Here is a 47,402-nt window from a genome sequence, read left to right as displayed (position 1 = left end):
CGAAAACCACATTGGTCTAACCACCAGTAGAAAAGAAATAGCTGCCTAAACACTAGGTAGCCCCACTACGTGTCCACGATTTGCGGGCAACCCCAGCAGTAAGTCCGCATGATTACGGCGAGCTCCGTAATGATGAAGAGTTTGTGCAGACTCAATACTGGCGGGAGATTGAGTGGCTTAAAGATGACACCGAGGATCTCTACGATCCGTCGTATGTAGACCTTATTCGTGTCGCGTCGATGGTCGCGTTTCGGCGTGGTCGGGTTTCATTCGTTGTTCGTGAACTCAGCGGCCTCGATCCTGAAACCAGAAAGTTTTACCCTGAGCGAATTCCGGAAGCGTACAACAAGTTCGAACAAGCGCTACTCCGCGTCGTTAACAAGTATGAGTTCAAGAAGTTCTTGGTAATTCTGCGATCGACAGGCTTTATCAAGAAAAACATGATTACCTCAAGCAACGCGGTCAACTTTGCGTACGCGCTGTTCCTCATCATGCGTGCGGACGGCCGGCCGGATCCGGAGGTTAGTAGCGTCGTTAGGCGATGGTTTGTAATGACGCAGTTGACCAGTAGAGCGTCAGGTAGTTTTGAGTCGACTTTTGAACGAGATTTGCGTGCAATTGACCGAGTCGGGCCGGTCGCAGCGTTGAAGGAGCTTGAAGAAGGCGAGCTGGGAGAGAGCTTCTGGACGGTAACACTGCCTCAGCGTTTCGATTCGTCGAGCGTGAGTAATCCGCAATTCCGCGCCTTTATGGCTTCGCAGGTTAAGGCGCAGGCAACGGCGTTCTTAAGTAAGCACGCGCTAGTAAGCTCGATGATTGAAGTCCAAGGCGATATTCATCACCTAGTTCCGAAAGACTATCTTCGCAAAAGTGGGGTCAACGATAAGCGCGACTACAACCAGGTAGCCAACTACGCGTTCGCAGAGACTGCGGTAAATATTCGAATCGGCAACCGTATGCCCTCTGAATATTTGGGCGAGGTGTTCTCCCAAATTGAGTCCGGTGAGTCGACGCTCGGTGAGATTACGTCGCGTGAGGATCTTGACCGTAACTTCGAAATCAACGCCATTCCGCAGTCGCTGGTTGACACAACTGTTGAGAACTACCACGAGTTCCTGCAGAAGCGTCGCTCTTTGATGGCAGTGAAGCTTCGCGAATACTACAGGGATTTGTAGATTTACTTGTGGAGTATGACTCCCACAGATTGAAAAAGGTCCAAAGAATCTCGTGGGAATCGCGGAATAATCAGCTGACGGCTGTTACGCAAGCACGCAGTTACCGATTAGCCGGTCAATTGCACGGACATCGAGGCCGCGGCCAATTTTAATTTTGATTTTGCCCGCACGAGTCCACAGCTCGATTTCAGCGTTGAAATCCAGAGTGCCTGCGTTTTCTGTGGACCACATGTTGATGGAGCTGTACGGAAGCGAATACATCTCCACCTTTTTGCCGGTCAATCCCTGCGCATCTCGTACGATTAAACGCTTATTGGTGAAGATTGCAGAGTCTCGGAATGTCTTGAATGCCACGTAGGGCTGTTCGCCTTGAACCATCAGCTCCTGTGCGTCCTTAGGAATTGGGGTCTCTTCGACAAAAGTCCAACTAGTGATTTCTGCAGCTTCCACGGGATCCTCCAAGGGAAGTAAAAGTAATTTTCGGCTGCATAATTTTACGATTAATTCGTTAGTTAATGAAAAATATTTTTATCGGGTGTACCTGGGCTAACTCCTGAATTGGTGCTTGAGCAGGTGCTTGCGCCTGCAAGTATCGAGATATTTGCAGCCGCTGTCAGTGCAGCGTGCACAGGAATGGGGCGGGTGCGCGCTTCTGTTTCACCCGATGGCCGACATCACTTTAAAAGCCTGCGGAGCTGGAGGTGGATAGTATTATAGTTATATTCGGTTCACATTTTATTAACCCTATTTAGGGGCTTTGATTGCTCGCCTTTCAGAGTACGATAGCGATTCATAGCCTGTTTTTTGCTCTTGCCCATGCCGTAGTTCTTATTGGAAGCGTTTTACTATTCACTGTTCTACGCAAGGAGTAATCATGGGCACTCATCGAGCATTTTCGAAGCTGGCACGGTCGGCCACAGCATTGGTAGCCGCAGCTGGTGTCGCTATGGCAGCGGCTCCTATCGCGGCTGCCGACCCAACGTCGGGTGCAGAGGCTGGCGATGGTCAGGTCCTGTCCTGGACCGAAATGGGCGAGTGGGGCCCAAAGGCAAATGATTTCCCCACTGTCATGGTCAACCAGGGGATGACGGAAAACACCAGTCCAGAGGGCACAAACGTGCAGTGTGTTCCTGCTCCTGGTGAGAATCCGGTGGTCATGATCCACGGGATGAACTCGAACTCGTACCAAACCTATGCGCGCATGGCACCAGAGCTAAAGGCAATGGGGAAGTGTCTGTACGCATTTAACGTCGGCAAGCTGGGCCCTGACGAGTTTTCGGTGTTGGGCTCTATTCCAACCATGCGCAACATGACCCCGCTCGACACCGCTTTGGCTGAGCTGACTGCAAAGATTGACGCTCTCAAGGCTGAAACTGGTGCTACCGCCGTCGATATTGTTGGTCACTCTGCTGGTGGCACATTGGCTGCCGCTTACGCCAAGCAGGAGCAGGGCCGGGGTATAGGCACGGTTGTGTCCCTGGCGGGCGTCCTGCACGGCACATCGCTGCTCGGTATCTCCTATGGTTTGGAGTAGCTCGACCAGTTCGACAATGCTGGCAACAAGGCTGCGGGGTACATCGTCAGCCCGAGCCTGGTGGATCTGCTGCAGCATAGCGAGTTCATGGCCAAGATGAATGAGGGCGGCTTGGAGCAGCCCGGTGTCAACTATGTTGCAATCTCTACCCAGGTTGATGAAGCCGTCACTCCAATGGCTGCAAGCCAGTGGCAGGCACCAACGTCCAACAACATTCTGCTGCAGGATGGGTGCTCTGCGGACCTGTCGGGCCACATCGGACTAACTTTCTCGCCACGGGCAATTGCGCAGGTCGCCAATGCGCTGGGGCGCAACGTAGAAGTTCCGTGTGTGCCGGTAACTGCCTTTGTGGAAGGCGGCATCAATGACAACGCTAATGTTCGCACAGAACACGTCAATGCCGTTTCTGATGGCATCACGGAAATCGACGGACGCATCGCGCAGGCTGCGGAATCGCGGTAGCGATAGTCGCAACCGCGACAGTAACCGGCGGTAGAACCGGACAAGGGGTAGGGCGCGTTGTCGGCAGCAGTCACTAGCTGTCGGAACGCGCCTTTTTCGCCATCAAATCCAGGGCAATAGCCGCGCCAATAATGGCGGCGCGTAGCTGTGGTGGCAAATCATCCTTGAGCTGCAGAACATAGCGCTCATTGCCGGTTAGCATATTTGTAAAACCCGACCACTTGCGGGACATCTGTGCAACTTTGACGTCGTTGATCTTGAAGGTCGCGTCGTAATGCCAAACGTCGCCGTCGACCTCGCAATGAGCAAAACCGGGGATAGAAATCTCCAGTCGCCGCTTAAAGAACGCAAACTTTTGTTGAATAGTTGCCAATAGGCGCGATGAGTCTGCTCCGACTTGCTGCTTGCCTTCAGGGGATGTTGCCTGCGGGTCGGGGTAGTAGACCTCGTAGCTGTCAAGGGCGAAATCGGTCGGATCGGTAATGACGAACACCGGAGTGCCGTCTGGTTCGGACACTGTCAGACGACGAGAGCCCATAAACATGCGGCTCAGCGTGCCGCCAGTAGTTTCAATCTTGCCGATGCAATTGCCCTCGGTATCCAGGATGTCGAAATCATCTGCCATGAAGTTTCGAATCTGCTGGATAACGATGTTGTTGTGCGAGAGCAATCCCCGGTTACGCCCTTGCTGTGGCGGAAGCTGTTCAGGTGCGGAAGGCTGCTCGGGCGCGGACGGCTGGTGCGCGGAAGCATCTTCCGCGTCATTCTGTGGAATCTGATCCCACAGTGACTTTGGGTTATCCCAATACGAAGTCATGGCAACAGCCCTCCTTTGATGAGTCTTGGGGCAGGCGAGTGGGTTAGAAGTTCTCTACGAGCGCCTTGTTGAAAGCCTCAAGATCAGCCGGGGTACGGGAGGAAATCAGGTTGCCGTCAACGACAACTTCCTCGTCGACCCAGTTAGCGCCAGCGTTCACCAGGTCGGTCTTGACGCTGATGTAGGAGGTAATCGTGCGGCCCTTCAAGGCTTCCGCGTCGGTGAGAATCCAACCGCCGTGGCAAATCACGCCGATTGGCTTGTTAGCTGCGGCGAATCCCTTCACCAGGGCCACAGCATCCTTATCGATGCGGATCTGGTCAGCATTCACGGTGCCGCCCGGCAGAATCAGAGCATCGTAATCATCAGCAGAAACGCTGCTGGTGAGCTTATCGACGTCCACCTTCGTGCCATTCTTGCCCTCGATGGAGCCTTCTTCGGTGGAGATAACGTGCACGGTCGCACCGGCATCCTTTACGGCCTCAGCCGGGCTAGTCAGCTCGGAGTCCTCGAATCCGTCAGTGGCCAATACTGCAATGGTCTTATTCGTTAAATCAGTCATAGCCCCGAGGGTAACGACGTAATCGCGTTTATGCATCCGCCCGAGTATTGTTTTGCATTCAATATTGAAAAATTATCTTGATGGAGGGCGAAAGATGCCTCACTATGAAGTTCTTCAGGTGGTTCTGAAGGAAAAGTTCATCGGTACCGGCTCGGCTAACTTGACGGAGCTTGAGCGGGTAATCAACGACAAGGCTTCGCAGGGGTTTCGGCTGCACACGATTACTACTGCTTCCTCTGGCAGTAAGGGGCTGATGGGTGGTGACCGCATCCAGGCGACCATGATTTTTGAGAGTATCGCGTAGCTGCCACTTACCCCTGGGCCCCACCGGCGGATGGGGCACGGCTCCACAAAAGTTACCCAAATATGAAATATGTATCCGCCATTATGAAAATTCGCTTGCGCTCGCGCCCGCGCAAGCGATATTCTGAAGTCCCGTGGTTACGAAATACATCATCGTTACAGGAGGCGTAGCCTCCTCCCTCGGCAAAGGCTTAACTGCGGCATCGCTCGGCCGCCTGCTCACCTCGCGTGGTCTCAAAGTGACTATGCAAAAGCTCGATCCCTACCTCAACGTGGATCCGGGCACCATGAACCCCTTCCAGCACGGCGAGGTCTTCGTCACCGAAGACGGCGCCGAAACCGACCTGGACCTCGGTCACTACGAGCGCTTCCTCGATCGCAACCTCTCCGCCGGCGGCAATGTCACCACCGGCAAGGTCTATTCCTCGGTCATCGCCAAGGAGCGCCGCGGCGAATTCCTCGGCCAGACCGTCCAGGTCATCCCGCACATCACCGACGAGATTAAATCCCGCATCGTCGCTATGGGCAATGCCGACGCAAACGGCGAAAAGCCCGACGTGGTCATCACCGAAATCGGCGGCACCGTCGGCGATATTGAATCGCAGCCCTTCCTGGAAGCCGCGCGTCAAGTGCGTCACGACGTCGGCCGCGAAAACGTCTTCTACCTACACGTGTCGCTGGTTCCGTACCTCGGCCCCTCCAAGGAACTGAAAACCAAGCCCACACAGCACTCGGTGGCTGAACTTCGCTCGATTGGTCTGGTTCCCGATGCCGTCGTTTTGCGATGCGACCGCGACGTCCCCGACTCCCTCAAGAACAAGATTGCGCTGATGTGTGACATCGACCGCGAGGGCGTGGTGTCCTGCCCGGATGCGCCGAGCATCTACGACATCCCGAAGGTCCTCTATGAAGAGCACCTGGACACCTTCATCATCCGCCGCCTGAACCTGCCGTTCCGCGACATGGATTGGGCAGTGTGGGGAGACCTGCTCGAACGCGTCCACAACCCGAAGGGCGAGGTCACGGTCGCCTTGGTTGGTAAATACATCGACCTGCCGGATGCCTACCTGTCCGTCGCGGAAGCTGTGCGTGCCGCCGGTTTTGCTCACCGCGTGAAGGCGAACATCCGTTGGGTCGCTTCCGATGACTGCGAAACTCCCGAGGGGCTGAAGAAGAACATGGCTGGCGTTGACGCGATTGTCATCCCCGGCGGTTTCGGCGGACGCGGCATCGAAGGCAAGATTGCGACCATCCGCTACGCCAAGCAGACCGGCACGCCACTTTTGGGAATCTGTCTGGGCATGCAGTGTGTCGTCATCGAGGCGGCGCGCACGGCAGGCGTTGAAGGTGCTTCTTCCACCGAGTTCGACGAGAATGCGGCCGAGCCGGTCATCGCCACGATGGAGGAACAGCTCCAGGCCGTCTCCGGTGAGGCTGACCTGGGCGGATCCATGCGCTTGGGTTCCTACCCGGCGAAGCTTGCCGAAGGCTCTGTCGTCGCCGACCTCTACGGCACCACCGATGTCACTGAGCGCCACCGCCACCGGTACGAGGTCAACAACGCCTACCGCGCCCAGCTCGAAGAAGCAGGCCTGGTCATCTCGGGCACCTCGCCGGACGGCAAGCTCGTCGAATTCGTCGAATACCCCAAGGACGTGCACCCATACCTCGTGGCCACGCAGGCGCACCCGGAGCTGAAGTCACGCCCCACCAACGCCCATCCGCTTTTCGACGGTCTCATCGCCGCAGCCCTCAAGCACGCTTAGCTTAGCTCCGCAAGGGCGAATCCGGCCTACCTATTAGAGTGAAACTCATGGCGCACCAATTTGACGTTGTTGATTCCGAGATTGTTCTCGAGGCACCTATCATCGCGGTCCGCCGCGACCAGGTGCGAATGCCAGGCGGGAATGTGTCCGCCCGCGAGATCGTGGAGCATTTCGGCGCTGTTGCAGTCGTTGCCGCAGATGAGGATAACCGCCTTTACCTGCTGAATCAGTGGCGGCAGGCAGCGGGGCAGCGCTTGGTGGAGTTGCCGGCCGGACTTCTCGATGTCGCGGACGAAGACCCACTGGAGGCCGCCAAGCGCGAGCTGGTCGAGGAAGCCGGGCTGGAGGCCGAGTCCTGGTCCCTGCTTACCGATATGTTCAGCTCGCCAGGCTTCGCAGAGGAAGCGGTTCGGATCTATCTGGCCAGGGGTCTCCGTGCCGTCGATAAGCCGGAAGCCCACGATGAGGAAGCGGACATGACTGCGGCGTGGATCGCGGTGGATGAGGCGGTGGCGATGGCGCTGCGCGGAGAGATCCTCAACGGCATCGCGCTATCCGGCATTTTGCTGGCGGCCGAGGTGCTGCTGCGGGGTGCGACGCCGCGCTCGGTCGCGGAGCCGTTCGACATTCGGCCGACGGCCCTGGCGAAACGCCGGACGGAGCAGCTCGGCGCCGGCGCGGATCTGAAACGTATCCGATGAGTTCGATCGATCCGCTTGTCGACGCCTTCGTCACCTACCTCGCGGTGGAAAAGGGGCTGTCGGCGAATACGCTCGCCAGTTATAAGCGTGACTTGGAGAAGTACCGCACCTATCTGCGGGAGATTGGGCGTACGCGATTGGAGCAGGTCACTGAGCAGGATGTGTCAGAGTTTCTGGCGTACCTCGCGCGGGGAGATAAGTCGGCGGGCAGGCCGGCGCTGGCCCCGACCTCGGTGACGCGGTCGCTGTCCGCGGTGCGGAGCTTCCACAAGTTTGCGGTGGGTGAGGGCGCGTTGGATGTGGATGTCGCCAAGCGGGTGGCGCCGCCGAAGCAGCCCTCGCGGTATCCGAAGGCACTCAGCATTGATGAGGTCACCCGGCTTATCGAGTCCATCCCCAACGACGACACCGCTGACGTGACGGATTTGCGCAACCGTGCGCTGGTGGAGTTTCTGTACTCGACAGGTGCGCGCGTTTCCGAGGTCACCGGCCTGGACATCGATGACGTGGACCGCGAAACCAACCTTGTGCTGCTGCGCGGCAAGGGCAGCAAAGAGCGCATCGTGCCGGTGGGATTGCCGGCTATGGCGGCGCTGGATGCGTGGCTGACACGCGGGCGGCCAAGCTGGGTGCGGGCGAACTCCGGGCCGGCGCTGTTTATTAACTCACTGGGCCGCAGGCTGTCTCGGCAGTCGGCGGGAAATACACTTGCGGAGCTGGGTGAGCGCGCCGGGCTGAGCGCGAAAATTTCCCCGCACACCCTGCGGCACAGTTTCGGCACACATCTCATCGAGGGCGGTGCCGATGTGCGTGTTGTCCAGGAGCTGCTTGGGCACGCCTCGGTGACGACGACTCAGATTTACACCATGATTACCGCGGAGAATATGCGACGAGTCTGGGCGGGGGCTCACCCACGGGCTGAATACTCGCGGTAATATGTGGCGGTAATATATCGCGCAGTAGAATTGATGAGAAATCTTCAAGGAAGAGGGATTGACTGTGGCTGAAGAAGGGTTGTTTGAGGCCGATCGAGTTGAACTCGGTCTCACCGGTCGTCCGGCACGTGAGCTGCCGGAACCCGCACCCCTGAACAGTCACGGCCCTGCAGTCATCCTGGCAATGTGTAACCAGAAGGGGGGCGTGGGTAAGACCACCTCGACCATTAACCTGGGTGCGGCGCTGGCGGAGTTCGGTCGTAAAGTCCTGCTCGTTGACTTGGACCCGCAAGGCGCACTATCCGCCGGTCTTGGTGTTCCCCATGAGGAACTCGACCTGACGGTTTACAACCTCATCGTCGACGACACCACCGATGTCCGCGACGCCATCCACCACACCAAGGTCTCCGGCCTGGACCTCGTTCCGGCCAACATCGACCTGTCGGCTGCGGAGATTCAGCTTGTCAACGAAGTCGGCCGCGAGCAGGCCCTCGGACGCGCGCTGCGCCCAGTGATGAATGACTACGACTTCATCATCATTGACTGCCAGCCGTCGCTGGGCCTGCTGACCGTCAATGCGCTGACCATCTCCGAGGGCGTCATCATCCCAATGGTGGCAGAGTACTTCTCCCTGCGCGGTCTGGCACTGCTCACCGACACGGTGGCCAAGGTCCGCGACCGCCTGAACTTCAACCTGGAAGTCTCCGGCATTCTGGTCACCATGTTCGACCGCAGGACCCGCCATGCCAAGGAAGTCATGGAACGCCTCATCGAGGTCTTCGGTGACAAAGTCTTCGACACGGTTATCACCCGAACCGTCCGCTTCCCGGAAACCTCCGTCGCCGGCGAGCCCATCACCACCTGGGCACCGAACACCCCAGCTGCGGCGCAGTACCGCAACCTGGCCCGCGAGGTCATCGAACGCAAAGGCCGCAAATAATAGGTGACTTCCCCGGATAGTTACACTCCCGAACCGTCGTCAAGCGAGGGCGTGCAGGAAGAGATCACCGGCTTCCGCGTCGCGCTCGCGAACTTCAACGGGCCCTTCGACCTGCTGCTCCAGCTGATCAGCAGCAAAAAGATGGACGTCACCGAAGTCGCGCTGGCGGCGGTCACCGACGAGTTCATCGCGTACACGCGCAGCCTCGACGCAGTCAGCGACCTCGACGAAATCACCGAATTCCTCGTCGTGGCAGCAACGCTGCTCGACCTCAAGACCGCACGGCTTCTGCCGCGTGGCGACGTCGACAGCGAAGAAGACCTCGAACTGCTAGAAGCGCGCGACCTGCTGTTCGCCCGACTGCTGCAGTACCAGGCGTATGGCAAGGTGGCCGACCAATTCGAGGAGTGGCAGAAGACCGCGCCGCGGCGCTATCCGCGAGCTGTGGGGCCGGACAAGCAGTTCGAGGAGCTGCTGCCGCCCGTGCGCTTGGGCATGACTCTCGGGGAGTTCGCCGAGTTTGCGGCCGTCGTGATGCGACCGAAGCCGCCCGAGGAAGTCGGTGTCGGGCACATCCACGGTGTGCCCGTGTCCGTGCCGGAGCAGGCGGGCAAGATTCTGGACTCGCTGCGGCTGGCAGGCGAGGGGACCTGGTTGACGTTTACGCAGCTGACCAGCGAATGCCGCGTGTCCATGGAAGTTGTCGGACGGTTCCTGGCGCTGCTGGAGCTCTACCGAGCCAAGGCGATCGGTGTGGAGCAGGAGGAGGCGCTGGAGGAAATCCACGTGGCCTGGACCGGGATGGACGTGGACCCGGCCGTCGTGGCGGCGGCGAACTGGGAGTAGGTGGCTGGGGCTGGCTGTTGGGACTTGGCTGTTGGGCGTGGGCTTGGTTGGGCTGGTGCTAACAGCTGATTAGCGCCCGGCCAATTAGCGCCCGGCGCGGGAGGTTGCGTAATCTGACGCGCATGAGCGAAACCAGTTCCGCACCATCCGAGCAGGCCGTGGAGCCCGCGTCTGCTTCTTCGGCTCAGTTGCCGCCCATTGACCCGTTGCGAGCAGGCGTTGAGTCGATTCTGCTGGTAGTCGATACGCCGGTGGCGGCGGAGGATATGGCGCGGGCGCTGGATGTTTCCGCAAGCGATGTCCGTGACGTGCTTCGCGAGATCGAGTACGAATACCGTGCACGTCGCAGCGGCATTGAGCTGCGTGAAACGGATGAGGGCTGGCGCTTCTACACAGCTCCCGCGCATGCCAGCGCGGTCGAGCGATTCTTGCTGGATGGCTCGCAGTCGAAGCTCTCACGTGCAGCTATGGAGACGCTGGCAGTAGTGGCTTACCGACAGCCAGCCACGCGTGCGCAGGTCTCCGGTGTGCGCGGTGTCAATGTTGATGGCGTGATGCGCACGCTGGTCGCGCGCGGTCTGATTGCGGAGTCCGGAGAGGACCCGGCAACCGGTGCGCATTTGTACGTTACGACGACGCTGTTCCTGGAGCTTTTGGGGATTGAGTCGCTGGACCAGCTGCCTGATTTGGCTCCGCTGCTGCCTGAGGTCGACTTGATCGACGAGCCGTTGGACTAGGTGGGGTTCTGGGGCGGTTGGACAGGGGGCCTAGCTGGGCCGCGGGGCTGCGGGGCTCGCTCCATCGGCTAACCCACTTCACGACACGGGTGTCACCTCATGCCACCTCCACAGCTGCCACGAGGTGACATGGGTGTCGTGAAGTCGCATTTCGGGCGGGGTTTGCTGCTCGCCTCAGCTCACTGCGAGCCTTTGCACCCCCACCGCACCCACCACACCCACCACACGCACACCGCACACCACACCCACCACACGCACTGTGGATAACTCCCGAAAACTGCAAACTATCCACAGTCGACGCCAAATCGATGCCTCCTGAGTCTCCGTGTGAGCCCAAAAATGAGAACGTAGCACTCGCAAGCACTCACAAACACGCAAGCACTCGCAAACACGCAAACACTCACCAACACTCACATCACCACCCACCAGCCAGCAGTTGCCTGGACCTCAGGAGCGCAATCCGATGCCGCAGTGGATCTTCGACGCCGACGACATCATCCGTACCGGCCAGCAGCGCGAATGTGCCCGCCCCAGCACATTCGCAATTTCCCGAATCGGCCAGCACTCCGACCGAGATCTCCGCCAGCGAGCCAAAAGCGGCAGCCTCCTGTGGCTCGCACACGGCGCGTACGTGCCAGTCGACAGGTGGCTCGCCCTAAACAGCACCGAACGCTACGTCCTGGAAATCAAAGCGCTGATCCATCGCGGCACCACCACCGTAGTCACCCGCGATGCCGCCGCTGCTCTCCACGGTTTACCTCTACTCACGCACAACACTCCGATCGCGGTAGCCAACTCCGGCCGCAAGCGCGGGCAATCGCGAAGCACACCGAATGGCCCGTACCAGCCGCACAAACGCCTCATCCGCGTCTCCGGCCGGATTCTCCCCGAGGACATCGTAGAAGTCGATGGTCGCCTCGTCACCGATGTCCCAAAGTCCGTCATCGACGTCTGCCGTTCGCGCACCCCGCACAATGCACTAGTGCTTGCCGACGCCGCCCTCCAGCGCCACACCGACACCGAGGAACTGTTGGCTACGTTGGCTGCATATCCGCGTGCTCCGGGAAATGCACAGGCCAGGAGGTTGTTGAGGCAAGCGACAGCGTCGTCGGAAAGCATTGGGGAATCGCTCACTAAAGAAGCAATCGTCCAGGCGGGGCTAGCTTCTGTCAACGATTCTCGGGCTCCGTTGCTCCAGCAGGTTTCCTTTCGGGATGATCGTGGCTTCATCGCACGCGTAGACTTCTACCTGCCCGAACTTGGGCTGGTCGTCGAGTTTGATGGCCGTATGAAATACACCGACGGCGGGGTCGCGGACACGCAGGTGGCAATCGCAAAGGAGTTGGAGCGCGAAAAGCGCCTGAAGAACCTCGGACTGAATGTCATCCGAATCGTCTGGTCACAGCTTTTCGACGGCACCGCCGTAGCCACCTTGCGGCAAGCGGCCACGGAAATCCGACGTCACCTGGCAAATGGTGGCAGTTGCTATCGCGGTAACTACGCCTTCGCGCGGCCGCCCATCACAATCACAGGTAAGGCGGCCGAGCTGGCTATGCGTCGCCGACGAGTGTGGAGCCAGGCGGGGCGGCTGTACTAGGCGGCGCTTTCGCTATCGCTGCCTTGCCCAAACTCCACCCCAAAACTCCACTTCACGACACAGGTGTCACCTCATGCCACCTCCACAGCTGCCACGAGGTGACATGGGTGTCGTAAAGTCGCTGAGACTGTCTGTAATCCTTGCGAGAAGCTCCACCGCCAACCCCGAACGGCGTTCAAGTCCGGTGCTGTACAGGTATTATGCTGAGTATCATGACAGCCTCGGAAACCGCCCAGCCGCACACCCCGCAGCACTCCCAGCCGCCCGCCCCGCAGCACACCCAGCCGCACACTCAACCACATACCCAGCCAACCATCGCCAACCTCGCCGAATTCGACGCCGACCACATCTGGCACCCATACGGCCCCATCCCGTCGCCGGTCGCGCCCGAGCTGGTCGAGTCCGCCGAGGGCGTGAACCTCCACCTCGCCGACGGCCGCACCCTCATCGACGGCATGAGCAGCTGGTGGGCCGCTTGCCACGGCCACTCGCACCCGAAGCTGGTCGCAGCCGCGAAGAAGCAGGCCACCACGATGTCGCATGTCATGTTCGGCGGACTCACGCACCGTCCGGCCATTGAGCTGGCGGAGAAGCTCCTAAAGCTCGCAGGCCCCGGCTTCGATGCCATTTTTTACTCGGACTCGGGTTCGGTCTCTGTCGAGGTGGCGATCAAAATGGCGTTGCAGTATCAGCAGGCCAAAGGCCATCCCGAGCGCACCCGCCTGGCCACTTGGCGTGGCGGCTATCACGGCGACACTCGCGCGCCCATGACCGTCTGCGACCCCGAGGGCGGCATGCATTCGCTGTGGACGGGGCAGTGGACTCCGCAGGTCTTCGCCGACAAACCGCCCGCCCGCGGCGCAACCGAGGAGGAACGCGCACGCTATCTCTCGCACTTCGATTCGCTTATCGACGACTCCGTCGCCAGCATCATCATTGAACCGGTAGTCCAAGGAGCAGGTGGCATGCGGTTCCATGACCACGAGCTGCTTGTGGGGCTCCGGAAGCTGTGTGACAAGCACGGCATTCTCCTTATTGCGGATGAGATCGCCACCGGCTTCGGCCGAGCTGGCGACCTGTTCACGACGCAGGCGGCCGGGATTGTGCCGGATATTATGTGTGTCGGCAAGGCGCTGACCGGCGGCTTTATGAGCTTCGCAGCCACCCTCACCACCGCCGACGTGGCTCGCACCATTTCCAGTGGTGCAGGCGGAGGTATCATGCACGGCCCGACTTTTATGGGCAACCCGTTGGCCTGTGCGGTGGCGTGTGCGCAGCTCGACCTGATTGCAGAAGGGCAGTGGCGTGAGGATGTCCCGCGCATCGAGTCCCGGCTCCGCGAACAGCTCCAGCCCCTAGCCAACAGCGATGCCGTGGCCGACGTGCGTGCCCTCGGCGCAATCGGGGTCGTGGAGATGCAGCGCCCCGTGGACATGGGCCTGGCCACTGCAGCGGCTGTCGATGCCGGGGTGTGGCTGCGGCCATTCGGCAAGTTGGTGTACACCATGCCGCCGTATATCAGCACCAATGACGAGGTCGACCGTATCTGCGAGGCCATCGCCGCCATCGTCGCCGCGGAGGAAAAACGCAAGTAGCGCAACCAAAAAGGAGTACCAACCACCATGAGCATCGTCCTTGTTACAGGCACCGGTACCGATATTGGAAAGACCATCGGTACGGCAGCCCTGGCGGCGGCACTTCGCGAGGAGGGTAAGGAGGTGCACGTCGTCAAGCCAATTCAGACCGGTTTCCCGGGCCCTGACGGCGGTGATTTGGACACTGTCGCGGAGCTGACGGGGATCGACAACCTGCATGGTTTCGAGCGTTACCCCGAGCCGATGGCGCCGGTGGCGGCGGCTCAGCGCGCGGGCATGCGCCTGCCGGAGGCTACGGAAATCGCGGAGAAAATCAAGCTTATCGACGGGCCGAACCGCGTTGTCCTCGTGGAGGGCGCGGGCGGCTTGCTGGTGCGACTCGGCGAGGACTGGGCGCTGCCGGAGCTGGCGGTGTTGCTGCCGGGTAGTCAGATGGTGGTCGTGACGCGGTTGGACCTGGGTTGCCTGAACGAGGCGGAGCTCACCGTCGAGGTGGCGCGGGGCCGTGGGGTTAATGTCACGGCGCTGGTGGGCGGTTCGTTGCCGGCGGAGGTCGACCCGATCATTGAGACGAACCTGGAGGAACTGCCGCGCATCACCGGGGTGCCGCTGCTGGGGTCGGTGCAGGCGGGAGCGGGCGCGCTGGACCGGCAGGAGTTTGTGGCGAAAGCTACGCAGTGGCTGCCGGGCGTGCGAGAGTGGGCCGCAGCGCTGTAAAAGACGTTGTAGGTGGAGGCCGCGCGGGACGTCGTTAAGCTGGCGCTTTACTAGAAACGTGCTAAGGTGGCTAGACGACAAGGCGCGAGGCTTTCTCTGTAATTCTCTTTATTAACCTGCTTCCACCGGCCATTTTGGGCCCACGGGGGAGAGAACAGCGTCGCCTGGCGCTGACGTTCTAACAAACAGAACATTCTCCAACGCTTGAAAAGGATGTAGGTCAAGTGGCTAAACCCGCTCGCCGAGAAGGCACACCGGCACACAAGAACCGTAAGAATCAATCCAACCGCGGCTCCACTAACGCCCAGCGCAACCGCAGCCGTCGCGACAGCGGCGCGAAGATGGAGACCTCCAACGTCCACGCGAAGGACATCTACGTATCCAACGCTCGCCCGGCGCGCCACCAGCATGTGGACGACAACCGCCGCGGCTCGGGCAAGCGCGTGCACAGCGAAGCAGGCGAGGGCGTGCGCCTGCAGAAGGTATTGGCACAGGCAGGCGTGGCGTCGCGTCGTATGGCGGAAAAGCTTATCGACGAAGGCCGCGTCGAGGTCGACGGCAAGATTGTGACGCGGCAGGGCGTGCGGGTGGACCCGAACACGTCTGTGATTCGCGTTGATGGTTCCCGCGTCATCGTCAATGAGGACATGCAGTACTTCGTCCTGAACAAGCCGCGTGGTGTGCAGTCGACCATGCACGATGACATGGGCCGCCCGTGTGTGGGCGACATCATCGGTGAGAAGATCAGCGCTGGTCAGCGACTCTTCCACGTGGGTCGCCTGGATGCGCCCACCGAGGGCCTGCTGCTGCTCACCAACGATGGTGAGCTGGCCAACCGCCTGATGCACCCGAGCTACGAGGTCACCAAGACCTACATGGCCACCGTTGTCGGCGAGGTCGATGCCAAGGTCATGCGTGAGCTGGAAAAGGGCATTGAGCTTGATGACGGCATCGCTAAGGCGGACATGGCGCAGATCATCGATGTCTGGCAGGGCCGCTCCATCGTCCGCATCGAGCTGCACGAGGGCCGCAAGCACATCGTCCGCCGGATGCTCAAGACTGCGGGCTTCCCGGTCGAGCGCCTGGTGCGCACTAAGATTCACACTGTCCAGCTGGGCGAGCAGACCCCGGGCGCTCTCCGCGCACTCAACCGGGCTGAGCTGACCTCCCTCTACAACGCGGTGGGGCTGTAAATGGCACTAGTGAAAAAGAACGAAGAGAACCAAGGAGCTGAAGGAGCCCACATGAGCGAGCAGAACACTGACGACATGCTGTTGGTTGCCATCGATGGCCCCTCCGGCACTGGCAAGTCGACTGTCTCTCGGATGGTCGCAACCGAACTGGGCGCAAAGTACCTGGACACCGGCGCAATGTACCGCGTGGCCACCCTGTGGGTGCTGCGCCAGGGCATTGACCCGACCGACGAGGAAGCCGTGGCCAAGGCGACGGCCGCCCTGCCACTGGAAGTCTCCGATGACCCGAACTCCACCGCTGTCCTCCTCGACGGCGAAGATGTTTCCGGCGAGATTCGCGGCCCGGAGGTCACCCGCACCGTGTCGGCTGTCTCCGCGATTCCGGCCGTGCGCACCAACCTGGTTGCGCTCCAGCGCTCGCTGGCCGCATCGGCGGTGCGCTGTGTGGTGGAAGGCCGCGACATCGGCACGGTTGTGCTTCCGGACGTTCCGGCGAAAATCTTCATGACCGCCTCCGCCGAGGTTCGCGCCCGCCGCCGCTACGACCAGGACATCGCCGCTGGTCGTGAGGCTGACTTCGACACCGTGCTTGCCGACGTCATCCGCCGCGACGAACTCGACAGCAACCGTGCGACCTCGCCGCTGAAGCCAGCCGAGGATGCGTTCATTTTAGACACCTCCGAGATGGACATCGAAGAGGTCGTGGAAAACGTCCTCGATGTTGTTGAGGCCGGATACCCGGGGTCCACCATGGACTGGGACGATGTCGACAACGAAGAGTTCGAGGGCTCTTACGAGGACTCCGAGGACGCGGTCGAGGACACCGCCGGGCACCTGGTCGCAAACGTGGAGAGCGAACACGCGCCGGGCACCGCAGGGAGCCACACCAGCGCAGACGAGTTCATCGACCGCACGATCGCTGACCACGAGACAATCATCTCCGAAGCCATCGAGCGCGCCGAAACCGGCCAGATCGACGACGATGCCGACTGGGAAGAGCTGGAAAACGCCTTCGCAGCGCTTGGCGTGAGCGACGAGGAGGAAGAAGCTCTTCCGACCGTGGCCATTGTGGGACGACCGAATGTTGGTAAGTCCACCATGGTTAACAGGTTCATTGGCCGTCGTGAAGCAGTTGTCGAAGACTTCCCGGGCGTGACCCGCGACCGCATCTCCTACCTGGGTGAATGGGGCGGTCGTCGCTTCTGGGTGCAGGACACCGGCGGCTGGGACCCGGACGCCAAGGGTATGCATGCGGCGATTGCTCGTCAGGCGGAGACCGCCATGGAGACCGCCGATGTGATTGTCATGGTCGTTGATACCACCGTCGGCATCACCGCCACGGAAGAGGTCATGGCCCGCCGCCTGCAGCGCGCGGAGCAGCCGGTTATTCTCGCCGCCAACAAGTTTGAGTCGGATTCGCAGCTTGGCGACGTCGCGGAGTTCTGGGCCCTCGGGCTCGGCGAGCCGCACCCGACCTCGGCCCTCCACGGTCGTGGCAATGCCGACGTGATGGACGAAGTGGTGTCCTCCTTCCCGGAGGTGCCGCGTGCGAAGTCGCTGCCGACCGGGCCGCGTCGCGTGGCATTGGTGGGCAAGCCGAACGTGGGCAAGTCCTCGCTGCTGAACAAGCTCTCCGGTGAAGATCGCGCAGTGGTCAGCGACGTGGCCGGTACCACGGTTGACCCGGTGGACTCGCTGGTGCAGATGGACGAGGCGCTCTGGCGTTTTGTGGATACCGCTGGTATCCGCAAGAAGACCAAGACCGCCAAGGGCCACGAGTTCTACGCTTCGCTGCGTACTCGTTCGACGATTGACAACGCCGAGGTCGTAATCTTCCTGGTCGATGCCTCTGAGCAGATTACCGAGCAGGACCAGCGCGTGCTGCGCATGATTCTCGACTCCGGTCGGGCACTTGTGGTCGCCTACAACAAGTGGGACCTCATGGATGAGGACCGTCGCGATTTGCTCGAGCGCGAAATTGAAGAGCAGCTCGCACACGTGCCGTGGGCTCGTCGGGTGAACATCTCCGCCAAGACTGGTCGCGCTGTGCAGAAGCTGGAGCCGGCCATGCTGGAGGCCGTGGAGTCGTGGGATAAGCGTATCTCCACTGGTCGCCTGAACACATGGTTGCGTGCGATTATGCAGCAGAACCCGCCACCGCTGCGTGGTGGCCGCCAGCCGCGCGTGTTGTTTGCCACCCAGGCATCCTCGCGCCCGCCGGTGATTGTGCTGTTCACTACCGGCTTCCTGGAGCACGGCTACCGTCGCTTCCTGGAGCGGAAGCTGCGTGAAGAATTCGGTTTCGAGGGCTCACCGGTGCGCATCGCGGTGCGTGTCCGCGAGAAGAAGAAGCGCCGCTAGGACCTGCTAGGAAGCACCGTCAGGTAGTTCCGTTCAGGCCTGCTAGTCGCTCGAATTGAGCTGAGAAAAGCCCAAAATGTGATTTAGGCAATTGCATTTTGGGCTTTTCTTTGGCATTTTAGAGTTTCAGTAAATTAGCGATAAGGAGAACTGACAATGGTCAGGCGCGGCAACAACCGTGACGGCTCTCAGCACGATGGCCGAGACAACAGCTACGGACGCGATTCCTCAAGCTCATACGGCGATGACTCCGCGACTCGCTACATTCCGCGGGACGAGGGATACCGCGGATACAACCCGGATGCCGACTTCGCGGGCGAGCAGCCGACCGAATACTTCGGCGGCGACTCCTCTGAGACACAATTCCTGCAGCGTGGCGATGAAACACGTTTTGAGAACTCGCGAGGTACCGGTGCCGGACCGCAAGGCGGTGGCGCAGGCGGTGGCGCGCAGGGGAGCGGCCAGTACTGGGCTCCGCTTTCTGAAGAAGAACGCGGCTATGGTCAGGCGGGCCAGCAGGCAGGCGCAACCCAGCAGTACGCCGCAGGTGGCGCAGGCGGTTACGGTGACATGAACAACGGCAACAACCGCGGTAATAACCGTGGCAACAGTGGCAATGATGACTCCAAGAAGGGCTGGGGCAAGCCTGTCGCCATCGTGGCCATCGCCGCGATGGTAGCCGTAGTCGCGCTGGTAGCCCTGGTCTTGTCCTTTACTTCCGGAACCGAAGACAAAAACGACAATACGGCGGAGCCGACGCAGGAGACGTCGTCAAGCCCGACCCCGACGACAACCTCGCCGGAAGAAACCACGACAAGTCCCACCGATCGCTTGGACCCGTCGGGCACGATTAACGACACCCGTGAGCGCCTCGAGCAGGAGCTCGACCAACTTCGCGAGTCGCCGCCAGCTATCCCTGGCCCCGGTGAGCGCAGCAGCGGTTGGGGCACCATCCCGCAGGGCGTGGTGGGCAAGAGCCCGGCATCGGTCGAGGTGGAATTGCGTACCAACGGCTACCAGAACGTGACTGTCGTCGACGCCGAGGGCAATCCGACCAACTCGGTGGCCGCGATTATGGGCAAGGTCGCCTCGATTGATCCGCCGGAGGGACAGATGGCGGAGACATCCACTCCAGTGACCATCTACCTGCAGTAATGCGGTGGTCAGGGAGGGTGGCAGGGGCGATTTTCGCCTTCAAACTCCAATGATGTAACCTATAGCTCGTTGCACTTTCGTGCACGCGGGCTGTAGCGCAGTTTGGTAGCGCACCTCACTGGGGGTGAGGGGGTCGTCGGTTCAAATCCGGTCAGCCCGACAAAATAACCGCCGTCTTCTGGAAGATTCCGGGAGGCGGCGGTTTTGTTTACGGCTATTGCTGAAGGCTTTTGTTTGCCGTCTAGCGCGCGATGCTACTAGCGCACGACAATACCGTCGGAGTCAGCGTAGAGCGTCTCGCCCGGAACGAAGTCAATGCCGCCGAAGGAGACAACGACGTCGCGCTCGCCCTCGCCGGTCTTGGTGGACTTGCGCGGGTTGGTGCCAAGCGCCTTGCAGCCGAAGTCCATCTCGCCAATCAGCTTGGAGTCACGGATCGCGCCGTTGACGACCACACCAGCCCAGCCATTGTCCTTGCCGAGCCCCGCAATAACGTCACCGACCAGTGCCGTGTGAACAGAAGCGTCACCGTCGATGACAAGCACGCCACCCTCCGACGGTTCGGAGAGGACCTTCTTCAGCAGCGCGTTGTCCTGGAAGCACTTGACCGTGGAGATCTTGCCGCAGAACTCCACGCGACCGCCGAGGTTACGCATCTGAGTATCGCAGGAACGCACGTCCGGGCCGATCTCGTCAACCAGGTCAGCGGTGGGGATGAATTCGATTGCCATAGGGGATTCAAGTCCTTCCGAAAATTCTCGCATCAAGTGTTAAACCCATTGTTTCAAACTCAAGATGTGACTAAAGACATATGGTGCAAATTCGCTGGCGGCGATTGACACTCCGAAGGCCGGCCCAGATTGATTACTCTGGTGAGTCAGAACGCGCCGACAACCACACGCGCGCAGGAAGGGTAGAAGATGGCTGGGTTTAATTGGTTTTGGAAGGCTCTTAGCGGCAAGCAGGGGCGCAACCAAAAACGCAGCGTAGGGCTGGTGGCACACGCCGCTGAGCTCGAGCCGCAGGTACAGGCGCTTTCCGACGCCGACCTCGCCGACTTCACCCGCCAACACGCCACCGACGCACCGGAGCTTTTAGCCGCGCTCCGCGAAGTCTCCCAGCGCACCCTGTCCATGCGCCCCTTCGATGTGCAGCTGCAAGGCGCACTGGCGCTCATGGAGGGAGACGTCGTCCAGATGGCCACCGGTGAGGGCAAGACTCTCTCCGGCGCCCTGGCTGCAGCCGGGTTCGCGCTGCGTGGCCACCGCGTGCATTCTGTGACCGTCAACGACTACCTCGCAGGCCGCGACGCGCAGTGGATGCAACCGCTGTTCGGGTTCCTAGGGCTCTCGGTGGCGGCTATTTCGCCGCAGGAGGGACCGGGGGAGCGTCGTAAAGCATATGCGGCAGACATCGTCTACGCCGCCGTCAACGAACTCGGCTTCGACGTTCTGCGCGACCGCTGCGCGCCGGCCATCGAAGACCGCGTGCAGTCGCCCGCTGATGTCGTGATCATCGACGAAGCCGACTCCGTGTTGGTCGATGAAGCGCTGGTCCCGCTCGTGCTTGCCGGCAATGAGCCGGGCACAGCACCGACCGGACAGATCACCGACGTGGTGCGCCGCCTGCAGCTCGGCGACGACTACACCGTCGACGAAGGTCGTCGCAACGTCTTCCTCACCGACACCGGCGCCGCACGCGTCGAACGCCTGCTTGGCATCGGCTCGCTGTACGACGCCGAACATGTCGGCACCACCCTAGTTCAGGTCAACGTTGCACTGCACGCCCACGAGTTGCTGCAGCGCGATGTCGACTACATCGTGCGCGACGGCAAGGTACAGCTCATCGACGCCTCGAAGGGACGCGTGGCGGAACTGCAGCGCTGGCCGGACGGTCTGCAAGCAGCGGTAGAGGCCAAGGAGGGGCTGCAGGTCTCGGAGGGCGGCCGAATCCTCGACTCCATGACCATCCAGCAGCTCGTCGGCCGCTACGACATCACCTGCGGCATGACCGGCACCGCCACCTCCGCGGGCGACCAGTTCCGCGAGTTCTACGGACTTCACGTCTCCGTCATCGAACCCAACGTCCCATGCATTCGTGACGACGAGCCCGACCGCATCTACGCCACCACCGACGACGCGTTCGCCGCGCTTGTCGACGAGGTCGTGGAACTCAACGGCACTGGTCGACCAATACTCGTAGGCACCCGTGACGTGGCGGAATCGGAACGCCTGGCCGATGCACTGGTTCTGCGTGGTATCGAATCCTCGGTGCTGAACGCGAAAAATGACGAGCTGGAGGCCCAGGTCATCGCCAATGCTGGCGATATTGGCCGCGTGACGGTGTCCACCCAGATGGCCGGACGAGGAACCGACATCCGCCTCGGTGGGGCAGATGAATCCAACCGAGATGCGGTGGTCGAACGCGGTGGACTATGCGTTATTGGCCTGGGCAAGCACCGCACTGACCGACTGGACAATCAGCTGCGTGGCCGCGCCGGGCGCCAGGGCGATCCGGGCTCGTCGGTGTTCTTTGTCTCCCTGGATGATCCGGTGATTTCCGAGGGCGCTGCTGGCGAGACGCTGAGCGTGCTGCCCGAGGATGATGGCCGTGTCCGGGATAAGAGGGCATACCAGTTCATCGACCGCGCACAGCGAGTGACAGAGGCGACCATGCTGTCGATTCATGCGACGACGTGGAAGTACAACAAGCTCATCGGTGACCAGCGCGAGATTCTGGATGAGCGCCGGGAGAAACTGCTGACTACTAATGCAGCCTGGGAAGAACTGTCCAAGTTGGCATCGGCGCGGGCCAAGGAAGTCGAATCCGTAGTCGGGCGCGATGTCGCCGAGGATGCTGCCCGGGAAATCATGCTGAGCCACCTGGATCGCGGATGGTCAGACCACCTGGCGGATCTGGATGACCTGCGGGAGTCGATTCACCTGCGCGCGCTGGCTAAGGAAAGCCCCATTGATGAGTTCCACCGCGCCGCCATCGGCGCCTTTAAGAGCCTGGTGAACAATGCCGTTACCGAGTCGGTGCAGACCTTCCAAGAGGTCGAAATCGACAGCGAAGGCGCACATCTAGAGGACACGGGTCTTGCTCGCCCGAGCTCGACGTGGACGTACATGGTCAACGACAACCCATTGAGCAATGGTGGCGGCTCGGTCGTCGGCTCGATTGCCGCGATGTTTAGGTAAGCCGTAACCACAAGTTTGGTAACAATTTGAAAATATTTCTCAGGTGACCGGCCTAGGTACACCCACAGAGAAAGCTCTCAGATGTCGGTATTTACGCATATCAATCATGTTGTACATACCCTGCTGGTGAGCTGCGTCACAACATGGTTGGGATTAGATAACAACACGAAAGCGGTTGGGGCGCTATTATCTAAAAAGTAACGAGTAAATCGCCCAAGGTTATCCCGGAGGGAAAGATATGACTAGCAATAGCGGCCAGCCAGAGGCATCGGTCGAGACCACCTCGGTCTTCCGTGCAGATTTGCTGAAGGAAATGGAGTCCGGCTCTAACACGGACTCCACGGTCTCCGGTGTTGAAGGACTTCCGGCGGGCTCGGCACTCTTGGTTGTCAAGCGGGGGCCAAACGCAGGTTCGCGTTTCCTGCTCGATCAGGCAGTCACCACCGCTGGTCGTCACCCGGACAGCGACATCTTCCTCGATGATGTGACTGTTTCCCGTCGTCACGCAGAGTTCCGCAAGAACGGTGACTCCTACGAGGTCGTCGACGTGGGATCGCTGAACGGTACCTACGTTAACCGCGAGCCGAAGAACTCCGCGGTTCTGGCTAATGGTGACGAGGTTCAGGTCGGTAAGTTCCGCCTCGTCTTCCTGATCGGTAACTAATTCGACATCGGTTAATGTCGACGCCTGTCGGCATTAACCCCTTATTTTTGTAAAGGCTCGGAAAAGACCAGTGGCAGCAGTACGCAAATCAGCAGTTTCGCAGCCGACTTCGTCGGAAAGCACTGCGAAGCAAGCACGCTCGGTGGGCAAGAAGAAGACCATCGGTGCTGTGCTGAAGGAAGTCAAGGTTGAGTTCCCTGATGTAACGCTGTCCAAAATTCGTTTTCTCGAGTCGGAGGGGCTGCTGTGCCCGTCGCGTAGCTCCTCGGGTTATCGTCGCTACAGCCAGGCGGACATTGACCGCCTGCGCTACATTCTCACCGTTCAGCGCGATAACTACTTGCCGCTGAAGGTTATTAAAGAGCAGCTCGACGAAATTGATGCGGGCAACGCTGGCGGCGACGGGCTGGCATCGGTCACTCCACTGGTGACGGCGGATCAGTTCCGCGAAGCCGCAGTGGTTTCGCTGACGCAGGCGGAGCTGGCAGAGCGCACCGGCGCTAGCGAGAAGTTCATCACCGAACTGGTTCGAGTGGGCCTGATTACTCCGGACACGCTGAACATGTTCGATGGCGATGACCTGCTCATCACTGAGACGGCGGTCAAGCTGGCTGAGTTTGGCCTGGATGCCCGCCACCTCAAAACTGTGCGTACCGCTGCGGCCCGTGAGGCAGATTTGGTGTCGCTCGCTGCTAGTCCGCTGAGTAAGTCGCGTGCAGCTAGCGGCAAGCAGAAGGCTGTGGAGATGGGCCGTGAGATGACTGCGCTGATGGTCACGCTGCACGGCACTTTGGTCAAGCGCCAGGTCAACAAGGACCTGGGGAAGTAGTCGGTAGTCCCGCGTAAATAGCGGCTCGCTACAATTATCGCTGTTATGGACGAAAAACTCGTAGAAGTCAAGTTTCTAGACTGGATGGCGCATCCTCCTGAGGACGATCCAGTGCTGCTCCTGCATGCCGAAGAGACCAATCGGATTATCCCGATTTGGATTGATTTGGCGACGGCGACGGAGTACTCCGCCCGTGAGACCGGCGCTACGCAGCGTCGCCCGGGCATGCATGAGGTCTTCGTCGATACGCTGGACATGGTGGGGCAGAGCGCCCTGCGCGGCCAGATTACGGGCGTGCATGAGGGCGTTTTCATCGCCAACCTGGTGCTCGAAGGTGGCGCAGAGATTGATATGCGCCCGTCCGACCTCATCCTTATCGCTAGGGAACTTGAGGTCCCGCTGTATGTTGCGCGCGAGGTGCTCGACGCCACGTCGGTAGCGGCGCGTCTCGTCGCAACCAATGGCGGTTCGCTTGCCGACGAGTCGGAGACCGACTCCGTCGAGGCATCGGTGTCGGAGTTTGCGGAATTCCTCGACAGCATTGATGCTGACTACTTCGCCGAGCCGCATGGTGATGCGGAGGACAAGAAGTCTGATGGTGAAGCCGACGGTGGCGCCGATTCAGCTTCCGATGGCGACCGTTAAACGTGTGACTGGAGTGAATAACTGGCTACTTTTGGGGTAGTTGTGACGCTTATTTCCTCCGGCGTGTCGCTGAATGACCCCATAAAAGGGGTAACTTTTCGGAAGTTATAGTTTCATCCCGTCCTGCGGTTTTGCTCCCGGGTTGTGCTTGAGCTGGGGAAACTGCGGCTCCAAACTCTAAACCTTAACTTTAGGTTTAGAGATTCGGCGTGTCGTCCTGTGATGTATTGACAGCCGATTAACCTTGGCGAAAGATAAATAACGGCAGTGAAACTACCTCGGGAGAATTTATATGGTCGACGACAACAGCGGTTCGCTCTTTGGCGACAATGAGCTCCGTGCGTCGGACTCGCAAGAGCCGCGCGCGGTCCAGGAATCCCTGTTCGACATGGGGCCGGACGAGCAGGTTGGCTACCGCGTTCCCATCGCGTGTCAGGTAGCGGGCATTTCTTACCGCCAGCTGGACTACTGGGCACGCACCAAGCTGGTGGAGCCTTCTATCCGTACCGCCAAGGGCTCGGGTACCCAGCGTCTGTACTCCTTCCGCGACATCCTCGTTTTGAAGATTGTTCGCGGTCTGCTGGACACCGGTATTTCCCTGCAGAACATCCGTCTGGCTGTCGACCGCCTGCGCGATCTCGGCGTCGATGACCTGGCTACCATCACGCTGGTTTCCGACGGTCGCACCGTCTACCAGTGTCGCTCCAATGAAGAGGTCATCGACCTGCTCAACGGTGGCCAGGGAGTGTTCGGCATTGCTGTCCCGGGCATTATGAAGGAACTGACTGGCACCATCGCCTCCTTCCCGTCCGAGCGTATTGACGGTACTCAGGAGAACCCAGGCACTGGCATCGACGAGCTGGCTGAGCGTCGTCGCCGTCGCATCTCCTAACCGCCAACAGATACGGTAACCGCCAACGATACGGCTGGACAGCGGCGTCGCTGCTATGGCCTCCGTTCAAATAGCCGAAACAAACTAAACGAAAACCGCCTTCCACAACTGGTTCCGTTCCTCCTCTCCCGAGGTTGGACCAGATGGAGGCGGTTTTTTGCTACTTACTCCGTACCGATAGCCGCAGCCAACTGAGAGGCCAGGCCATCGCCGTAGTCGGCCGCAATGCGCAGAGAGCCAGTGGTCATATTTGCCACCTCCTGCAGCTCGGGGCTGGAGCTGTCGCCGTCGGGAAGCACGATGACCTCAATCGTTACCGGGCGGTCTGGGCTAATGAGTTCCTTGATCCTCTCGACGGACTCGGCGGCATCGGCGCCCGAGGCATCGCGCCCCGAGGTGAGCACGACGAGACGGTTGGGCTTGTCCGGGGAGTAGGTGTCGCGGGCGGACTGGTAGGCATCGATAAGCGCTGGCCAGAACTGTGCCTCACCACCAGCCGGAAGTTCGGCCAGCGACCCCTTTACGGCGTCCGCGCCGTTGTTGGCCTCGTCATCGGGCGCGGGAAGTTCCGCGAGGCGGTTCACCTCAGGTGCGAATGTCCACAGGCCGTAGCGGCCACCAGGTGCCGCATCGATAGCGCCGGAAAGTGCCGCAGACAGCGCCCCAACATCGACGCCCTCGGAGGTGTCAGCGAGCAGGAGCGCCGAACCCACCGCAGTTGCGGGCTGTTGCGCGTCCGGCTGCTCCAGTGCTGGCGGCAGCGCAAAAGAATCCGTCTGAATCTGCGAGAGCACTCCAAAGTTCTCTGCTACTTCAGGGCTGAAAGTGCTCTCAGCAGCTTCGCCGTCGGCCCCATGATCTGCTGCGAAGTTCCGGAAGTCCTCAGCTGCGCGAGCCGTGTTCTCGTCGATCTTGCCGCCGGAGCCAAAGGTGACAACTGGCGCGTGCAACTGGGGTGCATCCGCAGGGGAGACCAGCTTCAGCCCCTCGCCGGCCATCTGCAGCATGGGCTGGGTCGCGGCCACACCGTCGAAATCAGCGACGTTCTGGCTGAGCATGGTCAGCAGAGTATTGGAGGTGTAGACCTCACCCAAGCCCGCGCGTTCGCGAGCGACGTCCGGGCCACCGCCAAGTCGAGCACTAATCACGGCCGACAGTGCCGCATCGGAGCCACCTGGGGCGGCCACGCGCAATCCTGCAAGCTCTTCCCAGGTGGCGTTGTTCAGCTGGTCAGCACGATTGGTTGTGAAGGCCACGCCGCTGGCAATCGGCGGCAACCACGTCTTGGGGTTGTTGACCTTGACCTTGTCCGAGTCCTTCGCCTGGTCCACGAAAGAGATATCGGCGGGAATCCAGACGCCCGGAGTCAAAATTCCTGTACCAGCTTCATCCGCAGCGGGGTCCTCCGGAGCTCCCTCACCAGCTTCAGCACCGCCAGCCTCAGTCAGGGCGTTCACAACCTCCTGCGAGCCCGCCACCGTAATCTGTGGCCGCACACAGAAGTCCCTCACCACGGGATTCGACTCGCCATAGTCCTGCACGAGTTTCTGTGCCGAGCCCACCGCAGCAGGATCAGCGGTCACCACCAGCGTCAGGTCACCCTTCGTGCACCGTGCACGGTCAGCATCAATTGACGAATCGTTGCTCTTGCGCAGATTAACCCAGGCAAAAACCGCAGCCACCAGAACAATGACGACCAAGACGGCAATAAAAGGCCCCTTAGCCACTCGATAGTTGTTCTCACCCGAGGCGTGTCGTCCCATGTCGTTCTAGCCCTTTCTATGCTGAGTGTGCTCGGCACTGTCGACTCGCAGCAGACCTCGTCGTAAAGCACAAACGCGCACGTCACTCCTGCCAACTTTACTGCGTGGACAAGGCGACATCTACCACTTCGAGAAGACGGCCGCGCAGAACATCGGCACGCGCACTGAGCTCACGCTGGCGACGGACGTACTCGGCCTTGCCTTCGGGCGTTTCGATGCGAATGGGCGCAAAACCCCAATCCCGCAGATCGTAGGGAGCGGCGCGCATATCCAACTCACGGGCACTGCACGCGAGCTCGAAAGTATCCAGCCACAGGTCGCCGGGGACCGCCTCGCCGAGCTTGGTCGCCCATTTATACAAGTCCATGTTGGCGTGCAGACAACCCATCTGCTCACAGTGCGGCTGCGTCTCGCGCGTCGGTGCAAACTCGTTGAGCGGCACGGCGTCGGGCGTGAAGAAACGGAAGGCATCGAAGTGCGTACATCGAACCGTGTGGGCCTCGACGACCTCGTCCGTGCCTGCCTGACCCAGCCGCAGTGGCTCCGGATGACGATGCTCGGGCTGGCGATACACCATCGCCCATTCATGCAGGCCAAAGCAGTCAAAGTGCGCCGGATTCGCGCGTGTCGAACGCAACAGATTGCCGATGTACGCCACCGTCTTACCTCGCTTATCGACGTACGCCGAAACATCCATACGCGCCGTCCCCGAGGCGGTATCGGTGGGCTCCTTGCGGGCAGGGCTATCGGTAGTGTCGTCCGTGTCGAGGGTAAAGAACTTCAGGTGACTGATGTCCTTGGCCGTCGCACCGGGAAGATCTACGCCGATGCCCGGTGACCAGCGGCGGAGTTGGCCGGGTTTAACGGGGTAGTACTCGAAGATGAAGTCCCAGACCGGGTGGCGCTGGCCGCGACTGCGACGGGACAGGTGGTCGCGGGTCAGGATATCGACGCGGGCGATATGCCTTGCTTTGGCTTCACGCCAATCGAAAGACGAATCGGGCGTAGGCGTCACTGCTGGCGTCCCTGCGTGCTGCCCGGTCGGGTCCGGGGCGGGTTCACGGTTGGGTGCTGCTTTGGCGCACCGCTGCGACGCGGGGAGACCTCGTGGGTCCAGTCGCGCACGACACCGACCTGCTCCTCGATGAGGTCCTCCAGAGCCACGATGCCGATCTGCTCCGCACCGGAGAAAGCACCGGTCTTCGGGGCGATGCTTGCCGGGGCGTTTGCGCGCCGATGCGGCTTTGGCATGCGCGCGCGTACAGCCACTGCCATGTGGGCGCTGTAGCGGCGCATGATGCGCAATCCCTCATCCAGCGTGGCATCGATAGGAATCTCGATCATCGGGCGAATCTCGTCATCAGGGATGGCCGTCTCTGGGCCGGAGGCAGGATCCATGACGCGGTCGAGGACATCTTTCACGTGAACATAGCCGCGGTACTCGTTGGGTTCATTGTTGGCCGCAGCGACGGGGAACCGGGAGAAGCCAGTTTCGGTGACCGCCGTCTCTAGATCGCCGACAGTCGGTGCGGTGGGGAGGCGCCGAATCTGCTCGTGCGGAATCAGTACCTCCTCAATGGTGCGCGTGGCCGAAGCCAGTGTGCGACGAAGGCGGACGTGCTCCTCGCTGTCAAGGAGCCCCTCTTGACGAGACTCCGCAATCATCGATGCCAACTCAGTGGAATCGACAGTAGTGTCGAGCTCATCGCGCTGCTCAATGCCGAACAGCTTAAGCGTATGGCGAGCCATCCAGTTAAACAGCAGCAACAGCGGCTTGGTCAAGCGGTAGAAGACCATGTGAACAGGAATAAGCAGCATGGCCATCGTTTCCGGTCCTGCCAGCGCGATATTCTTCGGTACCATCTCACCGAGCATGATGTGCAGCACTGACACCAGCATCAATGCGATGGCAAAGCTCAGCGGGTGCAGCAGCGACTCCGGAATACCCATGGCGTGGAAAGGAGCTTCCAGCAGATGTGCCAGCGCCGGTTCAGAGACCTTACCCAGCAGTAGCGAGGCAATGGTGATGCCCAGCTGTGCGGCGGCGAGCATCATCGACAGGTGCTCAGAAGCATTGATAACTGTGCGTGCGCGCTTCTTTCCCTGAGCCAGCAGCGCTTCCAAACGGTCACGGCGCGCAGCAATAAGTGAGAACTCCGCGCCCACGAAAAACGCGTTGACCAACAACAAGAAGAAAGTCAGGAGGATTCCAAACCAGTCACTCATAGGTTGAACATCTCCTTAGCGCGCTCGTTGGTCACAGGAATCAAAATGGCACGGTCCACGCGGCGGTCATCCATCGCCAGAATGCGGGCGTACCAGCGTCCGGCGATACCCGATTCGAACTCGTCCATGAAGTCGCGTTCGGTCTCTGGCAGCAGGACGACGTCACCGACCTCCGGGATGCGACCGAGCGCAAACATAATCAATCCACCGAGCGTTTCGAAGCTACCTTCTGGGGCGAAGTATCCGACCTTGGTCGGCAGCTCGTCGGTACGCACAAGGCCGGAGCAGTTCCAGCCTTCGATCGCGCGTTTGACTTCCTGCTCGGACTCCTTGTCGTCGTACTCATCCCAGACCTCGCCAAGAATTTCCTCGACGACATCCTCGATGGTGACAATGCCGGCGATGCCGCCGTACTCGTCCGCGACCAGCGCAATCTGCGAACCGGCCGAACGCACGGCCTCCAGTACGGCATCGCCGTCCAGCGACTGCGGCAGCGTCGGCACAGGCCGTGCAATCTCCCGCATGGTGGTGGTTGAGCGCTTCGCCGCAGGTACCGCAAATGCGTCCTTGACGTGGACAACACCGACAGTGGCATCGAGGTCCCCGTCAGTAATGGGGAAGCGGGAATGCCCCGATTCGATAGCGACAGCCAGCAGATCCAGCGCCGTGTCATCGACATCGAGGGAGGTGATCGTCGACCGCGGCGTCATTAGGTCCTCCGCCGTCGTTTCGCCAAAGCGTAACGACGACTCGAGTACAGCGGCCTTCGACTCATCCAATGCCCCCTGCTCCGCAGAATTGCGCACCAGCGCTTCCAGCTCCTGCGGGGAACGCGCCGAAGCCAACTCATCCGCCGGTTCAATACCGAGCTTGCGCACCAGCCAGTTCGCCGTGGCATTCAGCGAATGGATGAAGTAGTGGAACACCCAGTTAAACGCCATCACCGGACGAGCCGTAACTCGCGCTACTGCCAGCGGCTCTGTAATCGCGACATTCTTTGGCACCAATTCGCCGTAGACCATCGACAACATCGTGGCCACAATGAGCGCAAGAATCAGCGCGGTCGGTCCCGCTGCAGACTCGCTGAGCCCCATCCAATGCAACATCGGCGTGAAGTACTGCGCCAGCACCGGTTCCGCGAGGAAACCAGTTGCCAGTGTCGTCAACGTAATGCCCAGCTGTGCACCGGAGAGGTGGAAGGACAGTCGATTATGCGCCTTGTGAACGGCCTCAGCAGGTGCATCCGCTGAACGGGCGCGGTCGGCGTCAATCGTAGATCGCTCCAGTCCCGTCAGCGCGAATTCAAACGCCACAAAGAGGCCGGTGCCAGCGGTTAGCGCGATAAAGCCGACAACCGCGACAATATTGAGAACAATATCCACTGATTATCTCTTCTTCTTTTTCCCTCGCTTGGGGCGGTGTACGCGACCGCCAGCACGATTCTTTCCGCTTGCCGACGGACCGCCGCGCCCGCGGTAACCGGCACCACCAGCACCGCCTGCCGATTGGCTCTGATCTTGACGAGCCCGGCGCGGACGCCGTGCGCCCAGTTCCTTGACAAATCGCGGCAGTCCCGGAGCGGCGCGCAGCTCTTCAGCTTCAACGCCGGCCCCTGCCAGCAGCTCGCGGGCCTGATCAACCTGGCGGTCACGCACAATCATCGCTACCGTGCCGGAAGCACCTGCACGAGCCGTCCGACCCGAGCGGTGAATATACGTCGCGGAATCCCTTGGCGGATCCGCGTGCACAACCAAGTCAAGAGCATCGATATCAATGCCACGAGCGGCCACATCCGTGGTGACGAGGACATTGATTTCACCCTCGGCAAAGGCCTTGAGGACCGCGCGACGAGTTGCCTGGCCACGATCGCCGTGGAGGAAACCTAACTTGATGTCGTAGAACTGTAGAAACTTAGCCAGCTGCACGACACGCGCCTTAGAGTTGGCGAAGATGACGCACTGATCCTTGCGGGAGGCAATCCAGGCGACCACTTCGTCGGCTTCGTTGTTGTCCTCCACCCGAAGTAACAGATGCCGCATATTGCGCATGGTCAACCGGGAGGCAGTGACCTTGTGCTTCGCAACTTCAGTGCTACTTGCGCGACGATCGCGAATAAGCCCCGCGGCGTCGTCGTTAATCGTGGCGGAAAAGACCATGCGCTGTGCCGACTTCGGGCACGCACGGACCAGGCCCAGAACATCGGGCAGAAAGCCCATGTCAGCGAGCATGTCCGCTTCGTCGACGACGACAGCGAGGACGTGCTCAAGGCTGAGTAGACCGCGGCGGCGCAAATCGTGTGCGCGACCCGGTGTGACCACAGCGATATCGACTGGTGCCGCGAGCAGAGTCTGCTGCTTGGCCACGGAATCACCGCCGACCAAGCTCAAGACACGCAGACCTGCAGCGGCACCGATGTCAGCCAGGACATCAGCAATCTGATCTGCGAGTTCGCGCGTTGGCGAAATAATGAGCGCGCGCGGGTAACCGGGAAGCGCTGGAGAGGCGTTATTGAGTAACGCGACCAGCGGAATGCCGAATGCGAGCGTTTTGCCCGAGCCTGTAGGGGCCTGCGCAAGAACGTCCTTGCCAGCGAAAGCATCTGGCAAAGTCGCCACCTGCACGGCAGTAGGCGAAGTTATGTGCTGGGCACGCAGAATACTCACAATCGCTTCCGGCGTGCCCAACTGTCTGAAATCACTGGACTCAGCAGGAGGGGGCATGCTTGTTAGAATACCGCTATCCCCGGACAGCCATGCAATAGGCACGTCCGGTGAACTGGAAAACTACCGTCCCATGACATTTACCAACCGCGACCCGGTTGCGCATAGGCCTCGCGCTCGAGAATGGCGGCTCGACGGAAGATGTTGCGGATAGATTTGAGCTCCGCATCGCTGGCCGTAGACATATTCTCTTCAAGGACCTCGAGAGCCTGCTGAACACTGTCAACATACTCGGGGTCGGAATACACCTCCACCCAGTTCGCGATCGCGGAATCCGCATCAACCAGCGATTTTCCTTGCAGAGTCAGCTCGGTTGCAATCCACATTTCGGCGACGATACTGGTTACGGCGACCCGATATGGGTTGAAAGCGCTACAGGAAGAATGCACGTCCAGCAAAAGCTGTGTGATGGTTGTCGGCTCGATGTCCTCGAGCGCCGAAGAAGTCTCTTCCAGCCCGTTATTGCTCAATTCCAACGCACGCACCAGGGCTTCCTGTGCGAGTGACGACCACAGAACCTGTTCCTTCGGGCAGGGTGCTTTGGTTGCCAGATGCGACAGGACTGGGAAAACTTGGTGCAAGTACCAGGCCTCTTGCGCTACGAAGAAGTTGGTTTCGTCCGAGGAAAGGTCGCCGCGGAGCATCGTGGGGACGCTGAACATTCCGCCAATCTCGGCAACGATGTCCTCGATGTCCCGCCACAGCTGGGAAGTAAAAGGACCAGCCGGAGCAATCTGGAGTGAGTGGCCGAAGAAAGATTCCAGCTCCTTCGGCGGCTGCTCAGTATCAGTGCCTTCGACGGCCTCCGGGTAAAAACTGGAGTTCAGATGCACTGGTTGCATTCGGCGAAGCGCGACCTTTTCCAGGCGACGAGCCCTGTGGCCGTGGTCAATGGGGCCGTGCCCCTGGCCGACGTTGAGGTTATCCGCGAAACGAATGGACTCGCTGAGCCAGCGTGTAGTCCAGCGCAGGGCATCATTAATCGCAGAGCCCCCACCAATCCGTGTGGCAAGAGCAGCAGACAGCGAACAACCCGTGCCATGGGTGTTCTCAGTGTGAATGCGGGGAGAAGAGCTGAAGAAAACCTGGCCATCGGGGAATGCCACGGCATTGCCGGCTTCTTCATCACTTAAGTGACCAGTTTTTGCAATCACGATGACATCGTTTTTGCTCGCGAACTCCAGCGCCTGCTCAATCAGCTCAGTGAAGTCGCTGGCCTCCGGGGCGTCGGCAAGCAATGCCAGTTCGGGAACATTCGGCGTGATGACGGTGGCTTCCGCGACCAAGTCGCGCATTGCGTCCATGGCATCTTCGTCAAGCAGACGGTCGCCAGAGGTGGCGACCATAACCGGATCGAGAACAACCACGGCTGGCTTGGTCTCCCGAACCCAGTTGGTGACGGCCTGCGTGAGTTCGCGTGAACCCAACATGCCAATCTTCACCGCGTCGATGGTGACATCCTCAGTTACAGCAGCCAGCTGCTCGACGAGGAAGTCAACAGGTGGAGTGTGGACGGCACGAACGCCCACGGTGTTCTGAGATACCAAAGCGGTGACCACGCCCATGCCATAACCACCGGCGGCGGCGATTGATTTTAAATCGGCATGGAGCCCAGCGCCACCTGTTGGGTCTGTGCCGGCGATGGAAAGAACTCGTGGCACAAAATCAGGCTTTGCCTTCTTGGGAAATGGCATCTCAGACCCCTTTTAACTTCAAGAGCGTGAAGCGACAGACTTCAAGACTACGCTTCAACCTCGGAGCGGTCGCCAGACCAGAGGGTGTGGAAAGCACCCTCGCGGTCAACACGCTGGTAAGTGTGCGCACCGAAGTAGTCACGCTGCCCCTGAACCAGTGCTGCCGGCAGACGCTCCGCACGCAGGCCGTCGTAGTAAGCCAGCGAGGAGGAGAACACCGGAGCCGGGATACCCATCTGTGCTGCAGTGACGACAACGTCGCGCCACGCGTCGAGGCACTCGGTGACCTGGTCACGGAAGTACTCGTCGAGTACCAGCGCCGGCAGCTCCGGATTGCGGTCGTACGCTTCCTTGATGCGGTTCAGGAACTGTGCGCGGATGATGCAGCCACCACGCCAGATGGTCGCCAGCGCACCGCGGTCAATCTCCCAGCCGTACTCCTTGGCACCAGCGTTAATCTCATCGAAGCCCTGCGAGTAGGCAATGATCTTGGAAGCGTAGAGCGCCTTACGGACGCGCTCCACAAAAGCATCGCGATCTTCCGGTGCCTTAGCCAGGCTTCCCGACGGCAGGTTGCGGGCAGCCTCACGCTGAGCAAGGGAAGACGACAGGGCGCGAGCGAACACGGCCTCGCCAATACCAGTTACTGGAATGCCCAAGTCCAAAGCGGCCTTGACCGTCCAACGGCCGGTGCCCTTCTGACCAGCAGCATCAACGATGACATCCACCAGCGGCTTGCCTGTCTTCTCATCGACCTGAGAGAGAACCTCAGCGGTAATCTCGACCAGGTAGGAGTCCAGGTCGCCCTTATTCCACTCGCGGAAGATATCTGCAATCTCGGCAGGGGTGAGGCCAGCGGCCTCACGCAGCAGGTGGTAGGCCTCGCCAATTACCTGCATATCCGCGTACTCGATGCCGTTGTGGACCATCTTTACAAAGTGGCCAGCGCCATCGGAGGAAATGTGAGTACAGCACGGAACGCCATCAACGTGAGCGGAGATGGACTCCAGCAGCGGGCCGAGGGACTCGTAGGACTCCTTCGTTCCACCCGGCATAATGGATGGGCCAGTCAGAGCACCTTCTTCACCACCGGAAATACCAGTGCCAACGTAGTGCAGGCCACGGGCGCGAATAGCCTTCTCGCGACGGATGGTGTCCGTGTAAAGAGAGTTACCGCCATCAATGATGATGTCGCCGGGCTCCATCACGTCGGCAAGCTGATCGATGACCGCATCAGTAGCGGCACCTGCCTGAACCATGATCAGAGCGCGACGCGGGCGCTCCAGCGAAGCGACGAACTCTTCAATGGTCTCGGACGGGATGAATGAGCCTTCATCACCGTGTTCAGCGATGAGGGTGCGAGTTTTCTCCGGGCTGCGGTTGTACACGGCAACGGTGTGTCCCTTGTGGGCGAAGTTGCGTGCGATATTCGAGCCCATGACGGCGAGCCCGACGACACCAATTTGTGCGAGTTCATTGTTATCGGTCATGCCCACCATCTTAAAGCCTGGCCGGGGTTCGTTGTATCTGGGACTCAGAAATTGTTACTGCTTTTAACGTTGAAACTGCCACGAGTGATGGCGTGCGCTGGCACAATGTTTGGCATGACTGACGAGACTATTGCGAATAATGGCAGTTCACAGGACTCGAACTCTGCAGCTTCTTCCGCCGAGCAGGCGAAGAGGAAGGCGCTGCGCGATTATATGACACTGGCGACGAAGGCTAGCCAGGAAGCGCTGAGCGATGAGGAGCTGGCTGTTTTTAACAGCACCTTGGGCGATAACGGAATCGGCGGTCTAGATACCTTGCTGGGCACGAAGTTTGTCCATGTCGGGCCGGAGCGAATTCAGATGGAGCTCGAGGTCGGGCCCGACCACCTGCAACCGTGGGGCCTAGCCAATGGCGGTGTTTATTGCTCGCTAGGTGAGACTGCTGGCTCTATTGCTGGTTTCGTTGCCTGCGGTGCGAAGAAGCCGGTCGTCGGTGTGAACAACAACACCGATTTTTACCGCTCCGCCCGAGCTGGCGAGGTAATCGTTACCACGGCGGAGCCAGAGTACCTGGGGCGCACCATGCAACTGTGGCGTATTGAGCACACCCGCAAGGCAGATGAAAAACTGCTGGCCCGCACCAACCTACGAATTGCGGTACTCGACAAGCCGCTGTAGCAAATCGTTATAGGTGGTAACGGGCCTGGTAGGAAGCTCGCAGGTGGCTTGTCGTGATTAGCTGTTTTCTAATCTGGCCACCTGCAAGTTAACTACTTGTTCCTTTTTGCGCGGTGCTCGCGGCGAGTGTCGCGAACCTCCAGCGGCAGATCCTGCTCAGCCTTGTCCTTGTTGAACTCGGCCAGGCGGTCGATGGCGTTGCGTGCGTACATCTGCTGGCGGGTGGAAACCATCTGCCAACGGTTGCGGTCCAGGACGTTCAGGCCCCAGCTGACGCAGGAGACGAGGCGGTTGCGGAAGCCCACCAGGAACATCAGGTGGACGGCCAGCCACAGAATCCAGCCGATGAAGCCGGTGACCTCAACCTTGCCCATCTTCACCACTGCGGAGAAGCGGGAGACGGTTGCCATGGAGCCCTTATCGAAGTACTCGAACGGCTGACGCTCTGCGACGTCGCGGCCGTCGGCCTCAGCTGCAATGTTGGCGGCGACGTACTCGCCACCCTGAATAGCAACCTGAGCAACACCCGGCAGGTTCTCGCGGTTGGACATGTCGCCCACGACGTAGACGTTCTTGTAGTCGCCAGCTGTCATGTCCTCGTTGACAACGACACGGCCAGCGCGGTCGGTCTCGGCGCCAGTCTGCTCGGCAATCATCTTGCCCAGCGGGGAAGCGGACACGCCGGCGGACCAAATCTTGCAGAACGACGGGATGAACTCCTCGGTTCCATCCTTCATGTTCTTGTAGGTGACTCCCTCTTCATTGACGTCAGTCACCATCGCGCCCAGCTTGACGATGACGCCCATCTTTTCCAGGGACTTCTGAGCCTTGCGGCCCAGACGCTTGCCAAACGGCGGCAGAACCTGCGGTGCGCCGTCGAGCAGGACGACGCGTGCAGCGTGCGGGTTGTAGCTGCGGTAGGACGATGCGAGGGTGCGGTTAGCCAGCTCGGCCAGCTGGCCAGCAAGCTCAACACCGGTCGGACCAGCGCCGACAACGACGAAGGTCAGTAGGCGCTCGCGCTCAGCCGGATCGTTGGTCAGCTCGGCGCGCTCAAACGCGCCGATGATGCGGGCACGGATTTCGAGTGCGTCGTCGATGTTCTTCATGCCCGGAGCAAACTCGGCAAAGTGATCATTGCCGAAGTAGGACTGGCCAGCGCCAGCGGCAACCAGGAGGTGATCGTATTCCCACTTGGAAGTCTGGTGACCCAGTTCCGAAGTCACAACCTGCTTTTCGACGTCGATGTCGGTGACATCGCCCTTGACAACACGAACGTTCTGAACACCGTCGAAGATCGTACGAGTGGACGGAGCGATTTCGCCCGAGGACAGGATGCCCGTTGCTACCTGGTAGAGCAGTGGCTGGAACAGGTGGTGGTTAGTGCGGTCGATGAGAGTGACGTCGACCTCGGCGCCCTGCAACTTCTTCGCCGCGAACAAGCCACCGAAACCCGAACCGATGACGACCACGTGCGGGCGTCCGGAGTGCGGGCGGTACGGAGTCTCGGTCATGTATTTTCTCCTCACAGACTTTAAAGTTCTCGAAGTTTTAGATTCGGCTTTTAGCCGGCAAGCCACAATAGTAATCCTCTCGGTGCGCCACCGCCTATTCTGGGTCCCTGCGCGGTAGGCTTCGAGAGCAAACTCAGTTCGTTATTCGTACCTTTATGCGGCGCGATTGTTAGGAGGTTCGGGCAGGGTGAATTCGGCAAGCCGGCAGGCAATTGACGCAGAGCGATGGCCTCGGGTTGCGCGTATTCCAGAGGGGCGTTTCCTAGCGAAACGTGCCGAAATGATGGAACGCTCTTTTGAGCGGCTCTGCCAGGACAACGGCATTGAACTGGTCGAATCCGGTGAGTTTGTCGGAGAGTCCTTCATTACTCGGTCGACGGGTGACGCCGATTTGGCTATCGACGGAGTCGGTGGTGCCAGCTCTAGCGGCGGCAGTGAATCTCCCACTAGTTCTGAATCGTTTCGTCCAGTCATTTTCAGCGTCATTGATCCTGTTTTCTATTCTCGACTAGCTGATTCAGAATGGCTCGGATTGGGGGAGGCCTATCTCGCGGGCGAATGGTCCAGTGATGATTTGCCAGAGCTTCTCAGCCGACTGCTCAGCGCCGAGCTTGATATTGCTTCGTTGGGGCCGCTGGCACGTGGTCTGATGAAAGTCGCGCGTTCACGTCCGCGTCTCGATGGGCCAGATATGGCGGGAGAGTTGCCGACCTCATTGCTGGAGCTCTATTCCGGCGAATTGCTGATGGGCGGTTCCGGCCTGTTCGCCTCCGGAGTGCGTACCTCGTCGCGGGAACAGATTCAAAACTATGCCCGTGGTGCTGGCAAGGGTGGGGTTCCCTCGCACTGGTCAGTTGACGTGACTTATGTCGATGCCCCGAAATCCGTCGCGCGTGCCGATTTTCTGCATGCTCAAGTGCGCAATATTGAGCACATCCTCGATCTGGCTCGAGTGCGAGCCGGCGACCGTGTCGCCGAATGGCCGTCGGCAGGCGGAGAAATTGCCCTTCGAGCTGCAGAGAGGGGAGCGGGTGCGGAGGTTATTACCGTCTCTGATGACCACACCGAAACGGTGCTGGAACGGGTGGAAAAAGCCGGATTGCGCGGCGCGGTCGATGTGATCCAGATGGATCGCAACATTCCGTCGCCACGCGAATTCGAGTCCGACTTCGAGGCGGTTATCAACGTCGGGCGTCTGGAGACCTTCGGTCGTGCAGGTGCGCTGCGCTGGCTGAAGAGCGCCGAGCGTCTGCTTGTCGACCGCGGCACCATCGTCGTCCAAATGGTGGTAGCGACGGACAAATTCGATGCGCTCGCCGAGCGCAGCTTGGACCTCGTACGCGCTTACGTGTGGCCGCAGCTGCAGCTTTTCACCATGGAAGAGCTGCGCAAGATGGTGGACCGGGAAACCGGCCTGCGTATCGCGGCGGAAGAGTACATTCCGGCGCACTTCGCGACGACCTTGCAGCTCCAGCGAGATTTCTTTGCGGCGCATGCGCGCGAAGCCGCTGGTATCGGCTACGACAGAGTGTTCCGGAGGATGTGGAATTACTATCTGTCGCTGTTTGAAGCGCTCGTGCGCGCAGAGAAAGTCACGCTCGTGCAGGTCGAGCTCGTGCATGCGCCACGCAGGCCTCACTAGCAGTGGGCGGCTCCGGGCGCGTTGGAAATTCGCCAGATAAATAATGCCTGTAAAAATAAATCACGTTTTTAGGCAAAACCACCTCAAAGGTGATGTTTAGGGTCTAAAAACGAAACTATGAACGCACAGAGCACCACACGTACTGCAGACATTGTTGTCGTCGGCGCCGGACTTGCCGGATTGGTCGCGACGTATGAGGCCACGCAGGCCGGCAAGAAGGTCATCCTTGTCGATCAGGAGAATGCCAACAACCTCGGCGGACAGGCTTTCTGGTCGCTGGGAGGAATCTTTCTCGTCGACTCGCCAGAGCAGCGCCGCCTGGGAGTCAAGGACAACCGCGAGCTCGCTGAAGCTGACTGGTTCAACTCCGCGCAGTTCGACCGCGAGGAAGACAACTGGGGACGCAAGTGGGCCAAGGCCTACCTGAACTTCGCGGCAGGGGAGAAGCGTGACTACCTCCGCAATCTCGGCGTGAAGTTCCTGCCTGTCGTCGGGTGGGCTGAGCGCGGTGAAGGGCGTGCCGACGGTCACGGTAACTCGGTACCCCGATTCCACCTCACCTGGGGCACAGGCCCCGAAATCGTCCGCGTTTTCGCAGAGCCGGTCGCTGAGGCTGCGAAGAAGGGCCTGGTGGAATACTGTCATCGCCACCGCGTTGACGAGGTGATTGTGGAAGATGGCCGCGCCGTCGGCGTGCGTGGCAAGATTCTGGTTCCCTGTGAATCTTTAGAGCGAGGAGTGGCGTCGTCACGCGAGGAAACAGGGGAGGACTTTGAGATCCGCGGGTCGGCCGTGTGCATTGCGACGGGCGGTGTTGGCGGCAACCTGGAAGCCGTGCGTAAGTGCTGGCCGACCGAGCGCCTGGGCGAGATGCCGAAGGACATGGTCTGCGGTGTGCCAGAGCATGTTGACGGCCGTGGTATCGAGATTGCAGAGCAGGCCGGCGCAAACCTCGTCAACCGTGACCGCATGTGGCATTACACCGAGGGCATGAAGAACTGGAATCCCGTGTGGCCGAATCACGGTATCCGTATCATCCCGGGGCCGTCGGCCATGTGGTTCGACGCAGAAGGAAACCGCCTGCCAGCGCCATATATTCCGGGCGCCGATACTGTCGGCACGATGAAGCACATTCTGGCTACCGGACACTCTTACTCCTGGTTTGTGCTGAATAAGAACATCGTGGCCAAGGAGTTCATTTTCTCTGGCTCAGAACAGAATCCGGATCTGACCGACAAGGAGATCAAGAAGCTGATTGGCAAGGTGACCTCTGGTGTTGCCGCACCTATTCAGGCGTTTATGGATAACGGCGAAGACTGGGTGGTTGCCGACGATCTGCCAAAGCTGGTCGAGGGGATGAACGAGATTGTGGAGGCGAGCTCGGGCGGGGAGTCCGGAGCCGCAGCGCCGAAGATTGACATGGAGAAGCTCGAGGAGCAGATTCGTCAGCGCGATATGCAGACCGGTAACCCCTTCTCCAAGGACTACCAGGTCAATTACGTCAACGTGGCCCGGAACTTCCTCGGGGACAAGATCATCCGCTCCGTGCCGCCATCACCGATTTTGGATCCGAAGAACGGCCCACTGATTGCTATTCGTCTGCGCATGCTGACCCGCAAGACGCTCGGTGGCATCGAGACCACCCTCGACGGCCAGTGCTTGCACCCGGACGGAACTCCCTTCGAGGGGCTCTACGCCGCAGGCGAGGCCTCTGGCTTCGGTGGCGGCGGCGTCCACGGCAACAACGCGCTGGAAGGTACATTCCTGGGCGGCTGTATTTTCAGTGGCCGCCAGGCAGGCCGCGCGATGGCGGAAGTGGTTAAGTAGCTCCCGCATACCGCACAGTTCGGTAGAAGAAACCGCGCCTACTCCAGCCCGATGGAGAATGCACTTTCCAGGTCGTGCTGAGAGTAGGTGCGGAAAGCCAGCTGAGTCTGAGTGCGAATAACACCGTCGACCTTGCTGATGAGATTTGGAATGATTTCCGCCAAATCATCGTGATTAGTTGCGCGCACCACGACGACCAAGTCCCAGTCACCAGTAACGGAGTAGACCTCAGTCACGCCGTCGATCTCGACGATGGTCTCGGCGGCCTCCGGAATCCTGTCAGCTTCGACATCGATGGACACAATTGCGGTAATCAAACTCATGGCTGCCTTTCCTCGGAGTTTAAACGTGGGGCCCGCTGAATAGCGTGGCCCGGACCGCAAGGTACGCAAGATTGCTCAAGATACTGCGGCCCGGAATTTCATTTCTGTCACGATTCTACTGATTTCCAGAAAACAGCCTGGAGGATCCGGACGAAAGGCGGTAAAAAGGGCGCTATGACACAAACCGCATTTCAGTCCAACCCAGTCCAGCTTTCCGGAGACCTGCCCCAGGTGGGCAACAAGGCTCCGGAGTTTACCCTCACCGGTGGCGACCTCGGGGAGGTCACCAATGAGACCTTCGCTGGTAAGAAGGTCGTCTACAACATCTTCCCGTCGGTAGACACCGGTGTTTGTGCAGCTTCGGTGCGTCACTTCAACGAGGACGCTGCTGGGCTGGACAACACCGTCGTAGTTAATGTTTCGCGTGACCTGCCGTTCGCTCTCGGCCGCTTCTGCGCTGCAGAAGGCCTGGACAACGTTGAGGTTGCCTCGGACTTCCGCCACGGCTTCGGCGAAGCCTTCGGTGTTGTCCAGCAGGATGGCCCGCTCGCCGGCCTGCTTGCTCGGGCCGTAGTCGTCACTGACGAAGAGGGCAAGGTCATTTACAACCAGCTGGTCGATGAGATCACCACGGAGCCGGACTACGACTCCGCACTGGCTGCACTGAAGTAATTAGCTAACAAGCTTTCAGCAGCAAGTAACCAGCTGGAATCGACGGGGCTCGTCGGCGCACTCGCTAGGCTGTTGCCTGGCGGACTTCGCCGACGAGCTCTTCTAGTACGTCCTCCAGCGCAACGATTCCGCTGACAGAGTTCTCCGAAGTACTATCTTCCTCCGTCACCAAGGCGAAATGAGCCTGCTCGCGCTGCATAAGCCGCATGACCGTCTGGAGCTTGGAATCCGGGCTGACGCTTGCGAAGGTGCGAATCAGATTCCGCGGGAAGGGTCGGTCGCGGTGACCGTCGTCAAGCGAGAGCAAATCCTTGACATGAAGGTAGCCGATGAAGCTGCCATCGGCATCGGTGATGGGGAAGCGGGAAAAGCGCGTGCGTGCGCTGAGCTCTTCGATGTCGGCGACGGTGGCGTCGGGGCCAATGGTAACGAGGGTGTCGAGTTGCATAGTGACATCCGCGGCGGTGAGATGCTCGAAGCCGAGAGCTTTGTGGAGGAGCGCGAGCTCGTCATTGTCGAGAAGGCCCTGACGCCCGGACTCGGCGACGAAATCCTGCACCTGACTAGCGGTGAAGGAGGAATCGACCTCGTCCTTCGGAGTGGCGCGAAGAACCTTGCGAACCACGATGTTCGCGGTCGTATTCATCGCCCAGATAACCGGATTGAGCACCCGCACAATCACATACAGCGGAATAGCCACGAACTTCGCCGTCGGGCTGGGGGCCGCAATAGCGATGTTCTTCGGCACCATTTCGCCGACAACCATGTGTAAGAAAGTGACAATCAGCAGTGCCAACGCCAGCGCAACCACGTGGGCGGTGCCCGCGGGGAGTCCCAGCGCTGTCATGTAGGGCTCGAAGAAGTGCGCAATCGCAGGCTCGCCGACGGCACCGATGAGCAGGGAACAGGCGGTAATGCCCAGCTGTGTTGCCGCCAGGGAGACCGACACGTTTTCGATACCACGCAGCGCGTACTTTGCGCTGGTAGAGCCGCTGACGGCATCCGGTTCAATTTGATCGCGGCGAGCCGAGACCATCGCAAATTCAGCGGCGACAAACCAGGCATTGAGGGCCAACAGCAAAATAAGAGTAAGTAGTGGCATGTTCTAGCCCTCCTTTTCGCTGTTGTGCTCGACGTGGTTGTGACTGGTGCCGTCCTGGTGAGCGCCTTCATCCGTGCGCGTGACCTTGTTGCCGGCGCGGTCCACCTGGACACGAATACGGCCAACGCGGTGACGCGCCATGCGCTCGACTCGAAAAGCAACTTCAGCGGTGGTAGGCAAGTTCTCCTCATCGAGGTTTTCGTGGTCGGTGGCTTCGACCGTAATCGTGTCGCCGAAGCGAGGCATGCGATCCAAGCGTTCGGTGATAAATCCACCAATAGTGTCGGATTCTTCGCCCTCCGGCAGGACCAGGTTTAGGATCTCTCCCAACTCATCAGGGCGCATGAGACCGGAAACAATCACCGTATTGGGGCTAATCCGGCTGTAGAGCAACGAACGATCGTCCTGTTCATCGTCAATTTCACCGACGATTTCCTCGACGAGATCCTCCAACGTCACAATGCCGTCCGTGCCGCCGTACTCATCGACAACCACTGCGAACTGGTATGCATCCTCACGCAGTTGACGCATCAGCGGATCAAGTGTGGTCGAGTCATTTACCACGAGTACATCTTTGGCCAGGCTCGCAGCCGACGTCGTCAAGCGTTGTGCGTGTGGCACGCTGAGCAGGTCGGTGTAATGCACCACGCCGCGAATGTCGTCGACGCTATTGCCAACGACGGGGAAGCGTGCATGTCCAGAATCTGCGACGACCGTCAGCATCTCTGCGACGCTCTGATTTTCGATAAAGATAATCTGCGTGCGTGGCGTCATCACATCAGCCGCCGTGCGCTCGCCGAACTCAATCGATCGCGCCACCAACTCGGCGGTCTGCGGGTTAATCTTTCCTTCATCGCTAGAGCGCGTGACGACGGCACGGAGTTCCTCCGCGGTCCTGGCACTGGCAACCTCTTCCTCAGGGGAAAAGCCGAGCCGTTTTAACACCCAATTAGCCGCGCTGTTAAGTAGCCAGACCAGCCAGCCGAATGCGAACATGAAGGCATTCTGTGGTCTGACCACGAGGTTTGCGACTTTAGTGGGCTCGGCGATGGCCCAGTTTTTGGGGACGAGTTCGCCAAAGACCATTTGAGTGAAGGTCGCGATAATGAAAGCGCCCGTAGTGCTGATTGCAGTGACGGTGGCGGGAGAGATGCTTGTGCCACCAAATGCGGCTTCGAGGAGGACGCCGAGGGAAGGTCCGGTCAGGAAACCAGCGACGAGGCTGGTGACTGTAATTCCCAGCTGAGCTCCGGAGAGGTTAGTAGAGGTGCGTGATAGAGCACGGTCTACTAAATATGCGGACTTTGAGCCGGCGTTTGCGGCGTTCTTGACGTCGTTTCTATTAACCGTGAGGTAGGAAAACTCGACAGCAACGAAAATTGCGTTGGCGAAAACGAGGAAAAGAAAGACCGCTAAGACGATGAGTGCGGATACAATCACGCGGCATCACCTGAAGTGTTCGCTGCGTTCGCTGGGGATGCTGCGGCGGTTGCTGCGGTGATTGCGCTTACTGCGGCTACAGAGAGCCCGTCAACGTTGGCGCGAGGCTCTGGGTCGTCGGACGAGCCAGATCTATCTGATGTGTCGGACGCATTGGGTCTGTCTGAGCTGCTGGATGTGTCTGAGAGTTCAGGCATGCGAGAAATCTTACTAAAAATTCCTTAGACCTGACGGCAATGGCGCATCGGCGGTAATGGGGAGGACGGGATCCTAAGGCCAAAATGTCATAATGTATATTATCGGACAAATAATGAAAGTGGTTGGCCCTGGGGTTTTCTGAATTTCCAGGGCTGTCGCCTTCTTCGCCGCCGCCTTTTCTGCTGCCGTGTTCTATCTTGGCGCTTGATCTATGCCGTCGGGATCATTGCTCATTGTCCTTGGCGTTCGCTGCAAGCTCATCCGCGTTGCGGACGGCAATCTCTTCCCGTAGCCGCTTGTTCTGCCATAGCGTCATGCCAATCAGGAGTATGCCGACAGCCACGAGCCACCACACGCCCTTGTAGGCCACGAATGCAATGAAGATAATCAGTAGTACCATTCGCACCTTTCGTGCGAGCAACATTGCTTCGTAGGTGTTCATATCGTTGTGACTCCCAACTGGCCTGCCAAAATTGTTTTTGGCAGGACTTCTGTGGTGTGTGACTAAATGGCTTTATTGCGTCACAGTGACGAATTGAGGTGTATTTTCGCTGGCTATAAGCCTCTTTGGATTAGCGCTACTGCGATTCTCTTTAGATGGCTGTGTCTGCCAGCCGCGAAACCTACGCGTCCTACGCGTCCTGCTTCTCTGCGACAATGCGCAGATTGAGTTCGCCGTTCTCCTCGATGGATGCAGCTACAAACTGTGGCAGGCGCACGTTGTAATCCAGGCGGTTGATTGGCAGAGTGCCCGACAGCAAAACCAGGTTTTCGGTACGAGCGGCCTTCATTGGCGCGGTGACGTCATTGGTGACGCCGCGGATGGTCAGGCGTCCCGGAATCTCGATATTCGCCCACTGGCCGTTATCTGGAATGCTTGAAATATCGAGTGGCTCTGCAAGCTCAAACTTAGCTTCTGGGTACTGATCAACACTGAAGATATTGTTGCGGACATTGATGTCACGACGTTCAATATCGCTAGTCAGAGTTGCCATGTCAACAACAACGGATGCGTCCTCAAGATTGTTGTCAGCAACCTTCAGCTCACCGGTGACATCGTGAGTGGAACCGGACGTCGTACGCCTGCTGCCCGGCAGTACCTCGTTAAAAGTAAAACCAACGGAAGTGTTCTGTGAGTTATCGCCACCGATAATCTTCCAGGTGCCATTCGCATCAGTCGTTGCTGCAGGCAGCTCCGTGGCCTCGAAATCCCCAGTACGCACCCCTTCATGCGTGAAAACGCGATACAAAACTGGCCCCACAATAACAATTGCGAGCGCAACAACTGCAACGGCTATCAAAGTAATAATTGACTTACGGACACCAGAATTCATAGTGCTCATCCTATCCTTTTAATCCGCTATGGGATAAACCGTTCCACCTCGCGCGTTTTCATAATCAATTCCTGCGTAATCTCCTGCAGGACGGCAGTCTCCATGCCGTCGTCAAGCGCGGTGCGCAAGTCTTCGGCGAGACAACGTACTTCGAAGAGCCCGTCCCCTATTCGCTTTACGACGTCATCGCCCGCCGGCCTGCTCGTGGCATCGGTGGCGGTCTTCAGCGTGAGATCCGAATTGATTCGCTCGGCAATCGGCCTGGAAGCGCCTTTTGCTACGCCAGTGCGTTTTTCATACGCGCGCTGCCGGCAGGCTTGGCTGCAGAACTTGCGACGGCGACCGCGGATAGCGACCTCCATTTCGCGGCCACACCACTGGCAATTGGCGGTAGTTGTGCTCGGCTTTTGATCTGACACAGAAGTCAATTATGGCATGAATACAGATTAAGGCGTTATAATGTGTGGTCTAGTATTTCTACCAAAGGGGGCACGTTCCACATGGCAGATCGAGTTCTTCGTGGCAGTCGCATGGGCGCCGTTTCGTATGAGACCGATCGCGATCATGACCTCGCGCCGCGAATGATGGTCCGCTACCGCACTGAATCCGGTGAGATCTTCGAGGTCCCATTCGCGGATGACGCGGAAATTCCAGGTGAATGGCTGTGCAAGAATGGCCAGATTGGTGAGCTGGTTGAAGGCGAAGGCACTGAAGCCAAGCCGGTGAAGCCGCCGAGGACTCACTGGGACATGCTCCGTGAGCGCCGCTCCATTGAGGAGCTCGACGTGCTGCTGGATGAGCGCGTTGACTTGCTGCGCAAGCGTCGTCGTAACGCCGCTCGCCTGCTGAAGGCTCAGAAGGAAGCCGAAGAAGCAGAGAAGAACGCTTAAGGTTTGAGCTGGTTTGCGCTAGTGAGCTTTAGAGCTTTGTAGGCGTCAATCAAACACTGAAATTCGGGTCCGGATAAGGTTTTGCCCCTTATTCGGACCCATTTTTCGTTGGTGCCTGGCTGCGGCGGGTCGAGCCGAGTTACTGACTGCGTTTATGACAAAAATGGCCGGTAGGTTCAGGCGGTGAATGCATCACCACTTTCGACCAGGAGAAGTAGTGAAGCAAACCCGCCGAACGAAATACAGTGCCATCAAACCCATTG

44 protein-coding genes and 1 tRNA gene are annotated in these 47,402 nt (G+C 59.6%); 27 read left to right on the top strand and 18 right to left on the bottom strand.

Going from position 1 to position 47,402, the window contains the following annotated elements:
- The first annotated feature begins 143 nt into the window (after nt 1-143).
- Nucleotides 144-1,175, top strand: a complete 1,032-nt coding sequence (locus AB1Z34_RS09790) for a hypothetical protein (RefSeq protein WP_367158281.1) — start codon at nt 144-146, stop codon at nt 1,173-1,175.
- Between the two features lie 84 nt (nt 1,176-1,259).
- Here AB1Z34_RS09790 and AB1Z34_RS09785 read toward each other — a convergent pair whose 3' ends face one another.
- Nucleotides 1,260-1,625: a PH domain-containing protein gene (locus tag AB1Z34_RS09785; protein WP_049189974.1), complete on the bottom strand. Its 366-nt coding sequence runs from the start codon at nt 1,623-1,625 to the stop codon at nt 1,260-1,262.
- Nucleotides 1,626-2,049: 424 nt separating this feature from the next.
- Here AB1Z34_RS09785 and AB1Z34_RS09780 point away from each other — a divergent pair, with 424 nt between their 5' ends.
- Both AB1Z34_RS09780 and AB1Z34_RS09775 read left to right on the top strand, forming a co-directional pair.
- Nucleotides 2,050-2,709 (top strand): esterase/lipase family protein, encoded by a 660-nt coding sequence (locus tag AB1Z34_RS09780; protein ID WP_367158280.1) that lies wholly within the window; start codon nt 2,050-2,052, stop codon nt 2,707-2,709.
- An 87-nt stretch (nt 2,710-2,796) separates the two neighbouring features.
- Nucleotides 2,797-3,171 (top strand): hypothetical protein, encoded by a 375-nt coding sequence (locus AB1Z34_RS09775; protein ID WP_367158279.1) that lies wholly within the window; start codon nt 2,797-2,799, stop codon nt 3,169-3,171.
- A gap of 73 nt (nt 3,172-3,244) precedes the next feature.
- Here the strand turns inward: AB1Z34_RS09775 and AB1Z34_RS09770 are convergent, their stop codons facing one another.
- Together AB1Z34_RS09770 and AB1Z34_RS09765 are read right to left on the bottom strand one after the other, a co-directional pair.
- A complete protein-coding gene (locus AB1Z34_RS09770) occupies nt 3,245-3,988 on the bottom strand; it encodes an LURP-one-related/scramblase family protein (protein ID WP_367158278.1) in 744 nt (247 codons plus the stop codon).
- A 43-nt stretch (nt 3,989-4,031) separates the two neighbouring features.
- Nucleotides 4,032-4,550: a type 1 glutamine amidotransferase domain-containing protein gene (locus AB1Z34_RS09765; RefSeq protein ID WP_070767226.1), complete on the bottom strand. Its 519-nt coding sequence runs from the start codon at nt 4,548-4,550 to the stop codon at nt 4,032-4,034.
- A gap of 94 nt (nt 4,551-4,644) precedes the next feature.
- On the opposite strand from AB1Z34_RS09765, the gene AB1Z34_RS09760 reads away from it, so the two are divergent.
- The 14 genes from AB1Z34_RS09760 (at nt 4,645) to AB1Z34_RS09695 (ending at nt 19,556) form a co-directional block, all read left to right on the top strand.
- Entirely contained in the window at nt 4,645-4,854 is a 210-nt protein-coding gene (locus tag AB1Z34_RS09760; RefSeq protein ID WP_070602687.1) for a DUF4177 domain-containing protein, read from the top strand.
- Between the two features lie 133 nt (nt 4,855-4,987).
- Nucleotides 4,988-6,619, top strand: a complete 1,632-nt coding sequence (locus AB1Z34_RS09755) for a CTP synthase (RefSeq protein WP_367158277.1) — start codon at nt 4,988-4,990, stop codon at nt 6,617-6,619.
- 47 nt (nt 6,620-6,666) lie between these two features.
- Nucleotides 6,667-7,320, top strand: coding sequence for an NUDIX domain-containing protein (locus tag AB1Z34_RS09750; RefSeq protein ID WP_367158276.1), 654 nt, complete (start codon nt 6,667-6,669; stop codon nt 7,318-7,320).
- The gene (locus AB1Z34_RS09745) at nt 7,317-8,255 is read left to right on the top strand and encodes a site-specific tyrosine recombinase XerD (protein ID WP_367158275.1); all 939 of its coding nucleotides are present in this window, start codon (nt 7,317-7,319) and stop codon (nt 8,253-8,255) included. Before AB1Z34_RS09750 ends, AB1Z34_RS09745 begins: the two co-directional genes overlap by 4 nt.
- 64 nt (nt 8,256-8,319) lie before the next feature.
- A complete protein-coding gene (locus tag AB1Z34_RS09740) occupies nt 8,320-9,195 on the top strand; it encodes a ParA family protein (RefSeq protein WP_049189940.1) in 876 nt (291 codons plus the stop codon).
- A 3-nt stretch (nt 9,196-9,198) separates the two neighbouring features.
- Entirely contained in the window at nt 9,199-10,041 is an 843-nt protein-coding gene (locus tag AB1Z34_RS09735; protein ID WP_367158274.1) for a ScpA family protein, read from the top strand.
- A gap of 122 nt (nt 10,042-10,163) precedes the next feature.
- Nucleotides 10,164-10,778: an SMC-Scp complex subunit ScpB gene (gene scpB, locus AB1Z34_RS09730; RefSeq protein ID WP_367158273.1), complete on the top strand. Its 615-nt coding sequence runs from the start codon at nt 10,164-10,166 to the stop codon at nt 10,776-10,778.
- Between the two features lie 436 nt (nt 10,779-11,214).
- Nucleotides 11,215-12,375, top strand: a complete 1,161-nt coding sequence (locus AB1Z34_RS09725) for a hypothetical protein (RefSeq protein WP_367158272.1) — start codon at nt 11,215-11,217, stop codon at nt 12,373-12,375.
- A 212-nt stretch (nt 12,376-12,587) separates the two neighbouring features.
- A complete protein-coding gene (locus tag AB1Z34_RS09720) occupies nt 12,588-13,970 on the top strand; it encodes an adenosylmethionine--8-amino-7-oxononanoate transaminase (RefSeq protein WP_367158271.1) in 1,383 nt (460 codons plus the stop codon).
- A gap of 27 nt (nt 13,971-13,997) precedes the next feature.
- Nucleotides 13,998-14,687 (top strand): dethiobiotin synthase, encoded by a 690-nt coding sequence (gene bioD, locus AB1Z34_RS09715; RefSeq protein ID WP_367158270.1) that lies wholly within the window; start codon nt 13,998-14,000, stop codon nt 14,685-14,687.
- Between the two features lie 341 nt (nt 14,688-15,028).
- Nucleotides 15,029-15,880, top strand: coding sequence for a pseudouridine synthase (locus AB1Z34_RS09710; protein ID WP_049193586.1), 852 nt, complete (start codon nt 15,029-15,031; stop codon nt 15,878-15,880).
- Between the two features lie 51 nt (nt 15,881-15,931).
- Nucleotides 15,932-18,241, top strand: a complete 2,310-nt coding sequence (der, locus tag AB1Z34_RS09705; RefSeq protein ID WP_367158269.1) for a bifunctional cytidylate kinase/GTPase Der — start codon at nt 15,932-15,934, stop codon at nt 18,239-18,241.
- 156 nt (nt 18,242-18,397) lie between these two features.
- Nucleotides 18,398-19,396, top strand: coding sequence for a PASTA domain-containing protein (locus AB1Z34_RS09700; protein ID WP_016422840.1), 999 nt, complete (start codon nt 18,398-18,400; stop codon nt 19,394-19,396).
- 86 nt (nt 19,397-19,482) lie between these two features.
- A tRNA-Pro gene (locus AB1Z34_RS09695) sits at nt 19,483-19,556 on the top strand.
- A 97-nt stretch (nt 19,557-19,653) separates the two neighbouring features.
- On the opposite strand, the gene rraA is transcribed toward AB1Z34_RS09695, so the two are convergent.
- Nucleotides 19,654-20,127, bottom strand: coding sequence for a ribonuclease E activity regulator RraA (rraA, locus tag AB1Z34_RS09690; protein WP_016422839.1), 474 nt, complete (start codon nt 20,125-20,127; stop codon nt 19,654-19,656).
- A 189-nt stretch (nt 20,128-20,316) separates the two neighbouring features.
- Between rraA and secA2 the strand changes: the two genes are divergently transcribed.
- The 5 genes from secA2 (at nt 20,317) to AB1Z34_RS09665 (ending at nt 25,626) form a co-directional block, all read left to right on the top strand.
- On the top strand, nt 20,317-22,596 hold the full coding sequence (secA2, locus tag AB1Z34_RS09685; protein ID WP_016422838.1) for an accessory Sec system translocase SecA2: 2,280 nt from the start codon (nt 20,317-20,319) through the stop codon (nt 22,594-22,596).
- Nucleotides 22,597-22,834: 238 nt separating this feature from the next.
- Nucleotides 22,835-23,260: an oxoglutarate dehydrogenase inhibitor Odhl gene (gene odhI / locus AB1Z34_RS09680; protein WP_016422837.1), complete on the top strand. Its 426-nt coding sequence runs from the start codon at nt 22,835-22,837 to the stop codon at nt 23,258-23,260.
- Between the two features lie 70 nt (nt 23,261-23,330).
- Nucleotides 23,331-24,089 carry a MerR family transcriptional regulator gene (locus AB1Z34_RS09675; protein WP_016422836.1) on the top strand — a complete coding sequence of 253 codons (759 nt, stop codon included), beginning with the start codon at nt 23,331-23,333 and terminating at the stop codon, nt 24,087-24,089.
- 45 nt (nt 24,090-24,134) lie between these two features.
- Nucleotides 24,135-24,734: a bifunctional nuclease family protein gene (locus tag AB1Z34_RS09670; protein WP_016422835.1), complete on the top strand. Its 600-nt coding sequence runs from the start codon at nt 24,135-24,137 to the stop codon at nt 24,732-24,734.
- A gap of 388 nt (nt 24,735-25,122) precedes the next feature.
- The gene (locus AB1Z34_RS09665; RefSeq protein ID WP_172620271.1) at nt 25,123-25,626 is read left to right on the top strand and encodes a MerR family transcriptional regulator; all 504 of its coding nucleotides are present in this window, start codon (nt 25,123-25,125) and stop codon (nt 25,624-25,626) included.
- A gap of 164 nt (nt 25,627-25,790) precedes the next feature.
- Here AB1Z34_RS09665 and AB1Z34_RS09660 read toward each other — a convergent pair whose 3' ends face one another.
- The 7 genes from AB1Z34_RS09660 to gndA form a co-directional block, all read right to left on the bottom strand.
- Entirely contained in the window at nt 25,791-27,389 is a 1,599-nt protein-coding gene (locus AB1Z34_RS09660; RefSeq protein ID WP_367158268.1) for a hypothetical protein, read from the bottom strand.
- Between the two features lie 97 nt (nt 27,390-27,486).
- Nucleotides 27,487-28,404 carry a hypothetical protein gene (locus tag AB1Z34_RS09655; RefSeq protein ID WP_016422833.1) on the bottom strand — a complete coding sequence of 306 codons (918 nt, stop codon included), beginning with the start codon at nt 28,402-28,404 and terminating at the stop codon, nt 27,487-27,489.
- Nucleotides 28,401-29,615 (bottom strand): hemolysin family protein, encoded by a 1,215-nt coding sequence (locus AB1Z34_RS09650; RefSeq protein ID WP_016422832.1) that lies wholly within the window; start codon nt 29,613-29,615, stop codon nt 28,401-28,403. Before AB1Z34_RS09650 ends, AB1Z34_RS09655 begins: the two co-directional genes overlap by 4 nt.
- Nucleotides 29,612-30,997 (bottom strand): hemolysin family protein, encoded by a 1,386-nt coding sequence (locus AB1Z34_RS09645; RefSeq protein WP_016422831.1) that lies wholly within the window; start codon nt 30,995-30,997, stop codon nt 29,612-29,614. The genes AB1Z34_RS09650 and AB1Z34_RS09645 overlap by 4 nt, the downstream gene beginning before the upstream one ends.
- 3 nt (nt 30,998-31,000) lie before the next feature.
- Complete coding sequence (locus AB1Z34_RS09640; protein WP_222865657.1) at nt 31,001-32,335, bottom strand: DEAD/DEAH box helicase; 1,335 nt, start codon at nt 32,333-32,335, stop codon at nt 31,001-31,003.
- An 80-nt stretch (nt 32,336-32,415) separates the two neighbouring features.
- On the bottom strand, nt 32,416-34,029 hold the full coding sequence (locus tag AB1Z34_RS09635) for a bifunctional hydroxymethylpyrimidine kinase/phosphomethylpyrimidine kinase (protein WP_016422829.1): 1,614 nt from the start codon (nt 34,027-34,029) through the stop codon (nt 32,416-32,418).
- Nucleotides 34,030-34,076: 47 nt separating this feature from the next.
- Nucleotides 34,077-35,519: an NADP-dependent phosphogluconate dehydrogenase gene (gndA, locus tag AB1Z34_RS09630; protein ID WP_172620234.1), complete on the bottom strand. Its 1,443-nt coding sequence runs from the start codon at nt 35,517-35,519 to the stop codon at nt 34,077-34,079.
- 114 nt (nt 35,520-35,633) lie between these two features.
- On the opposite strand from gndA, the gene AB1Z34_RS09625 reads away from it, so the two are divergent.
- Complete coding sequence (locus AB1Z34_RS09625; protein ID WP_231367197.1) at nt 35,634-36,197, top strand: PaaI family thioesterase; 564 nt, start codon at nt 35,634-35,636, stop codon at nt 36,195-36,197.
- A gap of 92 nt (nt 36,198-36,289) precedes the next feature.
- On the opposite strand, the gene AB1Z34_RS09620 is transcribed toward AB1Z34_RS09625, so the two are convergent.
- On the bottom strand, nt 36,290-37,711 hold the full coding sequence (locus tag AB1Z34_RS09620) for an NAD(P)/FAD-dependent oxidoreductase (protein WP_016422826.1): 1,422 nt from the start codon (nt 37,709-37,711) through the stop codon (nt 36,290-36,292).
- Nucleotides 37,712-37,898: 187 nt separating this feature from the next.
- On the opposite strand from AB1Z34_RS09620, the gene AB1Z34_RS09615 reads away from it, so the two are divergent.
- Both AB1Z34_RS09615 and AB1Z34_RS09610 read left to right on the top strand, forming a co-directional pair.
- Entirely contained in the window at nt 37,899-39,353 is a 1,455-nt protein-coding gene (locus AB1Z34_RS09615) for a class I SAM-dependent methyltransferase (protein ID WP_016422825.1), read from the top strand.
- Nucleotides 39,354-39,470: 117 nt separating this feature from the next.
- Nucleotides 39,471-41,180 (top strand): FAD-binding dehydrogenase, encoded by a 1,710-nt coding sequence (locus tag AB1Z34_RS09610; protein ID WP_016422824.1) that lies wholly within the window; start codon nt 39,471-39,473, stop codon nt 41,178-41,180.
- A 38-nt stretch (nt 41,181-41,218) separates the two neighbouring features.
- Here AB1Z34_RS09610 and AB1Z34_RS09605 read toward each other — a convergent pair whose 3' ends face one another.
- Nucleotides 41,219-41,503 carry an Lrp/AsnC ligand binding domain-containing protein gene (locus tag AB1Z34_RS09605; RefSeq protein WP_016422823.1) on the bottom strand — a complete coding sequence of 95 codons (285 nt, stop codon included), beginning with the start codon at nt 41,501-41,503 and terminating at the stop codon, nt 41,219-41,221.
- Nucleotides 41,504-41,677: 174 nt separating this feature from the next.
- Here AB1Z34_RS09605 and tpx point away from each other — a divergent pair, with 174 nt between their 5' ends.
- Nucleotides 41,678-42,175, top strand: coding sequence for a thiol peroxidase (gene tpx / locus AB1Z34_RS09600; protein WP_016422822.1), 498 nt, complete (start codon nt 41,678-41,680; stop codon nt 42,173-42,175).
- Between the two features lie 64 nt (nt 42,176-42,239).
- On the opposite strand, the gene AB1Z34_RS09595 is transcribed toward tpx, so the two are convergent.
- The 5 genes from AB1Z34_RS09595 to AB1Z34_RS09575 form a co-directional block, all read right to left on the bottom strand.
- Nucleotides 42,240-43,277: a hemolysin family protein gene (locus tag AB1Z34_RS09595; RefSeq protein WP_016422821.1), complete on the bottom strand. Its 1,038-nt coding sequence runs from the start codon at nt 43,275-43,277 to the stop codon at nt 42,240-42,242.
- A gap of 3 nt (nt 43,278-43,280) precedes the next feature.
- Nucleotides 43,281-44,717 (bottom strand): hemolysin family protein, encoded by a 1,437-nt coding sequence (locus tag AB1Z34_RS09590; protein ID WP_016422820.1) that lies wholly within the window; start codon nt 44,715-44,717, stop codon nt 43,281-43,283.
- A gap of 421 nt (nt 44,718-45,138) precedes the next feature.
- Entirely contained in the window at nt 45,139-45,357 is a 219-nt protein-coding gene (locus AB1Z34_RS09585) for a hypothetical protein (RefSeq protein WP_016422819.1), read from the bottom strand.
- A gap of 190 nt (nt 45,358-45,547) precedes the next feature.
- A complete protein-coding gene (locus AB1Z34_RS09580) occupies nt 45,548-46,258 on the bottom strand; it encodes a YceI family protein (protein WP_367158267.1) in 711 nt (236 codons plus the stop codon).
- A gap of 17 nt (nt 46,259-46,275) precedes the next feature.
- Nucleotides 46,276-46,668 carry a hypothetical protein gene (locus AB1Z34_RS09575; RefSeq protein WP_224783748.1) on the bottom strand — a complete coding sequence of 131 codons (393 nt, stop codon included), beginning with the start codon at nt 46,666-46,668 and terminating at the stop codon, nt 46,276-46,278.
- Between the two features lie 81 nt (nt 46,669-46,749).
- On the opposite strand from AB1Z34_RS09575, the gene AB1Z34_RS09570 reads away from it, so the two are divergent.
- Complete coding sequence (locus AB1Z34_RS09570; protein ID WP_005511311.1) at nt 46,750-47,139, top strand: RNA polymerase-binding protein RbpA; 390 nt, start codon at nt 46,750-46,752, stop codon at nt 47,137-47,139.
- Nucleotides 47,140-47,402 lie beyond the last annotated feature (263 nt).

Origin of the sequence: Corynebacterium sp. 045007 (assembly GCF_040743205.1) — a bacterium.
Lineage (GTDB): Bacteria > Actinomycetota > Actinomycetes > Mycobacteriales > Mycobacteriaceae > Corynebacterium > Corynebacterium jeikeium_D.
Note: the sequence above shows the minus strand (reverse complement) of the source record. Positions and strands in the feature narration are given on the sequence as shown.

Coding starts and splice junctions, on each gene's coding strand:
- AB1Z34_RS09780 (WP_367158280.1), top strand. CDS start 2,050: ATGGGCACTCATCGAGCATTTTCGAAGCTGGCACGGTCGGCCACAGCA.
- AB1Z34_RS09775 (WP_367158279.1), top strand. CDS start 2,797: ATGGCCAAGATGAATGAGGGCGGCTTGGAGCAGCCCGGTGTCAACTAT.
- AB1Z34_RS09770 (WP_367158278.1), bottom strand. CDS start 3,988: ATGACTTCGTATTGGGATAACCCAAAGTCACTGTGGGATCAGATTCCA.
- AB1Z34_RS09765 (WP_070767226.1), bottom strand. CDS start 4,550: ATGACTGATTTAACGAATAAGACCATTGCAGTATTGGCCACTGACGGA.
- AB1Z34_RS09760 (WP_070602687.1), top strand. CDS start 4,645: ATGCCTCACTATGAAGTTCTTCAGGTGGTTCTGAAGGAAAAGTTCATC.
- AB1Z34_RS09750 (WP_367158276.1), top strand. CDS start 6,667: ATGGCGCACCAATTTGACGTTGTTGATTCCGAGATTGTTCTCGAGGCA.
- AB1Z34_RS09745 (WP_367158275.1), top strand. CDS start 7,317: ATGAGTTCGATCGATCCGCTTGTCGACGCCTTCGTCACCTACCTCGCG.
- scpB (WP_367158273.1), top strand. CDS start 10,164: ATGAGCGAAACCAGTTCCGCACCATCCGAGCAGGCCGTGGAGCCCGCG.
- AB1Z34_RS09720 (WP_367158271.1), top strand. CDS start 12,588: ATGACAGCCTCGGAAACCGCCCAGCCGCACACCCCGCAGCACTCCCAG.
- bioD (WP_367158270.1), top strand. CDS start 13,998: ATGAGCATCGTCCTTGTTACAGGCACCGGTACCGATATTGGAAAGACC.
- AB1Z34_RS09710 (WP_049193586.1), top strand. CDS start 15,029: ATGGAGACCTCCAACGTCCACGCGAAGGACATCTACGTATCCAACGCT.
- der (WP_367158269.1), top strand. CDS start 15,932: ATGAGCGAGCAGAACACTGACGACATGCTGTTGGTTGCCATCGATGGC.
- AB1Z34_RS09700 (WP_016422840.1), top strand. CDS start 18,398: ATGGTCAGGCGCGGCAACAACCGTGACGGCTCTCAGCACGATGGCCGA.
- rraA (WP_016422839.1), bottom strand. CDS start 20,127: ATGGCAATCGAATTCATCCCCACCGCTGACCTGGTTGACGAGATCGGC.
- secA2 (WP_016422838.1), top strand. CDS start 20,317: ATGGCTGGGTTTAATTGGTTTTGGAAGGCTCTTAGCGGCAAGCAGGGG.
- odhI (WP_016422837.1), top strand. CDS start 22,835: ATGACTAGCAATAGCGGCCAGCCAGAGGCATCGGTCGAGACCACCTCG.
- AB1Z34_RS09670 (WP_016422835.1), top strand. CDS start 24,135: ATGGACGAAAAACTCGTAGAAGTCAAGTTTCTAGACTGGATGGCGCAT.
- AB1Z34_RS09665 (WP_172620271.1), top strand. CDS start 25,123: ATGGGGCCGGACGAGCAGGTTGGCTACCGCGTTCCCATCGCGTGTCAG.
- AB1Z34_RS09660 (WP_367158268.1), bottom strand. CDS start 27,389: ATGGGACGACACGCCTCGGGTGAGAACAACTATCGAGTGGCTAAGGGG.
- AB1Z34_RS09650 (WP_016422832.1), bottom strand. CDS start 29,615: ATGAGTGACTGGTTTGGAATCCTCCTGACTTTCTTCTTGTTGTTGGTC.
- AB1Z34_RS09640 (WP_222865657.1), bottom strand. CDS start 32,335: ATGCCCCCTCCTGCTGAGTCCAGTGATTTCAGACAGTTGGGCACGCCG.
- AB1Z34_RS09635 (WP_016422829.1), bottom strand. CDS start 34,029: ATGCCATTTCCCAAGAAGGCAAAGCCTGATTTTGTGCCACGAGTTCTT.
- gndA (WP_172620234.1), bottom strand. CDS start 35,519: ATGACCGATAACAATGAACTCGCACAAATTGGTGTCGTCGGGCTCGCC.
- AB1Z34_RS09625 (WP_231367197.1), top strand. CDS start 35,634: ATGACTGACGAGACTATTGCGAATAATGGCAGTTCACAGGACTCGAAC.
- AB1Z34_RS09620 (WP_016422826.1), bottom strand. CDS start 37,711: ATGACCGAGACTCCGTACCGCCCGCACTCCGGACGCCCGCACGTGGTC.
- AB1Z34_RS09610 (WP_016422824.1), top strand. CDS start 39,471: ATGAACGCACAGAGCACCACACGTACTGCAGACATTGTTGTCGTCGGC.
- AB1Z34_RS09605 (WP_016422823.1), bottom strand. CDS start 41,503: ATGAGTTTGATTACCGCAATTGTGTCCATCGATGTCGAAGCTGACAGG.
- tpx (WP_016422822.1), top strand. CDS start 41,678: ATGACACAAACCGCATTTCAGTCCAACCCAGTCCAGCTTTCCGGAGAC.
- AB1Z34_RS09595 (WP_016422821.1), bottom strand. CDS start 43,277: ATGCCACTACTTACTCTTATTTTGCTGTTGGCCCTCAATGCCTGGTTT.
- AB1Z34_RS09585 (WP_016422819.1), bottom strand. CDS start 45,357: ATGAACACCTACGAAGCAATGTTGCTCGCACGAAAGGTGCGAATGGTA.
- AB1Z34_RS09580 (WP_367158267.1), bottom strand. CDS start 46,258: ATGAGCACTATGAATTCTGGTGTCCGTAAGTCAATTATTACTTTGATA.
- AB1Z34_RS09570 (WP_005511311.1), top strand. CDS start 46,750: ATGGCAGATCGAGTTCTTCGTGGCAGTCGCATGGGCGCCGTTTCGTAT.